Consider the following 57,179-nt stretch of genomic DNA (forward strand, 5'->3'; position numbering starts at 1 on the left):
TTTTGCAATGAGTATTTTTAATCCTCTTTAACTCAAAGAAAAATTTCACATATCCTCCCTTAAGTATGTTTTTATGAGCTTGTATCAAAGCTTCTCCTAGCTTATAACTTAAATGCTCTTAAGCGCTTTATCAAAGGTAGTAAAGATAAATTAAAACTTAAAGTAGAAGAAGACAAAAACGACAAAGCTGAAAATGATGAAGAAGGATATATTACAGGTTTTAATGAGATGTAAAATGCTATTCATTTCAATTGGTGTGCTATATAGCATTATACTTTTATTCCTTAATACCGAGTTAAGTGTGTTGAAACAATGAACTTAAAAATAAGTTAAAATAAATTGAAAAACAAATATTTTAAGTTAAAGTTCATCTTAGGCAAAGCCATGTTTTGTAAGAAATTTGTGTTATAATGCTTGAAACTTCGCAAAAAGGACAAGCTATGCAAGCAAAAGATTTACTTTTAGAGCTTTTGAAATTTAAATCAATTACTCCAAATGATGATGGAGCTTTAAATTATATAGCCTTAGAGCTTGATGAATTTGAGGCTTTTTTTATAGAAAAAGAGGGTGTGAGAAATCTTTTGCTGACTAAAAAATTTAAAGATGAGGGCGAGCATTTAGCTTTTGGCGGACATATTGATGTGGTGCCTGCAGGGCAGGGTTGGAGTAGTGATCCTTTTGAGCCAATTGAAAAAGATGGTTTTATCATCGCCAGAGGCGCGCAAGATATGAAAAGTGGGCTTGCAGCTTTTATTTATGCGGCTAAACATGCGGATTTTAAAGGTTCAAGACTAAGTCTTATTATCACAAGTGATGAGGAGGGCGAGGCAAAATATGGCACTAAAGAAGTGCTTAAATTTATGCAAGAAAAGCAAATTTTGCCTGATTTTGCGGTGGTTGCTGAGCCAAGTTGTGAGCTTAAATTTGGTGATAGTCTTAAGATAGGCAGGCGAGGCTCAGTAAATGGCACGCTTCTCATCAAAGGTAAGCAAGGACATGCTGCTTATCCTGAAAAATGCATTAATCCCATACATGAGTTTGCCGGAGTGCTCAAATCCCTAGCCGGCTTTGATCTTGATCCAGGCGATGAAGTTTTTGCTCCTTCAAAGATAGTGATAACAGACATTAGAGGCGGCATCGAGGTGAGTAATGTAACTCCAAGCGAGCTTAAGATCATGTTTAATGTTAGAAATTCAAATCAAAGCAAGTTAGAAGATATACAAACTTATATAGAGGAACTTTGCAAAGGTTTAAATTATGAGCTTAGCTTAAAACAAAGCTCAAAGCCTTTTTTAACTGATAAAGATAGCAAAATCGTGCAAAAACTTAATCACAGCATACAAAAAATCACCGCAGTTGTCCCAAGCTTAAATACTAAAGGTGGGACAAGTGATGCGAGGTTTTTTGCTGAATTTGGAGTAAAAGTCGTCGAGTTTGGTGTAAGAAATGATAGTATTCATGCTATTGATGAAAAAGTAAGTTTAGAGGATTTTGATAAACTTTGTTTGGTGTTTAAGGACTTGATAGAAAATTTTTAGAATTTAAATAAGCTGATAAATTAAGGATTAAAAATGATGATAAATGGAGAAAAGCTTGATTTAAACGAGCTTAAATTTATGGATTTTTTAAAAGAAAAAGGCTTAAAGCTTGAGTTTATCGCCCTTGAGCTTAATGGTAAGATTGTTCCAAAAAGTGAGTTTGAAAGCTTGATTTTAAGGGCAGATGATAAGGCTGAAATCGTAAGCTTTGTAGGAGGTGGTTGATGAGGATTAAATTTAATGGCGAGTTTGTGGATACGCCCTTTAAGACAAGTGAGGAATTTTTTAAAAGCGTGAGTAAAAGTGCTGATGAAGTGTGGATTATCAATGGTTTTGCAACTAAAGAAAACTTGAATTTAAAAGAAGCAGATGAGCTTTTTTGCATAGCAAAAGGCGTTATGCCTCCAAAAGAAGCACTTGAAGCGATGATGAGTGCAAGACATACCCCAAAAGTGCATAATGAGCTTAAAAAAGCCTGCGTAGCAGTGTGTGGGCTTGGTGGGTTAGGCTCGCATATTGCTATAATGCTGGCACGAAGTGGGATTGGCAAGCTTAAGCTTATAGATTTTGACATTATAGAACCAAGCAATCTTAACCGCCAAGCTTATGCTATCAAGGATTTAGGCAGGTTTAAAACTGAGGCTTTAAAAGAGCAAATCGCTCAAATCAATCCTTTCATAGAAATAGAAATTTTTACAATTAAAATCGATGAAAACAATATAAAAGAGCTTTTTTCAAATTGTGATATAGTCTGTGAAGCCTTTGATAGTGCTACAGCTAAAGCCATGTTAGCGCAAAATTTTCATAAATTCTACCCAAATACAACACTTATTTGTGCTTCAGGACTGGCTGGCTTTGGAAACTCAAACAGCATTCAAACAAGAAAAATTGCTCAAAATTTTTATATGTGCGGAGACTTAGTAAGTGGGGCAAAGCCCGGAAATGGACTTATGGCACCACGCGTAAATATCTGTGCGGCTCATCAGGCAAATTTAGTGCTTGAATTGCTTGTGCAAAATGAAAACACAAACTAAGATATAATACTTCATTAAAAGCAAATTTCACACAAAATAAGACTTTGTTTTTGCAATTTTAAAGAAAAATTTATATTTTTTAGTTATAATCAAGTTTATTTAAAAATATCAACGCAGGAGGAAAATATGAAAACATATCATACGCAAAAACAAGTTCAATTCACTCTCGCCCTGCCTGCTCTGCTGCAACTTTCTCTGTAATCTTTCATTTTTTTATTTTTTAAGTTTATGTTTTAAGTCTTTTTTTTAAGGCTTTTTAAATTTTTATAAGTTTTTGGAGTTTTTTATGAGTTTTAAACACTATCAAAGAAATTATTTTATGCCCCCAAGCCCAAGTTATGAGTGGTGTAAGAAAGAATTTATCACCAAAGCACCTATTTGGTGTAGTGTGGATCTAAGAGATGGCAATCAAGCCTTGATTACGCCTATGAGTATAGAAGAAAAGCTTGAGTTTTTTAAGCTTTTAGTTGAGATCGGTTTTAAACAGATCGAAGTTGGCTTTCCAGCTGCAAGCTCGCTTGAGTTTGACTTTGTCCGCACTCTTATAGAGCAAGATTTTATCCCAGATGATGTAAGCATTCAAATTCTTACTCAGGCAAGAGAACATATCATCAAAAAAAGTTTTGAAGCCTTAAAAGGCTGTAAAAATGCCATAGTTCATTTTTATAATTCAACCTCTTATGCTCAAAGACAACAAGTCTTTAAAAAAAGCAAAGATGAGATCAAAAAAATCGCCCTTGAAGGCGCAAAGCTTATCAAAGAACTTGCTAGGGATACTAAGGGCAATTTTTGTTTTGAGTATTCACCAGAAAGCTTTACAGGAACTGAGATTGATTATGCCCTTGAGGTGTGTGATGCTATTATAGATGAGTTTAAGCCAAGCAAGGAAAAAAAGCTCATCATCAACCTTCCAGCAACGGTTGAACTTTCTTTACCTCATGTGTATGCCTCACAGATTGAATATCTTTCAAAACGTTTTAAACAAAGAGAGGAAGTTATCATCTCTTTACACCCACACAATGATAGAGGTTGTGCTACAGCTGCAGCTGAACTTGGGCTTTTAGCAGGAGCAGATAGGGTTGAGGGCACGCTTTTTGGTAATGGAGAACGCACCGGAAATGTCGATATTATCACGCTTGCGATGAATTTATACACGCATGGGGTTGATCCTGGGCTTGATTTTAGTGATTTACCGCGTATTTGTGAGCTTTATGAAAGAGTGAGTAAAATGCGTGTGTATGAAAGACAACCTTATTCTGGAAAGCTTGTTTTTGCAGCCTTTTCAGGCTCTCATCAAGATGCCATTGCTAAAGGTATGGCTTATCATGAGGAACAAAGGCTTGAAACTTGGAGCGTGCCGTATCTTCCTCTAAACCCAAAGCATGTTGGTAGAGTATATGAAAGTGATGTGATACGCATAAATTCTCAAAGTGGAAAAGGTGGCATTGCTTATATCTTAAATTCGCGTTTTGGGGCAAATTTGCCAAGTCATTTAAGAGAGGAATTTTCATACTATATCAAAGAAAAATCCGTGCAAATGCAAAAAGAGCTTAGTGCTGATGAGATAGTGGCTATCTTTGAAAGCGATTTTGTCAATGTAAAAGTGCCTTTAGAGCTTTTAAGTTTTTCTTTTGAAAAAACTGAAAATTTAAAAGTCAATTTAAAAGTAAAATTTCAAGGCAAAACACACGAGCTTAAGGGCTTAGGAAATGGCAGACTTGATGCAGTAGCAAAGGCTTTAAAAAGCATTTTAGACTTTGATTTTGATGTGCTTGATTATAGCGAGCATGCTCTTTCTCAAGGCTCAGGCTCAAAGGCTATTGCTTATGTTTTAATACAAAGTGAGCAAAAAAACTTCTTTGGAGCTGGCATTGATACAGACATCATCACCGCTTCAATACTAGCTTTAATCACAGCGATAAATAGAACAATCACAAAGGATAAAAAATGAAAAATATGACTATGACTCAAAAAATTTTAGCCAATGGAGCAGGTAAGGACTTTGTAAGTGCTGGAGAGCTTATCATGGCAAAGCTTGATATGGTTTTGGGCAATGATATTACCACTCCAGTAGCGATTAATGCCTTTAATAAGGCTAAATTCAGCAAGGTTTTTGATAAAAGTAAAATTTCTTTAGTAATGGATCATTTTGCACCAAACAAAGATATAAAAGCTGCTACTCAAAGCCAGCAATGTCGCTTTTTTGCTAATGACTTTGATATAGAGCATTATTATGATGTTGGAAATATGGGCGTTGAGCATGCACTTTTACCTGAACAGGGCATTGTAACTATAGGCGATCTTATCATAGGGGCTGATTCACATACTTGTACTTATGGAGCTTTAGGAGCTTTTAGCACAGGGGTTGGCTCAACTGATATGGGTGTGGCTATGGCAACAGGTAAGGCTTGGTTTAAAGTGCCTCAAGCTATGAAATTTAATATCAAAGGCAAGCTTCGCCCACATATCAGTGGTAAGGATGTGATCTTGCATATCATCGGTAAGATAGGTGTTGATGGGGCTTTGTATAAGAGTATGGAATTTATGGGCGAGGGGCTTAAAAACTTAAGCATAGATGATAGACTTTGTATAGCCAATATGGCTATAGAAGCAGGAGCAAAAAATGGCATTTTTGCCGTTGATGATATCACGCTTGAGTATGCTAAGGGAAGAAGTGAAAAAGAACCAAGAATCTTTGTAGCTGATGAAGATGCGTATTATGAGCAAGTTTTTGACATTAATTTAGATGAGATCGATCATACTGTGGCTTTTCCGCATTTACCAGAAAATGCACGCACTAAAGATGAATGGGGCGAGATTAAGATAGATCAAGTTGTGATTGGTTCTTGCACGAATGGAAGATTAAGCGATATGGCTGTAGCAGCTGAAATTTTAAGAGGTAAAAAAATCGCTAAAAACACTCGCTGTATAGTTATCCCTGCAACTCAAAATATTTATTTAGAATGCATTACAAAGGGCTATTTAAAAACCTTTATCGAGGCAGGTTGCGTGGTATCAACTCCAACTTGTGGTCCTTGTCTTGGCGGACATATGGGAATTTTAGCTGCAAATGAAAAATGCGTTTCAACCACAAACCGCAATTTTGTTGGCAGAATGGGGCATGAAACTTCACAAGTTTTTTTAGCCTCACCTGAAGTTGCAGCAGCAAGTGCTATTAGTGGAATTTTAAGCGCACCAGAGCAAGTTTTATAAGGAGAAAAGATGAAAGCACACGGAAAAGTTCACAGGTATGGCGATAATGTCGATACAGATGTCATTATCCCAGCTCGCTATCTTAATACAACGGACAATAAAGAGCTAGCAAGTCATTGCATGGAAGATATAGATAAGGAATTTGTCAAAAAAGTAAAGCAAGGCGATATTATGGTGGGAGGCTTTAATTTTGGCTGCGGCTCAAGTAGAGAGCATGCACCTATAGCCATAAAAGCAAGTGGGATTAGTTGCATTATAGCAAAGTCTTTTGCACGCATTTTTTATAGAAATGCCATTAATATAGGGCTTGCCATCATAGAAAGTGAAGAAATTGCTTCAAATATCAATGCAAATGATGAAGTTGAAATAGACTTTGAAAAAGGCGAGATTAAAAATTTAAGCACAAATAAAAGCTTTAAAACCCAGCCTTTTCCACCCTTTATACAAGAGATCATCAATGCAAATGGCTATGTCAATTTTGTAGCTCATAAAAAGGAAAATTGATGAAAATAGCAGTGATAAAAGGCGATGGCATAGGTGTTGAAATCATTAATGAAGCCTTAAAAGTGCTTCAAAAAATCGCTGAAATTTACAAACATAGTTTTGAATTTGAAGAAGTATTAATGGGTGGGGCTGCTATTGATGCTTGTGGTAAGGCTTTGCCTGAAGAAACTTTAAGGGTGTGTAAAGAAAGCAAAGCCGTGCTTTTTGGCGCTATAGGCGGAGCAAAATGGGACAACGAGCCAGCTCATAATCGCCCAGAAGCTGGACTTTTAGCCTTAAGAAAGGGCTTAAACTTATACGCAAATTTACGCCCAGCAAGCGTGATGAAAGAATTAAGCAGTTCAAGTCCTTTAAAGACTGAGATTTTAGACAAGGGCATTGATTTTATCATTGTTAGAGAGCTTATAGGCGGGATTTATTTTGGTAAGCATGAACGCTTCTTTAAAGAAGGACAACTTTGGGCAAAAGATGAGCTTGAATACTCACAAAGCCAGATTAAACAAATCGCAAAAATCGGCTTTGAATTAGCCTTAAAACGCAAAAAAAAGCTTACTTGCGTGGATAAAGCAAATGTGCTTGAAAGCTCTCGTTTATGGAGAGAAGTGGTGCAAGATATGGCTAGTTCATATCCTGAAGTAAATTTAAACTTTATGTATGTAGATAATGCAGCCATGCAACTTTGCAAAAATCCAAGTGAATTTGATGTGATTTTAACTGAAAATATGTTTGGGGATATTTTAAGTGATGAGGCTAGTGTTTTAAGCGGAACTTTGGGTGTTTTACCTTCAGCGTCTTTAAGTGATAAAAATTTTGGACTTTATGAGCCAATACATGGCTCAGCTCCTGATATAGCAGGGCTTAATCTAGCCAATCCCATAGGCACCATTTTAAGTGCAGCCTTAATGCTTGAGTTGAGTTTAAATTTACAAAACGAAGCTAAAGCCATACGAAAAGCTGTACAAACAACCTTAGAACAAGGCTATAGAACAGCTGATATTTATGCAAATGAAGGCATTAAAATCACTTGCTCTGAGATGGGCGAGAGAATTTGTGAGAATTTAGTTTAGATTTACTTACTTTGTAAAAAGTCATATTTGTAACATTTTCTTGAAAAAAAGTTGTTTTTAAACTTTTGTTAGTGTTTTTTAAGTTTTAAAGCTTTAAAATGAAAATAAAAACTTAACAAAGATTAAACAAATGAGAAAATTAAAAGTCGCAAGCATACAAATGAAAAGCAAGCCTTATGAAGTTGAAAAAAATGTCAAGCTTGCTTTAAAACTTGCTCAAAAAGGCGTTGATAAGGGTGCAAAACTCATTGTTTTTCCAGAACTTTTTGATAGCGGATATTGCGTTAATGATAAGGACTTTGAGCTTGCTCTTGATTTTTCAAATCCACACTCACATTTTGCTTTTAAAGCCTTAAGTAACTTTGCAAAAAATACCAAAACCTTTCTTATAGCCTGCACGCTTGAAAAAGAAAATCATCAAATTTTTGATACAGCTTTTGTGCTTTCAGCTGAGGGTAAGCTCTTGGGAAAATACCGCAAAATTTATCTTTGGGGCGAAGAAAAAGAACGTTTTGAACAGGGTAAAAAATATGAAGTATTTGAGCTGGATTTTAAAAAATTCAAAGTAAAAATTGGCTTGCAAATTTGTTATGAGCTTGGTTTTAGTGAGGGTGCGAGGATTTTGGCTTTAAGTGGGGCTGAAATTTTAGCTTATCCAAGTGCTTTTGGTAAGGCAAGAACTTATGCTTGGGAGCTTGCTTTAAGAGCAAGAGCCTTAGAAAATGCTTGCTATGTTATCGCTTCAAATCATAGCTCTTTTGAGTTACATTATTCAAGCAAAGAAAAGCTTGAATTTGCTGGTAAATCACGCATTATTAATCCTCAGGCTAAGGTTTTAAAACAGGCTAAGAATAAAAATGAATGCATAGTGCAGGAGCTAAATTTAGATCTTATCAGAGCTCAAAGAGAAAATATCCCGTATTTAAAAGATATTAACTTAGAGCTTACAAGCAGTTATTTAGCAAAACTCAAATCATTTTAAAGGAGAAAAAATGGCAAAAGAAATTTTAGTGGCTTATGGCGTGGATATTGATGCGGTTGCAGGTTGGCTTGGAAGTTATGGGGGTGAGGATAGCCCAGATGATATTTCAAGAGGACTTTTTGCAGGAGAAGTTGGCATACCAAGACTTTTAAAACTTTTTAAAAGACATAATATCCCAGCTACTTGGTTTGCACCAGGACATTCTATAGAAACCTTTCCAGAGCAAATGAAAATGATCGTTGATGCAGGACATGAAATAGGCGCGCATGGGTATTCACATGAAAATCCAATAGCTATGAGTGCTAAACAAGAAGAAGATGTTTTGCTTAAGAGTATAGAACTCATCAAAGGTTTAACCGGCAAAAAGCCAACTGGCTATGTTGCGCCGTGGTGGGAGTTTTCAAATATCACCAATGAACTTTTGCTTAAACATGGCATAAAATACGATCATTCTTTAATGCATAATGATTTTAGTCCTTATTATGTAAGAGTTGGCGATAGTTGGACGAAGATTGATTATTCAGCTGAGGCAAAAGACTGGATGAAGCCTTTGGTAAGAGGAAAAGAAACTGATTTGGTAGAAATTCCAGCTAATTGGTATTTAGATGATTTACCGCCGATGATGTTTATTAAAAAATCCCCAAATAGCTTTGGTTTTGTCTCTCCAAGAGATATAGGACAAATGTGGATTGATCAGTTTGACTGGGTATATAGAGAAATGGATTATGCAGTGTTTGCTATGACTATACACCCTGATGTAAGTGGGCGTCCTCAGGTTTTAATGATGCATGAAAAAATCATCTCTCATATCAACAGCCACGAAGGCGTAAGATGGGTAAATTTTAATGAAATTGCTGATGATTTCTTAAAAAGAAGTCCGCGTAAAAAATAAGGCAAGCTAATAATGTGCATTTTATGCGGCGAGCTCATAAGCTCTTTTCACTGGAGTGATGTTAGCTTTAAAGAAGAAAAAGCAAGCATAAGTGCTGGTGAAAATCAAAAAGAAAGGCAAAGATCAAGACTTGAAAGAGCTAAGCTTTTAGGGCTTGTCCTTGCCTTTTATGGTTTAAGTATCAAAGAGTGGCAAAACTCTAAATTTATACTCAGTGATAAGAAGGGTAAAAGCCTTATCGTAAATGATCTTGGGGATTTATGGCTTAAGGCTGAAGAGCTTAGTTCAAAACCCATTGACATTTTGGACTTAAATTTTATCAATTTTTTAAAAGAACATCATGGCTAAAATCCCCATCATCTTAATCACAGGCTTTTTAGGAAGTGGCAAGACAAGCTTTTTAAATGAGTTTTTAAGGCATTATGATGATGAGGGTTTGGCTGTCATTGTTAATGAACTTGGACAAATCGCCCTTGATGGACGCATCTTAAAGCCAAGCATAGCCTATAAAGATGAGCAAATGCTGGTGCTAAACTCAGGTTGTGTGTGCTGTAATAAAAGGCTTGATCTTATCAAAGGCTTAAAAGAACTCCTTGATAGCTATGATTTAAAGCAAAAGCATTTAAAAAAAGTCATTATAGAAACTACGGGACTGGCTAATGTTGCTCCCATAGCTTTTACCTTGCTTAGCGATGCTTTTTTAAGCAATCATTTCATCTTGCAAAATACTCTTGTGTGCGTTGATACGCTTAATGCTCATTTACACTTGCAAAATCAAGAAGCCAAAGATCAAATCATTTTAGCCGATAGCATAATGCTTACAAAAACTGATCTTAAAAAAGCAGATAAAAGCTTAATACAAGAGCTTCAAAGCTTAAATCCAAGCGCAAGTATTGTTGATAAACAAGATTTTAGTCATGAAGAGCTATTTTCTTTGGATAAAAAGGCTAAATTTCAAGACTTTAGCCTTATAAAAACGCATGAAGAAGATTTTGAAAGTTTGGCTTTAGAATTTGATTATAGTGTAAATTGGAGTGCTTTTGGCATATGGCTAAGTATGCTTTTGCACCGATACGGAACGCAGGTGTTAAGAGTAAAAGGCATTATTGATACAGGAGAGGATTTTTTAGTGAATATCAACGCTGTTTTGCATATCATGCACACACCAAGCCATATTAAAAAAGATGAACAAAATGGCTCAAAGCTCGTTTTTATCACAAGAAAACTTGAAAGTCAAAAGATCAAACAATCCTTACAAAGTTTTGAAACCATTTTGAAAAATAAAGATAAAATTTAAGTTTTTTTCTTCATTTAAACCCTTTCTCACATTTTTTTAAGCTTGAATGCTATAAAATTGACAAAAAATAAGGACTATACTTTGCATACATTAAAACTTGGAAAATTTGAGTTTAATTCTCGCTTTATACTTGGTTCTGGTAAATTTAGCCTTGAGCTTATTGAAGCGGCGATTAAAGAGGCAAATGTTGAGATTATCACCCTTGCTTTAAGACGCGCTCATACAGGTAAGCTTGAAAATATACTTGATTATATCCCTAAAAATATCACTATCTTGCCAAATACAAGCGGAGCAAGGACGGCTGAGGAAGCCTTAAAAATAGCTCAGCTAGCAAGAGAGCTGTGTGGGGCTGAAATGATTAAAATAGAAGTGATACGAGATAGTAAGTATCTTTTACCAGATAATTATGAAAGCATAAAGGCTGTTGAACTGCTTGCAAAAGAAGGTTTTACGCCTTTACCTTATATGTATCCAGACCTTTATGCAGCAAGGGCTATGCGTGATGCTGGAGCGGCTGCTATCATGCCACTTGGAGCACCCATAGGCACAAATAAGGGCTTAAGAACTAAGGATTTTATTCAAATTTTACTTGATGAGCTTGATTTACCTATCATCGTTGATGCAGGACTTGGCAGTCCAGCACAAGCGTGCGAGGCTATGCAAATGGGTGTAAGTGCGGTGATGATTAACACCGCTATAGCCTTGTCTTCAAATATCCCTCAAATGGCAAGAGCTTTTAAACTCGCTATAGAAGCTGGCAGGGAAGGCTTTTTAGCTGGCATAGCAGGGCAAAGTAAGCTTGCTAGGGCTTCATCTCCACTTACTGGCTTTTTAAGGGATTAAAAAATGAGTAAAAAAAGTGTGTTTGAATATGAAAGCAATATGCAAGAAATTCATTCTAAGGTGCTTCAAAATGTTTTAGCCCAAGTGAGTTCTTATCACAAAGAAAATTATACTCAAGCTGAGGTTTTAAAAGCCTTGCAAAGTGAAAGCTTAAGTATAGAAGGCTTAAAAGCCTTGCTTAGTCCAGCAGCAAGTGCTTTTTTAGAAGAGCTTGCTTTTAAGGCAAGAATGCTTACAAAAAGGCATTTTGGAAATTCTATCGCTCTTTTTACTCCGCTTTATTTGAGTAATTATTGTGAAAGTAAATGCGTATATTGTGGCTTTCAAAAGGGCAATGCCATAGCTAGAGCAAAACTCAGTGAGGCTGAAATAAGAGCTGAGATGCAAGCCATAGCTGATACAGGCTTGCAAGAAGTGCTTTTACTTACTGGAGAGGGAAGAGAGCATGCAAGTGTGGAGTATATCGCACAAGCTTGTAAGATTGCTAAGGAGTATTTTAAAGTCGTTGGGGTAGAAGTTTATGTGATGAATGTTGATGAATACGAGCTTTTACATAAAAATGGCTGTGAATTTGTGACTATTTATCAAGAAACTTATAATGCCCAAAAGTATGAAAAAATTCATATCTTTGGGGAAAAACGCGTCTTTCCTTACCGCTTTAATGGACAAGAAAGGGCTTTAAAAGCTGGTATGAGAGGGGTTGGCTTTGGGGCTTTGCTTGGTATAGATGAGTTTGAAAAAGACGCCCTTGCTACAGCCTTGCATGCTTATTTTTTGCAAAAAGCTTATCCTCATGCTGAACTTTCACTTTCTGCACCAAGACTTCGTCCCATTTTAGGTAACCGCAAAATCAGCCCAAAAGATGTAACTGAAGCAAGACTTTTACAGGTTTTATGTGCGTATAGGATTTTTTTACCCTTTGCAAATATAGTGGTTTCAACGCGAGAAAGGGCTGGCTTTAGAGATAAGATCATTGACATAGTAGCGACTAAAATTTCAGCTGGGGTTTCAGTAGGTATAGGCGAGCATTCAGGCGAGAAAAAAGGCGATGATCAGTTTCAAATCAGCGATGAGCGAAGCGTGGCTGAGGTTTTTTCTATGCTTAAAAAAGCAAAATTACAAGCTGTGATGAGTGATAGTATTTATGTGGGCTAAAAAAATCATTGCTATTACTGAGAGCAAGCTTTGTGAAGAGGACTTTTTAAAACGTGTTGAAAGGCTTGCAAAAGCAAAAATCGATGCTTTGATCTTAAGGGAAAAAGAACTTAGCGAAGCAAAGTATTATGATCTAGCTAAAGAGGTATTAAAAATTTGCGCAAAGCACAAAACAACTTGCATTTTGCATTATTTTGATAAGGTCGCCTTAAAGCTAAATCACAGGTATTTTCACTGCCCTTTAGATATCTTAAAGGCTGAACCTAGACTTGTGAAATACTTTCATCTTATTGGCACTTCAGTGCATAGTGAAGAAGAGCTTTTTTTGGCTGAGTATTTTAAGTGCAATTATGCTATAGCTGGGCATATTTTTGAAAGCTCTTGCAAAGAAGATTTAGCACCAAAAGGACTAAATTTTTTAAATGAGTTATGTAAAAATGCTAAAATTCCTATTTATGCTGTAGGAGGTATAAATTTAAAGACTCTAACCCAGCTCAAAGAAAGCTCAATCTCAGGTGTTTGCTTGCGATCAAGTTTAATGCAAGAAAAAAATGTAAAAGAATACATTGCGAATTTAAGAGCGATTTTAGCTTGAAATAAAGCTTTTTAAACTCAAGGTTTGTGCTTAATTTGCCAAAAAATGAGTAAAAACGAACGCGAAAATTACAAAGAATGTGAATTTCTGTAAAAAAGTATCATTTTAAACATTTTATTAATAATTTTTTATATAATTGCAGATGAAAATTACAACAAAGGATTAACAATGGTTGTTAGGGTAGAAAATCCAAATGATAGAACTGCTTATCTTGAGTTAAGTCGAGATGATATAGAGCTTTTGCTTGAAGAATTTGTGCTTCATTATGAGGATTTAGACCAATTTATCGCTGCTTTTGATTTGCTTGAAGTGACTTCGAAAATGAATGATGATCTCAGTGAGTAAAATAAAAATGCTATGAAGCCCCATAAAACCTTGATCTTTCAAGGTTTTTTTAAAAAATCTATCAACAAGCTCTAATTTTGATAACTTTTATCTAAAATTAAGCTAATAAGTATTACACTTTTATCAAATATACAAATAACTACAATAGTATTAAAAGCATTATTGGGATATTTTTAAGGAAAGCTAATGCTAAAGATAAGATTATTTTTTGCCTTTTTGTTTTTGAGTGTGAGTTTTAGTTTTGCTCGCGTTGATGATTATATAGCTGAAGCTGAGCTTATTAAGGGGCTTTTAAATGAGAGCTTAACACTCTATAAAGATGGCAAGGCAAATGAAGCAAAGAAAAAGGTTGAGGACGCTTATTTTCAGCATTTTGAGAATATGGAAGGCACTATAGGACGCAACATAGGACGTAAGGCTATTACTATGGAGCGTAAATTTTCTAATTTGCGTCGTATGTATAAAGATGAAGCCAATCTAGCTCATATCACTGCTCTTATAGAAGGGCTTGTTTTTGATCTTGACGAGGTTGCACCTATCATTCAAACAGGCTTTAGGCTTAAGGCAGAAAAAACCCAAGATGGCTTAAGCGATGAAGAAGCTGCGAAGTCTTCACTTGAAGAAAATGCCAAAAGACAGGCTGAAGCTGATGCTTTATTTGCTTCTATGTTTGGGGCATCAAGTGATGAAAGCTCAAATACTTCAAATACAAACAACATAGATAATGAAAACAATTCAAATAATTTAAATTCTCAAAATGACGCCGATGTCATAGCCCAGCTTCAAAATGCCTCAGCTCTTGAGCCTAAGTTGCAATTCTTGCTTGATACCATCTCGGGTAAATTTAACCAAGCTGCAAGCAGTTTTAAAAATGAAAAATTCCAAGAGGCTAAGGATTATCTTAATAGTGCTTTATTTGATGAGTATAGAAACTCAAAAGTAGAAATTGCTATAAGCAATCACACTACAGCTGGACTTGATAGAAAAATTCAAGCCGCCATTCGCTCACTCATTACTAAGATCAATGAACAAAACATCGATGAAAAAACCCTAAGAAATGAGCTTGAGGATATAGAAGACTTGCTTTTTAATGCTTTTTTACAAATTCCAAAGGAGCAGTTTGCAAAGATACAGGTGCAAGGCTTTAATGAAGATGAAATAAATACTAGGGATTATTCAAAGGTTGCTGATGATATACGCATAGCCTTAGATAATATACTTGATGATTATCAAGGTTTTTCAAACTCAAGTATAGATGCCTTGCAAAATACCTATTTAGACATCTTTGAAGCAAGTGGCATGGAAAGTAAAGTTGGTGCTGTTGATAGCAGCTTAAAGCTCAAGATAGAAAGCCTTTTTTCTCAAGGTGTAGCTTTGATCAAATCAAGTGCTGATAAATCAGCCTTAAAAGCTAATTTTGACGCCTTAAATGCCGAGCTTAGCAAGGCTGTTGATCTAGTGCAAACAAGCACGCCGTATTCGCTTTTCATCTGGGCTTTTGGTATCATTATAAGAGAGGGCTTAGAAGCCTTAATCATCGTGGTGGCTATAGTTTCATATCTTATTCAAAGTGGCAATAAAAACCGCTTAAATATAGCCTATTCAGCCCTTTTAACAGGGATAGTTTTAAGTTTTATCACTGCCTTTTTTGTTTCTTGGATTTTCAAAGAAAACTCAGGGCAAAGCAGAGAGCTTATAGAAGGCATTACCATGCTTATAGCTGTAGCCTTGCTCTTTTATGTGGGCTTTTGGCTGCTTTCAAACGCACACAATCAAAAATGGGCAAGCTATATCAAAGGACAAGCCTTAGAAGCCATCTCAAATAATTCAGCTAAAACGCTTTGGCTTACAGTCTTTTTAGCTGTATATAGAGAAGGGGCTGAAACTGTGCTTTTTTATCAAGCCTTATTCTTTGATGCAAAGACAAGCACTGATTATTCAGCTATTTTTATAGGGCTTGGCGTGGGCTTAGCCTTGTTAGTTGTGCTTTATTTCTTGCTTAAGGCTGGAGCGATTAAAATTCCAGTGAAGCAGTTTTTTTATATAGTCTCTTATATCATTTTTTATATGATCTTTGTCTTTACAGGCAAGGGCATAGGCGAGCTTATCGAGGGCAAACTTATCACGCCTTCACTCTTGCCTTTTCATTTTGAGCCTATTTTGTGGCTTGGGGTTTATCCATACTATGAAACGCTCATTCCTCAGTTTATAGTTTTAATCTTGCTCATTTTGGGCATTGTTATAACACAAAAATTCACTAAAAAAGGAGTTAGATAATGTTAAAAAAAGCATTATTAAGCATCGCAGCAGCAGCTGTGTTTACAAGCAACGCATTCAGCGCAGAGGTGCCAATTGGCGATCCACATGAGATTAATGGCATGGAAATAGCTGCTGTGTATCTTCAGCCTATAGAAATGGAGCCACGTGGTATTGATTTAGCAGCTTCTTTAGCTGATATTCACCTTGAAGCTGATATTCACGCTATTAAGGGCAATAAAAACGGCTTTCCAGAAGGCTTTTGGATACCATATCTTAGCATAGCTTATGAGCTTAAAAACCTTGATACAAATGGAGTAAAAAGAGGAACTTTTATGCCTATGGTGGCTGATGATGGTCCTCACTATGGTGCAAATATCGCTATGGAAAAAGACAAAAGTGGTAAATTTGGTCCAGGAAATTATGAACTAACTTATGTGATTACTAATCCAGAAAAACAAGGTTTTGGTCGTCATACAGACGCTGAAACAGGCGTTGGCAAGTGGTTTGAACCATTTAAGGTAAGCTATAAATTCAAATACACAGGCGCTCCTAAATGAGTGTAAAGCCTCTATAATAGAGGCTTTTATATTTAAATTTAAAACTCTTTTTAACTAAGTTAGGCTAGAATTTGGCTTGAAAATGCCTAGTTCTGCTTTAAGCAATGGTTTAAATTTAAGTATAAAAAGGCTTTCATTTGAGTATATATTTTTTTCACGCTTTTAGCGTGCTTTTGCCATTATTTTGTATAGCAAGCCTTGCAAGCGTGCGTATTAAAAGATTTGGCTTTGTTTTTTTGTGGATTTTTCTTGCTTTTGTCTTTGCGTATTTTGCCTTTTATATTGCAAGTGCTTATGCTAGAACTCAAGGCTTAGCTTTTTTTGCTTATATTTTACTTTTTAGTAGCTTTGTACTTTTTATTTTAAGCTTTTTTAAAAAAGAGCTTTTGTTTTTAAGGCTTGTTTTTATCTTTATCACTGCTTTTGCTTTTGGTGTAAGATATTATGTTTTAAGTCAGGATTTTCCTATATTTACAAGCTCTTTACTTGATAGTGAGGCTATAAAATCCTTAGCCTTTATCATTTTAGCTTTAATCTTAGCTTTAATTTTTTTCTTTTTTTTAAGGTGGCAGTACAAGTTTAATCAAAGCCTAAGCTTTATCTTTTTTGCTTTTATGCTGCTTTGCGAGCTTAATAGTGCTCTTGCAAATATACTTCATACAGCCATGAGACAAGACTTGATCTATACTTATTCGCTCTTGCTTTCTTATGTGGCAAAAAGTGTGTATTATGCACAATTTTTTGTGTATGCGTATTTGATTTTTTTGCTTGTTTTGGCATTTTTGCTTTTAAGATTTAAGGTGTTTGAACTTAAAAAAGAGCATTTATTTGATATGCGTTATAGACAAATCAAGGCTTTAAATGCAAAGTTAAATGCTTATTTTGCCGTAAATTTTGCAAGTTTTGTCCTTGCTTTTGGCGTGATTTTGTATTTTCATGTTATCTCTTTACGCCCTATAAGCATAGATACGCCAACCGAGCTTCTACCAAATGAAAATGCCGAGTTTGTCTTTGATATGGCTTTATTAAGGGACAATAAACTCCACCGCTTTGCATATATTAGCAGTGAGGGCAAGCTTATACGCTTTTTTTTGATTAACAAAAGAGAAGATAAAGATGCGCCGGTAGCTGTTTTTGATGCTTGTGCGATTTGTGGGGATATGGGCTATGTGCAAAGGGGCAGTGAGCTTATTTGTATTAGTTGTAATGTGCGGATTTTTCTACCTAGTGTAGGCAAGGAAGGTGGGTGCAATCCTATCCCACTAGCCTATGAATTTGATGGAGAAAAGATACGCATAAAACTTGAAGATGTGATTAAGGGTTCAAATTTCTTTACTGAGGTAAAAGAACTTGAGGTGCAAGATCCAGTTTCTAAAACTAAGCTGATCAACCTTAAAGCAAGGTATTCTTATATCTATGCTGGGCTGACTTATTATTTTGATAATGAAGAAAATTATGAGGCGTTTAAAAAAGAGCCTGAACAATATCTCGATCACAATCTTAGTGCCGTGTTTAAAACTCAAGGATAAAGCATGCTTTTAAAAATGATAAAAAATTCTATCTTTAGAAATAAAACCCAAAAAGTTCTTGTCTTTCTAAGCTGCTTTTTAGCAAGCTTGCTGCTTGCAACTATGCTTAATATCACGCTTGGCATAGGCAATGAGTTAAGCAAAGAACTAAGAAGTTATGGTGCAAATATCATCGTTTTACCAAAGGGCGCAAGTTTGAGCGTAGAACTTGGCGATAAGGTGCTTGAGCCTTTAAAAGATAAAAGCTATCTTGAAGAATCAAAGCTTCACACCATAAAAGAAATTTTTTGGCGAAACAATATCACAGCTTTTGCACCTTTTTTAGAAGGCAAGGTGATGATGAATGATAAGCAAGTAAGCATACTAGGCACTTATTTTGATAAAAAGCTTGATATAGCTGATGAAGATGATTTTCACACCGGTATAAAAGAACTTTATCCTGTGCTTAAGATTAATGGGCGATATGCAAATGATGATAGTTTAGATGAAGTGATGTTGGGCGATGAGTTTGCAAGTAAAAATGCTTTGAGCTTAAATGATGAATTTGTGCTTAACGATCAAAAAGTCAAGGTTGTAGGCATAGTACATAATTTTGATAAAAACGCAAATAAAATCATCACTTCTTTAGCCCTAGCTCAAAAACTTTTGCACAAGGAAGGCTTGTTTTTTAAAGCTGAGGTTTCAGCCTTAACCATACCTGAAAATGACTTGGCTCAAAAAGCAAGGCGTTTGGGAGCTAGCTCGCTTGATAGTGTTGAGTTTGATATGTGGTTTTGCACGGCTTATGTTGGCTCCATAGCCTATCAGATCGAAGAAGATTTTCAAGGAGCGAGTGCAAAGGCTCAAACTGCTATTTCAGATGCTGAAAATTTAATCGTTACAAAAATTCAAACCCTCATGATCGCCACAGCCTTAATCTCTCTTATCATCTCTTCCATAGCCATTGCTTCTTTGATGAGTTCTGAGCTTCACGCAAGAAAGAAAGAAATAGGACTTTTAAGGGTTTTAGGAGCAAGTGTAGGACAAATTTATCTTATTTTTGCTGGTGAAAACTTATGCGTTGCACTCATCGCAGCTTTTTTTGGCTTTGTTTTTGGAGTAGCTTTAAGTGAGCTTATTGCTTTAAATATCTTTGCTTATTTTATCCCTATTTCTTTTATCATTTTACCGCTTTGTATGGTTTTTGCTGGCTTAGCTGTGCTTTTAGCCTGCTTGTTTGCATTAAGGAGCATAAGCGAACAAAGCGAAGTGCAGGTGCTTTATGGTAAATGACTTTGTCTTAAAACAGCTTTTTAAAAGCCTTATTTTTTCATATCAACGCGTTTTTATTATGGTTTTGGCTATCTTTCTTGCTGTTTGTGTAAGTGTGGCTTTTTTAAATATTTATTTTGACATTGATACTAGGCTTTCTAAAGAATTAAAAGCTTATGGGGCAAATCTTACTATCTCAGCCACCAAAGAAGATGAGCTTATCAGCAATGAAAACTATAAAAAGCTTGCAAAAGAGCTTAAAATCACGCCTTATCTTTATACTTTTTTAAATGCATGGGGGCAAGATACTCTTGTTTTAGGCACTGATTTTAAGGCTTTAAAGCTAAGCAAGCCTTTTATTGAAGCAAGATTTGGAAATTTTTCTTTAAGCAGCTTTGATCAAAACTCAGCTTTTTTAGGCATAGACTTAGCCGCAAGGCTCATTAGTGGCAACAAGCAAGCAAAGCTTGAGGACTTAATAGGCTCAGAACTTGAGCTTTTTAATCCCTTAAATTCAAAAAGCATAAAGCTTAAAATCAAAGGCATTATTCACAGCTCTGATGAACTTGATAGCCTCCTTATCGCTGATTTGGCTGTGGTGCAAAACTTAAGTGGATATTTTGGCATACACTATGCTCAGGCTTTGGTTGATGGAGATTTTAAGCAAGTGAGTGAAAAAGCTTTGCAGCTTAGTAATGATGAATTGTTTGCTAAGCCTATTTCATCTGTATCCTTAAGTGAAGGTTTGGTGCTTGATAAGCTTAAAGCCTTAATGTTTTTAATCGTGCTTGTGGTTTTAATCATCGCTTCAACAAGCGTAAATACCACGCTTAGCTCTATCATCTTTTCAAGAAAAAAAGAAATAGCCTTGCATTTAGCCTTAGGTGGCTCAAAAAAAGATATTATCAAGCTTTTTGCTTTAGAATGCCTTGTTTTAACCCTTATTGCTTGTATTTTTGGAGTGATTTTTGGCTATATTTTGGCAAATATTTTTGGCTATTTGATCTTTAATGCTGGCATTGATTTTCGCTTTAAAGCTGCTTTTTTTGCTCTGTGTATAGCCTTTGTTTTTGTCTTTTTTGCGGCGTATTTTCCTATTAAAAAGGCATTAAAGATTAATATTTGTGAGAATTTGAAAGGTGAGTAAATGAAAGAAATTATCAAAGTAGAACATTTATCTAAGAATTTTGGCGAGTTAAAAGCCTTACAAGATATAAATTTTAGCCTAAAAACAGGGCAGTGGCTCAGTATCATGGGACCTTCAGGAAGTGGCAAATCAACACTTTTAAACATACTTTCTTTGCTTGATATTCCAAGTTTTGGGCATTATTTTTTAGATGGTATAAACACAGATGAGCTTGATGAAGAAGCAAAGATAAAAATTCGCCGTGAAAAAATAGGGTTGATTTTCCAGCAATTTCATCTTATCCCTTATCTTAATGCTCTTGAAAATGTCATGCTTGCACAATACTATCACTCAAGTATAGAACAAAGCGATGCTAAGGCTGTGCTTGAAAAAGTGGGTTTAGCACACCGCCTTAGTCATTTACCAAGCCAGCTTAGCGGAGGCGAACAGCAAAGACTTTGCATAGCAAGGGCTTTGATTAATAACCCAGAGCTTTTGCTTGCCGATGAACCAACTGGAAATTTAGATGAGGCAAACGAGCAAATCGTGCTTGAGCTTTTGCAAAAACTTAAAAAAGAAGGCAAAAGTATAGTGCTCATCACGCACAATGAAGCCTTAGCAAAACAAGCTGATGAGATGATTATCCTTTCGCATGGAGTGATGCAATGAGAGCTTTTCAATGTATCTTTAGCCTTATTTTAAGCCTTGTATTTTTAGCGTGCGAGGGCGAAAAAAGAGCCGAGCTAGGCAAGGAAGCGCCGTCTATTTTGGCTAAAAATTTACAAGGCGAGCCAGTAAAATTAAGCGATTTTAATCAAAGACTTAAAATCATAGTTTTTTTTGAAAATGGTTGTGCAGCCTGCATTAAAGAACTTCCTTTACTTGATGAGTTTGTTAAAAACAATCAAGATAAAATCACAGCCCTAGCCATCAACTCAGTCGATGAAAAAGAAGTCATTGCCTCAATCAAAAAAGAGTTTAAACTCGAGCATATAGTGCTTTTAAAAGATGATTTAGACATTTCTTGGCAAAGATATGCTGTTTTTGCTTTGCCAACAACTTTTATCATCAAAGATGGCATAGTGCAAGAAAAAATCATAGGAGATAAGCCATGGCAAAGCTTGCAAGAAAAGCTTTTATCCTTGCTTTAGCCCTATTTTTTAGTGCTTGCTTTGAAAATAATTTTAAAGCCTTAAATTCAAACAAAATATATGAGTTTAGTTTTGATGGTTTTGAAAAAAAACTTGATTTTAAGCAAGAAAAGCCCTTTGCTTTGGTATTTTTTACAAAAGATTGTGGGGTATGTAAAGAACAAATTGCGATTTTAAAAGAGCTAAGAAAGCTTCATGAATTTGATTTTTTAACTATCTTAGGTGATGCTAAAGATGAAAAAGACGCTTTAGCATGGGCAGATGAAAAAGAGCTTGATTTTACACTTTTTTATGAAAGAAAGGCGAGTGAGTTTTTTTCTAAGGCTGTAGGCGGGATATATGGCGTGCCTGTAATCGTGCTGTATGATAAAGAAGGCTTTAAAACAAAAGAATTCATAGGCTTAACTCCTCAAAACCTGCTTGCTAAAGAGCTTATCAAGCTTTTATAAAAGCATTTTAAGCAAAATGTGTTAGAATTTAGCAAAAAAGGTATAAAAATGATAAAAACCCTTGCCGAGTGGAGCAAACAAGAGCTTTTAATGCTGGCTTTACCTCATGAAAAAACTGATTGGAAGCCTTATTTAGATGAGATTTTACAAGGCTATAAAGACTTTATAAAGGCTGTAAGTGCGTATCAAAAAGTCTTACTCATTGCTCCAAATGAGGCTGATTTTAAGCCTTTTAAAGACTTTCAAAATGTTGAGTTTTTTCAGTGTGATACGAATGATACTTGGATAAGAGATTATGGTGCTATTGATATTTGTGAGAATGAAAGGCTGATGAGTTTAGATTTTAGCTTTAATGCTTGGGGCAATAAATTTCAAAGCCAGCTTGATAATGAAGTTAATTCTAAGCTTTTTAAACAGCATTTTAAAAGCAAGCTAAGAACAATTGATCTTATTTTAGAGGGTGGAAGCATTGATTTTAACGGGCAGGGTGTTATGCTTACAACCAAAACTTGCCTTTTAAATGAAAATAGAAATTCTCATCTTAATCAAAGCGAACTTGAAGCAAAGCTCAAACAAATTTTTAATCTCAAAACAATCATCTGGCTAGAAAATGGCTTTATAAAAGGCGATGATACAGACTCACATATTGATACCTTAGCGCGTTTTATCGATGAAGAAACTATAGCTCATTGTATTTGTGAAGATGAAGAAGATGAGCATTTTTTGCCTCTTTTAAAGATGAAAGAAGAGCTTCAAAAAACGGGTTTTAAGCTTGTTGAACTGCCTTTACCAAAGCCTTTGTATTATGAAGGAAGAAGGCTTGGAGCAAGTTATGCAAATTTTGTTTTTATCAATGAGGCATTGATACTGCCAAGCTATGCTGATGAAAAGGACGAGCTTATCAAAGAAAGACTTCAAAAGGCTTTACCTCAAAGAAAGATTATCAGCGTTGATGCAAGGGTATTTCTAAGACAAAATGGCTCACTTCATTGTGCTTGTCAAAACCGCTTTTTAGGGCAAAGATAAGCGAAAACAAAGCAAATTTGATATAATATTTTTGAGTTTATAAAGAGGATAAAAGATGAAAATAGCACTCATTCAGCACAAATTTCAAGGCAGTAAAGAAGCTATGCTTAAACATAGCATAAAGGCTATCAAAGAAGCAGTAGAGCAAGGAGCAGAGCTTGTTTGCTTAAGTGAGCTTCATCAAAGCGAGTATTTTTGTCAAAGTGAGGATGTGAGTAAATTTGACTTGGCTGAAGAGTATGAAAAAGACTTGGCATTTTGGAGCAAGCTTGCGCGTGAAAATGAAGTGGTGTTGCTAACTTCTTTATTTGAAAAGAGAAGTGCTGGACTATATCATAACACGGCTGTGGTGTTTGAAAAAGATGGCAGCGTGGCTGGTAAATACCGCAAAATGCATATACCTGATGATCCGCAATTTTATGAGAAATTTTATTTCACGCCTGGTGATCTTGGCTTTGAGCCTATAAATACTAGCGTGGGTAGGCTTGGGGTGTTGATCTGCTGGGATCAGTGGTTTCCTGAGGCTGCGCGGATTATGGCTTTAAAAGGGGCTGATTTGCTTATCTATCCTACCGCTATAGGTTCTTTTGATGAGGATAGCGAGCAAGAAAGAAAAAAACAGCTTGAGGCGTGGCTTGGGGTGCAAAGAGGACATGCGATCGCTAATGGCTTGCCTGTGGTGGCGGTTAATCGCGTTGGCTTTGAAAAAGATCAAAGCAATAAAGCAAATGGCATAAGGTTTTGGGGAAATTCTTTTGTCTATGGTCCGCAAGGTGAGGAGCTTTTTAGGGCTGATGATAAAGAGCTTTGTAAGGTTTTAGAGCTTGATTTTAAACAAAGTGAAAATGTTCGCAGGTGGTGGCCCTTTTTGCGTGATAGACGTATAGAGTTTTTTGGGGATTTGCAAAAACGTTTTATAGATTAGTTTAAGTAAAAATGTGGCATACTAAAACCTTTTAAGGAGGATAAAATGATAAATGTTGCATTTTGGTGCATCGTGCTTGTGTTTTTGTTTATCGTATTTTTGCTTGTTAATCGCTATGAAAGAAAGATCAAGCTTTTTAAAAGCCACATTCAGGCGATGAAGGCTGATATTGAGGAGCTTAAACAAATTGTTGAAAAAAATCGCTTGCTGATTGAAAAAAATAGAAGCAATATCGAAACGATTTCTAAGAAACAAGAGGACTAAAAAGTCCAAGAAATCCACGAAAAAAGCACATTGCCGTTGTTTTTAACGCTCGGCACATAAGCAAATTGAACGGCGAGTTTTTTATAGCTTAAACTTGCACTTGGCAAGGGTAAGGGTATTGGTATATACCAATACTCCTTTCTTTGAGTAAGTCCGACAATATAACCAAGTGAGAATTTCACCGCATCATCATTAAGATGATAGTGTTTGATATAGCCAAACATTGTTTGAATATGATAGTTTGAGTCATTAAAAACAATGCCAAAAAGTCCATAATTTATCTTTTCTTCGCTAATCCACTGGGCAAAACCCAGTCCCAAAGGCTTTTCGTTGTATCTGCTGAGGTGCTCATCATCATAAAACCAGCGATTATGCCAAGTGTTAATAGGGATAATCAAAGCAGGCTTTCCTTCATCTTTGGCTTTGATAAATTCTTTTTTGAGCGTCGTTAAAAAGTCTTCGTCAGCAAAAATAGAGGATAAAAGCAGCACAAAAAGAAAAATTTTTCTCACTATTTATGCCTTAGAAATTTCTTTGAATAAAAATAAGAGCTTAAAAGAAAAATCACGCCTACACTAAAAAATAGCAATATTTTAAATACACCAGTGCTTGAGCTTATGTCGATAAAAAAGAGTTTTATTATGCTTATGGCAAATAATAATAAAGCATAAATTCGCAAAACAGGATTTCTAAAGGCTAGAAAGAGCAAGATCACACCCACAAATACAAAAGCAAAGCTGTAGGTATAATTTTCAAAAGTGCTTATACTTTTGTCAAAAAATGCCTTAGCAAGACAAAGACTTCCAAAGCCTAGATTTTCATTAAAATACCAAAAGCCAAAGCGGATCAAAGCAATGAGACTTAAAAGAGTAAAAACAAAAACCAAAACATCAAAGATTAAACTTATTTTTTGTGTGATTTTATGAAATTCAAGGAGCTTGTTTTTAAGCTTGAAAAAGTAAAAGCTTGGTAAAACAAAACTCAAGATAATCATCATTAAAAGTTCAAAAGCTTGAGGATAGTCTTCTTTGTAAAAATGCGTATAAAGTCTTGAAAATAGGGCATTATCAAAGATCAACACTATGCTTAGATCATACACTGCTTTTGCTCCAAAACACACAAAAATATTGTAAAACAAAGTATTTTTATTATAAGCATGGAGGAATATTAGGCTTAAAAACATAAACGCAGTAAAGCTCAAGCAGTATTTTGCATACTCAAAAGAACTAAAAGAAGCTAAAATCAAAGCCTGTATAAATAAAATGCTAAAAAACAAACAAGAACTTGCTAGCAAAATAAAGTTTATTTTATTTAATTTTTGTGCTTTGTATAAAAACCCTAAACTCACACCAGTGCTAAGAACAAAGCATAAACAAAGCAGTATATCAACGCTTTTTGAAAGTATAAAAAGAGCCAAAATAAGCTCATAAAGGGCGTTAAAATAAGGAAAAACACAAAGCATGGCAAGAACTAAAATACTTGCGATACTTAAATGAGCTTGTAAATTTGAGTTTTTAAGAGCCAAAAGTTCAAATTTTGTCTCACAATACAACAAACTAGCAAACAACGCCCACTCAAAAGCAAGCACATAAGCAAGATATGAAGGATCAAGCAACTCGTAAGCGAGGTGAAAGAAGGCGATGAAAAAGAGCCAAATGCTACCCTGAAAGCTTAAATTTTCTTTGAATTTAAGGCTAAAAAAGCCTGTCAAAAGACTTAAAACAAGTGCGAGCAAAGGCAGGATAAAAAATGCCTCGACTTCACTTTTAAGCACGAAAGAACAGAGATAAAATACACTCACAATGCCTATAACAAGGCGTATAAAAAAGGCTTGTTTAAAGCAAAGCGCGCAAGCTAGAACGCCAAATAAAACAAAAAAGCATATAAAAGGCACAAGAATACTTTTATCTTGTAGATAAAGGCTTATTATGGTGCTTAAAAATACCAAAAGCGAAAAACATAATGGTAAAAAATTATATAAGGTATTTTTAAGATAAGTATAAGCAAAACAAAATACAACTAAAAGCCCAAATATAGTCCATTCTATAAGGCTCATTTGCACTAAAGCAAAAAAGCTAAAAAAGCAAATAAAACTCAAACAAAGGCTGAAGATAAAAAGGAGCATTTTTGCGCGGTATAAAAGTATGCTAAAGCAAGCTATGCAAAGCATAAATAGTAAAACAAAGGCATTTAAAAAGCCCTCATATTCGCTTAGTTTAAAAAAGATAAAATGCAAAATATAAAATACACACAAAAGCAAGGCGATGAAATTAACATATATAAAATTTTTTTTGTGACTTAAAAAGGCTTGCAAGATATAAAAAACAAACAAATATCCAAATAAAAATGCCCCATTATATGTTCCATCACTAAGCAAAACAGGTGTCGCAAAAGCTCCAATTAAGCCAAAATATGCACACAAAACACCAAATTTTAAAGCACCAAAAAGTAAGATTATACTCAGCACACAAAGCAGGACAAAGCAGAGTTTAAATCCAATAAAATCATATAATTTAAATGCTGCATAAACGCTTAAAAACTCAATTACAAACCCAGCCGAAATAAGAATTTGTGAGTTTAAGCTAAGGTTAGTTTGAACGATCTTTATCTTTGGTATTTTAAGCTTTTTAAAGTGCAAGATAAGCCCAAAAACAACGCACAATAACCCAAAAAAAGTTGCTAAAATGAGCCTTGTTAATGGAGTGATGAGGGAATTTTCTATGGAGTATTTGATTAAAAATAAGCCAGCAAGCACTAAAAACAAGCCAGCAACTATGATTAAAAATTTTTGCGTAAAGAAATTTTCAAATTTGAAATTAAATACCGCAAATGAGGATTTTGGGATATCAAAGGAGTTTGTTTTTATACTTTGAAGCTGAGTGCTTTTTTTATCAAGGTTGAAATGAGGATTTTTTGCGCTTTTTAAGGCAAGGTTTTGTTCTGTTTGAATAGAGGGTTTTTCATCATTTTGTGTGTGTAAAGTGTGTATTTTCTTTTCTAGGAGTTGCAGTTTTTCGCTTAGGTTTGTAAATTTGAGTTTAAAAAGAAAGAGTTCATTTTCAAGTTTTTTGATTTTTATGATATTAAAAAAGCTTAGTATAACACCAAAAACAAGTATTATAGCAAGCAAACAAGCAAGTTCAAACATAAAAAAATCCTAGCGCAAGATATCAAAATTTGCAGGAATTTTTACTTTAAATATTTCTTCATTGATAAGCGTATCTCTTTTTTGATTAGAAAGCTCAATAAGGACTTTATTATCAAGATCATCTTTATAGCTAATACTTGAAATTTCATCATTTTTAAGTTTTATAGTGTAAGTGATTTGCTCGTATTTTGCGATATAGGTTTGCCCATCTTGTCTTTTAGCACTCTTAAAAATCTCGCTTAGATTTGGCACCTTATCAAGCGTGCTTATGATCGCTTGTTCTAAGTCCGGTTCTAAGATGACAAGTTCTTGATTATTGATAAAAATTTGCTTATTGTTTGGCTCTTTATAATCCCAAAAAGCCTTTGTTTGAGTGATGATAAAGCTTCCTTTATAATCAATCTTTGAATGCGCATTTTCAACACTTTGCACAAAGTCGCTTGAAAAATTTTTATAATTTATATCAAAAGCTTGTGCATTAAAGATAATGACAAATAAAAATAAGATATTTTTAAACATGACAAAAAATTTTCCTTATCTTTACATAAAAATATCATTATAACAAAAGAGCTTAAACAAATATAATATATGCTATAAAATAATTTTTATGTGTAGAAAAGTTATAAAATATATCAAAAATAAATGAAAAACGCTATTATTTTTTTATAAATATTTAATTTTTTGGAATAATTATTGCTTATATAGTGTGAAATAAGACTTTTATTAAAAGGAGTAAGCATGGTTAAATATTTAATCAATAGTGCTATGGTTGTCAGTGTTTTAAGTTGCAGCATTGCTAATGCTAGTGATAATGCATTAATAGATAATAAAGAAAAAATTACTCGCAATGGTGTTAGTATTTATTTAGAGCCAAATTCCCCAAATAAGCAAGATTACCTTAATGGGAAATTTGATAAATCTTTAGAGTTAATGAAAAAAGCTTATAAGGCTAATAAAAACAATAAAACAATGAGAGCTTCCGCTCCTCCTGTAACAGAGGTTCAAATATTAGAAGTTGAATCTACTCAAGGTGGCTATGAATATGTGCTTGGCAAGTCAATCACCGATCAAGATCATGGTGGTAGTTATTTTGTTGTTTCAACAGGTGTAACAGGTTATGGTGGTGGCAGTTATGATAGGGCTAAATTTGCAGGAAATGATGCAGTACAGTTAAGTTCAGACGGTATAGATTTAACAGGTGATAATATTATTGATGGTTGGTTAGATATTTGGGATATTTCCAAACCTGCTAATATAAGTGGTCCTTTTGAATTTACTTCTCGCTCTATTAATGCTCCTGGCAATTCAATGAGTACACGTATTCAAATTAGGTAAATTATATGAAAATTACAAATAACATTTACTCTTATCCACAAAAAAATGATTTTTCTGATAAGAAAAATATAAGTGATTATGAGGATTTTAGAAACAAAATGAGTGCAGATATGGAAGCTAAGAATTACACTAAAGAGCAAAAATTAGCAGTTCATAGTTTTTTCACAGCCTCTATGGTAGTGGCTAATGCTAGGGAAAATTATGGACAAAATGTGAGTTATTGGGATACAAGAAAAAGACAAGAATCTTTTGAAAATGCCCCAAAATCTTTAAAGATACAAATGCTAGAAGAGCAAATTTCTATAATTAAAGAGCCTTATGCTATCCAAAAGGGATACTATATGGGACAAACTGAAAATGAAGGGCGTCTCCAAGATAGAAAAAAGCAAGCGATTGATTATTTAAGTGGATTATTGCAAGATATAAAAGCTTGATTAACTTGTGTGTGGAGAGTTTTTTCTCCACTTTGTAAGTATGCTTTTAAATATTTTTTTATCCTTTTTGTCTTGTCATTAGCATTATGGGCAATTGCTTTTTTTTCTTTCTCATAAATAGCATTGATCGCTTTTATACTCTACCAGCCAACTCTTTAACAATCATCTTTTTTTGGTTTGCAATGATTGTATAGCAGTTAAAGCTATCCCCATAATATGTGTCAAAAAGCCTGTATTTTTCCACAAAGTTTTGAAGTAAAAGAGCAGTTTTTTGACTACCTACTCTTATAGCTTAAGTTTTAAATCCTCTATATAAGGACAACAAAGCTGAGTATAAATCATACTTTCATAACCCTGCCTTAAAATCAGCTCAAAGTCTTCTTTACTTGGACTTTTAAGTGTGGTAGGATAAAGTCCTACTTTTTGGCAAGATTCTTTATCTAAAAAATGCCTTTCATAAGTGCTTACAAGGCTTTGATCGGCTTTGAGTTTTTGCACTACCTCGCTAAAAGGTCTGCCTATTTTAAGATGAAAGCCATTTTGGTGATTTTTGCAAAATTCTCTAAAGGCACGTAGTCTAATGATAGCGATTTGATCGCTTGTTATATCAGCTATGCGTGAAAGATCAAGCTTGCTTTTATCTTTAAATTTTATGCTTGCTCCAGCATTGCTTACTATGATAAAATTAACTTCTTGGCTTAAAGTGCCATTGTTTTCTATCTGATAAATAGGCTCAAGCCCTAGATTATCATACACTCCACCATCCCAAAGGTATAAAAGCTTGCTTTTTGGTTCTATACTTTGTCCTTTTTCATCACACCAAGAAAATTTACTTGTATCAAGTTCAAAGGTGCCGATTAAAAAAGGAAAAGCAGCAGAAGCAGCCACAGCATCAGCTAAGGCAAAGTCAAAGTCTTTGACAAAGCCAAAGGCATAATCGCCTATCTCATCTTGTGAAAAGATAAATCTTTTACCTGTTTGATAGCTAGTGCATTGTATGCTTAGTTTTGGAGTTTTAGCTAAGTCTTTAAAATTTGTTTTTATACCCCAATACTCTTTTAAAGCTGAAGCTATGGTATTTGCTTTTTTATTAAGCCCCAAACTCAGTAAGGTTTTAAAAATAGCTTTATTTTCTAAATTTACACTTAGAATTTGTTCTTTTATGTTTGGTAAAACCTCATTTATATACTGCTTTGAGCTTGGAAAGGCATTGTTATTTTTTGCATACAATAAGCCCACAAACATAGAAGCTCCAGATACGCTTGAAATATGCGTAACTTTTTCTAAAAGCTCGTGCTTAGCTAAAAACTCAAACACGCCAAGATGAAAGATCAAAGCCCTTATGCCTCCGCCTGAAAGGGCTAAACCTAGTTTTAAGTCCTTTGTTAACAATTTTGCTCCTTTTTAATAAATATTTTCAAAAAAGATTATACTTTAAAAATTTGAATTTCTTTCTTTTTTATAGCAAATTTTAATTAAATAAAGACTATAATTAAACTTTGCATTTAAAATTTAAGGACGCATTATGCTTAAAATCATCAAATCACTCTTTGGTACAAAAAATGATAGAGAAGTGAAAAAATATTTTAAAAGAGTTCATGAAATCAACGCTTTAGAGCCAAAGTATCAAGCTTTAAGTGATGAAGAGCTTAAAAATGAATTTAATGAACTAAGAAAAAAAGTGCAAGAAAATCACACTTCCTTAGAAAAAATACTGAGTGAAGTTTTTGCTATAGTGCGTGAGGTGGGAAAAAGAACCTTGAATATGCGGCATTTTGATGTCCAGCTCATCGGTGGTATGGTGCTTCATGAAGGTAAGATAGCTGAAATGAAAACAGGGGAGGGAAAAACCCTAGTTGCAACCTTGCCTGTAGTGCTTAATGCTATGAGTGGTAAAGGCGTGCATATAGTTACGGTAAATGATTATCTAGCTAAAAGAGACGCTGAGCAAATGAGCGCGATTTATAATTTCTTAGGCTTTTCAGTAGGCGTGGTGCTTTCAAGCTCAAATAGCGATGAAGATCATAAAAAAGCCTATGAATGCGATATAACTTATGGCACAAATAACGAATTTGGCTTTGATTATCTGCGTGATAATATGAAATTTGCAAGCAATGAAAAGGTGCAAAGGGAGCATAATTTTGTCATCGTTGATGAAGTGGATAGCATATTAATCGATGAAGCAAGAACGCCTTTAATCATCTCAGGTCCAACAAACCGCACTCTTGATGGCTATATCAAAGCCAATGAAGTGGCTAAAAAAATGCAAAAAGGCGAGCCTTTAGAAGCAAGCGCTTTAGCAAAGGGCGAAAAACAAAATGGTGATTTTGTAGTTGATGAAAAAAACCGCTCTATACTCATTACAGAGGCTGGAATTTCAAAGGCTGAGGAGCTTTTTGGGGTAGAAAATTTATACAGCCTTGATAATGCCATCTTAGCTCATCAGCTTGATCAAGCCTTAAAAGCTCACAATCTTTTTGAAAAAGATGTGCATTATGTCGTGCGTAATAAAGAAGTTATTATCGTTGATGAATTTACAGGGCGTTTAAGTGAGGGCAGGAGGTTTAGCGATGGGCTTCATCAGGCTTTAGAGGCTAAAGAAGGGGTAAAAATTCAAGAAGAAAGTCAAACTTTAGCTGATATTACCTTTCAAAATTATTTTAGAATGTATAAAAAATTAGCCGGCATGACAGGCACAGCTCAAACTGAAGCCACTGAATTTAGCCAAATTTATAGCCTTGATGTGATTTCTATCCCTACAAATATCCCTATTAAGCGTCAGGATAAGCACGATCTTATCTATAAAAGTCAAAATGAAAAATTTAAGGCTGTTATTGAGGAGATTAAAAAGGCAAATGCTAAGGGACAACCTGTTTTAGTTGGAACTGCAAGCATAGAAAGAAGCGAGGTTTTCCATGAAATGCTCAAAAAAGAAAAAATCCCTCATCATGTCTTAAATGCTAAAAACCACGAGCAAGAAGCCCTAATCATAGCCGATGCTGGTAAAAAATCAGCCGTAACTATAGCTACAAATATGGCAGGGCGAGGCGTGGATATAAAGATAGATGATGAGGTGCGTGCTTTAGGTGGGCTTTATATCATAGGCACAGAAAGACATGAAAGCAGGAGAATTGACAATCAACTAAGAGGACGCGCTGGCAGACAAGGCGATCCGGGTATGAGCCGCTTTTATCTAAGCTTAGAGGATAATTTGCTTCGCATTTTTGGAGGCGATAGAATTAAGGGCATAATGGAAAGGCTTGGGATAAAAGAGGACGAAAGCATAGAAAGTGGCATAGTTACAAGGGCGGTTGAAAATGCTCAAAAAAAGGTTGAAAGCTTGCATTTTGAAAGCAGAAAACACCTTTTAGAATACGATGATGTAGCCAACGAGCAAAGAAAAAATATCTACCGCTATAGAAATGAGCTTTTAGATGAAAATTATGATTTAAGCATAAAAATCGATCAAAATATAAGTGAATTAAGTCAGCATCTTTTGAGCGATTTTTTCTTAAGCGAACAAAATGATAATGATCTTTTAAATTTAAAACAAAGACTTTTATTTGAATGCAATGTCGAGCTTAATGAAGCTGAGTTAAAAGGACTTGATGAGGGTGGTATCAATGAAAAGCTTTATGAAATACTCAAAAAGCATTATGAGCAAAAAATGAGCTTTTTAAATGAAGCTGATAAAAAGCGAGTAGAGCGAATTTTATACCTTCAAGTGCTTGACAATGCTTGGCGTGAGCATTTGTATCAAATGGATATACTTAAAACCGGTATAGGACTAAGAGGATATAATCAAAAAGATCCGCTTGTAGAATATAAAAAAGAAAGCTATAATCTTTTCTTAGAGCTTGTTGAACGTATCAAACTTGATAGCACAAAGGCTTTATTTAATGTCGTTTTTAGTGCTTCTGAAAGCTTAGAGCAAAAGGCTCAAGAAGAAAATGAAAAGCTTTTGCAAAGCTCAGTTGAAATAGGAGCAAATGAAGATAGTTTGGGTGAAGCTGAGTTTAAAAAAGTGCCACGCAATAGCCCTTGTCCTTGTGGAAGTGGTAAAAAATACAAAGAATGCCATGGCAAAAGTGGTCCTAAAAAAGGGGTTTTGGCTTGAAAAAAAACACAAAAAGCATACCAAAATACCTACTTTTAAAATACCTACGTTTTGATAAGGATCAGCCCTTTATCATGCTGTGTATGCTTTTAGCCTTTTTAGGTGTATGTGTGGGAATTTGCGTTTTGCTTGTGGCTATGGCTATTATGAATGGCTTTGATAAAGACTTTAAAGAACGTTTTTTTGTGATGAATTATCCACTGACTATATTACCTCGCTTTTATACTCAGGTTGATGATACCTTAATCCTTAAACTTCAAAATGAATTTGAAGAGCTTAGTTTTAGTCCTTATCTAAGCACGCAAGTTATCGCAAGGGGCGATAATCGCTTTGAAGGCGGTATTATCTTTGGTGTTAATTCTCAAGATGAAAAAAAGATCAACAAGGTTGTGGCTGAGGCTTTAAAAGATGAGGAGTTAAAAGGCTTTGATCTACTTGCTGGTTCGGCTTTAATCGATGAATTTCGCCTTAAAAGAAATGATAAACTTCCTCTCATCTTTTCAAATCTCAATCCAAGCGGTTTAGCCCTAATCCCCCAAACCAAACGTTTTGATGTTAAATATAGCTTTAGTTCTGGACTTTTGCTTTATGATAAAGCCTATATGTTTGCAGATATTGAGGCTGTGCGTAAGCTTTTAAATGTGCCTAGCGGGGTGTATGAGGGCGTGCATGTGTATTCAAATGACGCCTTTAGGGACTTAGAGCGTTTAAAAGCCTTTTTAGGAGATGAATTTGCAGTCTTTGGCTGGTGGGAACAAAATGCGAATTTATTTTCTGCTTTGGAGCTTGAAAAAAGGGCTTTATTTATAGTTTTAATGCTGATTATCCTTGTTGCAAGCTTAAATATCATCTCATCTTTGCTTATGATAGTGATGAACCGCCGCAGTGAAATCGCTCTTTTACTCGCACTTGGCACAAGCAAACAAGAGATCAAAAAAGCCTTTTTTGCACTTGGCTCTTTAATAGGCGGTGGGGGTATTTGTGCTGGAGTAGTGCTTGCTTTTATAGCCATGTGGGTGCTTGGAAATTTTGATATTATCTCTTTGCCAGCTGATGTGTATGGTTCAAGTAAATTGCCACTTGATTTAAGTATGTTTGATTTTATTCTTACGCTTATAGGAGCTGGTTTAATCGTGGCTTTAAGCTCGTATTATCCAGCCAAAAAAGCCACTGAAGTTGATGTGCTTGATACCTTAAGAAATGAGTAAATTTGCTTTTTTTGCTTTTTAGATAAGAATTTGATGATTTTAAAAAAGCATTTACCTTGCTTTAAAGCAATGAACTCATATCCAATCGCCCACTAGAGTTTTTTGATCGCACATATTTAAATGTAAAATCTAATAAATTTGTGTTAATTTGATATTTTTTTATTATTTTGATAAAAAAATATTGACTTTTCCTTCTTACAATGATAAAATATTATTACCTATAAAATTATTTTTTAACAAGGAGTTAAAATGCAAAAATACCCTAAGGCACTTGGTGCTTACAGCGTTTATAGAAAGGCTAATGGCTTTTTATTTGTTTCAGGACAGCTTCCTCTTGATCCACAAACTAATGAATTTATTCAAGGCGGGATTAAAGAACAAACTAAGCAGGCTTTAGAAAATATCAAAGCTATACTCGAAGAAAATGATATGGATTTTTCTTGCGTTTTAAAAAGCACGGTATTTTTAGCTGATATCAATGACTTTATACAGATGAATGAAGTGTATGCAAGTTATTTTGATGCTCCTTATCCGGCTCGTTCAGCTTTTGCGGTAAAAGACTTGCCAAAAGGCTCGCGTATAGAAATAGAAGTTATCGCTTTTAAAGGATAATATATGTTAGGTTTAGTTTTTTCTTTGTTTGCGATTTTTTTGCTCGTTTTTATGCTTTATAAAAAAGTCAATGCCCATATGGCTTTACTTTTAGCGGGTTTATTTTTACTAAGCATAGCTGGTTTTTTTAGCTTCTTTGGAGTTGAGGGTTTTCATACTATAGTTTCAAAAGGCTCTTTAAATCTTGGCTTTTTTGATATTTTTCAAGTTGTCAATCAAAAAATGTCAAGCACCTTAGCTGGACTTGGCTTAACCTTAATGTGTATTGCTGGTTTTTCAGCATATATGGATCATGTAGGGGCAAGCTACGCTCTTTTTAAAGTGTTTGAAAAGCCCTTAAAATCGCTTAAATCTCCATTGCTTTTGCTTATTGTGGCGTATTTTATCGTTCAATTTTTAGTGCTTTTTATCCCATCTCATGCTGGACTTGCACTTTTGCTTATGGTTACTATGTATCCTATTTTGGTGCGTTCGGGTGTTTCAAAGCTTTCTGCTTTAAGCGTGATTGCAATATGTCAATATATCGATCATGGTCCAGGTTCTGGCAATGTGATCATGGCTTCTGATGTAGCTAAGATCGATCCGGCTGTGTATTTTGTAAATTATCAATTGCCTACAACTATTCCTATCATCATCGCTGTGGGCGTAGCGATATATTTTTGTTCAAAATATTTTGATAAAAAAGAAAATTTTATCTTTGATTCAGCACAAATCGAAGCTGAACTTGCCGCAAATGCTGGCAAAGAAGAGGAGCTTAAAAAACCACCAAAAATTTATGCGCTTCTTCCTATCATACCGCTTGTTTTAATACTTGGTTTTAGCAGCGTGCTTGATAGCATTATCGTTTTGATGGGCTTTAGCACCGCTGAAGAAGTAAAAGCTGCAGCAAATTCAGCCATAAAGATGAATGTACCTGTAGCGATGATGATCTCAACTTTTATCGCGATAGTTTTTGAGATGATTCGTTATAAAAGCGTGGTTGAGACTTTAAATTCGATTATGATCTTTTTTAAGGGTATGGGACATTTATTTGTCATCACCGTTTCACTCATCGTTTGCGGACAAGTTTTTGCAAGCGGGCTTTTATCAGTTGGCTTTGTTGATACCTTGCTTCATTATGCTGAAGCGGCCGGCTTTGGGGTGCTTGCGATTATTATCGCTGTTTCGATCTTGCTTGCTGTATGTGCGTTTTTAATGGGTTCTGGAAACGCAGCATTTTTTAGCTTTGCTCCACTTATCCCAAATATAGCAGCTAAATTTGGTGTTGAAACGATTTCTATGATCGCACCTATTCAGATCATGACAGGTTTTGGACGTTGCGTAAGTCCTATAGCACCAGCTATTTTAGCGATTTCAGCAATGGCAAAGGTAAATCCTTTGCAAGTGGTGAAAAGAACAGCTATACCAATGCTTGTTGCAGCTATTGTCAATATCATTTGCACTTATATCTATCTTTAAAAGGAGAAAAAATGAAAAACAAAACTAAACTTATCCATTGTGGCAGAGGCGATCAAAGCCTTGAGGTTCGTGCGGTAAATCCAAGCGTGATGAGGGCATCAACCATACTCTTTAAAGATCATGCTTCTTGGCAAAAGTATAGAGAGCTTCGAAAAACTGAGCGTGTGTTAAGTTATGGTGCAAGAGGCACGGCTACAAATTTTGAACTTGAAAAGCTTATTTGCGAGCTTGAGGGTGGTTATAGAGCCCAGCTTTTTCCAACCGGGCTTGCAGCTTTGGCTATGGTGCTTTTAAATTATGCGAGCAAAGATGCTCATTTTCTTATTAGCGATGCGATTTATGGACCTGTTCGCACGATTTGTGAGTTATTTTTAGAAAAAATGGGGGTAGAAATTGACTTTTTAAAAGCTGATGCTAGCGATGTTGAAGAAAAGATCAAGAAAAATACTAAGCTTATTTTATGCGAGAGTCCAGGTTCTATACTTTATGAGATCATCGATCTGCCAAAGCTTTGCAAAATCGCTCACGCTCATAATATCCCAGTTGCAATTGACAATACTTACTCAAGTGGGTATTTGCTCAATCCTCTTGAGCTTGGTGTTGATATCTCAGTCATCGCTGCGACAAAATACTTAAGCGGACATTCAGATCTTACTATGGGTATAGTTGTAATCAATGAAAAAGAATGGAAAAATTTTGATAAACTTCCAGAAGCACTAGGCTATACTACAAGTCCAGATGATGTGTATCTTGTGCTTCGTGGTATGAGAACGCTTGATATCCGTTTAAAAGCTCATGAAAAAAGCGCTGATGCAGTTGTGGAATTTTTGCAAAGCAGAAAAGAGATCAAAACGATTTTCTATCCAAAGCTTCAAACACACCCAAATCATGATATTTTTATCCGCGATCACAAAGGTGCAAATGGTATGATTACTATAGAATTTAGCGAGGGTATCAGCAAAGATGAGGCGATTAAATTTGTGGATAATTTGGAATTTTTTAGCATAGGTGCTAGCTGGGGTGGATATGAGAGCTTGGCTACGGTTACAACCCCACCACGAACAGCGACTGATTGGAGTAAAAGAGGTCCTTTTGTGCGTTTTCATATAGGACTTGAAGATGTTGATGAGCTTATCGCTGATTTAAAACAAGCTTTGGATAAAATTCAAAAATAAAAAGGATAGATAATGAAAACAAGTGTATTTGATATGAGTTTGCTTCAAGATTCTTGGAGCACTGAAGCGATGCGTAGTGTTTTTTGCGAGGAAAATAGAATTCAAAAATGGCTTGATGTGGAAGCTGCTTTAGCCAAAGCTCAAGCTAAGCTTAAGATTATCCCTCAAAAAGCTGCTGATGAGATTGCTAAAAAGGCTCATTATAAATTTATGGATATGGATTTTATCGTGGCTGAGTTCAAAAAAACAAAACATCCTTTAGTGCCGACTATAAGAGGTTTGGAAAAGGCTTGCGAGCATGGTTTTGGCGAGTTTGTGCATTTTGGCGTAACAACGCAAGATATTATCGATACAGGCTTTGTCTTGCAGTTTAAAGAAGCATTAAATTTAATCAAAAAGGATTTAAAAGATATTGCCACAGCTTTACTAAAGCTTACTAAAACGCATAAAAATACAGCTATGATGGGAAGAACGCTTTCTTTGCAAGCTTTGCCGATTACTTTTGGGCATAAAAGTGCGATTTGGCTGAGTGAATTAAGTCGTCATTATGATCGAATTTTAGAGCTTGAAAAAAGGCTATATGTAGGCTTAATCGTAGGAGCTGTAGGCACAAAAGCAAGTTTAAGCGATCAATGCAATGAGGTAGAAAAACTTACCCTTGAAAGCTTGAACTTAAGTATGCCAGATATTTCTTGGCAGCCAGCAAGAGATAGGTTTATCGAGCTTGGCTATGTTTTAGGCAATATTAACGCCACATTTAACAAAATCGCTCATCAAATTTTACTTCTTGCACACAATGAGATCGATGAGCTAGCTGAGCCTTTTGGAAAAGGGCAGGTAGGAAGCTCGACTATGCCACATAAAAGAAATCCAGCAGTAAGTGAAAACGCAGTAACCGTAAGCAATGCTTTAAAAGCTAATCTAGCCATTTTAAGCGATATAGAAAGGCATGAGCATGAAAGAGATGGGCAGGTTTGGAAAATGGAATGGAAGCTTTTACCAGAAATTTTTCTTATGCTTTCTGTGGTTTTGGCAAATATGAAATTTGTTTTAAGTGATTTAGAGCTTAAAAAAGACAAAATGCTTGAAAACTTAAATACCTTAAAAGGTTTTGTGCTTGCAGAACGCGTTATGTTTGCACTAAGCGATCATTATGGCAAGCAACATGCCCATGAGATCGTGTATGAAAATGCTATGCGTGGCATTGAGGCAAAGAAAAGCTTTAAAGAAGTCTTACTTCTTGATAAAAGAGTGAGTAAGGTGCTTAATGAAAAACAAATCGATGAACTTATGGACGCGACAACTTATGTGGGCTATGCACCAAAACTTGTCGATGAGTTTTTAACTAAGGCTAAAAATTATGCTATTTTTAAGGCAAAATGATGTTTTATAGCGAAATTTTAGCTGATTTTGTGGTTAATCTTGATCTTAAAACCATTCCAGATGAGGTAAAACAAAGGGCAAAAGAGCTTATACTAGATACCTTAGGCACAGCCTTAGCAGCAAGTAATGAAGAATGCGTTTTAAATGCTCTAAAAGCGTTTAAAGCTATGCCAAGCTCAGATGAACAGGCTCAAATTTGGGGAAAAGATGAAAATCTAAGCGTGATTTATGCAGCGATGAATAACGCTATTGCTGCTCACGCTCTTGACTTTGATGATACGCACACTGAAGCTATCTTACACGCAAGTGCGATTTTGGCTCCTTTGTGCTTAAGTTATGGTTTTAGCGTGTGTAAAAGTGGCGAAAGGGTGCTTAAAGCCTTTATTGCAGGCTGGGAAGTCGCTGCTCGCATAGGTATAGCAAGCAAAGGCACTTTTCATAAAAGAGGTTTTCACACAACAGCAATTTGTGGGGTGTTTGGTGCAGCTGTTGCTAGTGGGGTTTTACTCGAGCTTAACAAAACGCAAATGATTAATGCTTTAGGCTTTGCTGGTTCTTTTGCAAGTGGTGTAAATGAGTTTTTATCAAATGGCTCAAATTCAAAGGTTTTACACATAGCCAATGCTCTTAAAAATGGTATTTTTATCGCTCATTTTGCAAAGGCAAATTTAAATGCACCTTTGAGTATTTTTGAGGGTAGGGACAATGTATTTCGTGCTTTTGGTATAGAAGAAGAGTGCGATAAAAACGAGCTTGATAAGGGTTTAAATGAAATTTGGCAAATTTTACAAGTAAGCATAAAGCCCTATCCGAGCTGTCATTTTGCGCATGGTTTTATTGATTGTGCTTTAGCCTTGCGTGAAGATGGGCTTAAAAATGAAGACATACAAAGCATTGAATGTTTTGTTGATGAGGTGCCAATCTCTTTTATTTGCGATCCAATCTCTGCAAAATACGAGCCAAAAACAGCGTATGAGGCTAAATTTTCTATGCCTTTTTTAATGGCTCTTGCTTTTGAGGACGGCTTTTTAAATTTAAGCTCTTACCAAAATCTTAAGCGAAAAAATGTACTTGAGTTTGCAAAGAAAATCACCTATAAAAAACACAAGTCAAGTGGTTTTCCAAAGTATTTTCCCGGACATTTGAAAGCGTATTTGAAAAATGGCAAAATTATCACAAAAGATATTTTCATCAACAAAGGCAATTTTGATAATCCTCTTAGCCTTGATGAGCTTGAATTTAAGTTTTTAAATAATGCCAAGCAAGCAATTGATGAAAAAAGAGCAAGGGCGCTTATCTTAAAAATCACCTCGCTAGAAACTCAAAAGGAGTTTCAAATTTAAATTTTTTGTCAGCTTTTGTGTTTTGGGCTGACAAAAATGTCTAAAACACGCATAAAAAAGCTATAATTAAATATCAAAGTTTTAAAGGTAGAGCATGAATGATGATCAAAAAGAGCTTTTCATCAAACTTACACATTTTTTAGGGCAAGTTTTGGGTAAAAATTATGAAGTCGTTTTTCATATCATATCCAAAGAAGGCTCTTGTATCGCAGCTATTGCAAACAACCATATCAGCGGACGCAGCCAAAACTCACCGCTAACCGATCTTGCAAGTAAGCTTGTGCAAGAAAAGGCGTATTTAAAGCAAGATTTTTTGTGTGATTATAAAGCTTCTACAAAATACAACACGCTTTTAAGGGGTTCTACTTTTTTTATCAAACAAAAGGATAAGCTTGTAGGAATTTTGTGTATAAACCACGACACAACAGAGCTTAGAGCCGCAGTACATAAAATCATAGAGCTTGAAAATCTAAAAGGTTTTGATGACTTTTTGCCCTTGTGTGAAAAGCAAGATCAACACGATGCTTTGGCAAGTAGTGAAAGTTTAAGTGAGAGTATAGAAGATATTTTAGCTCAAAATATAGATTTAAAACTCTTAAATTCAGGCTTTGCGCTCACAAGCACGCAAAAAAATGAAATCATTTGCAAGCTTTACAAAAAAGGCATTTTTAATATCAAAGGAGCCATAAGTATAGTTGCCAAGCTTTTAAAAATTTCTGAACCTAGCGTGTATAGGTATTTAAATAAGCTTAAAAAGCTTTGAGTAAGATAAAAGCAAGACTTTCAAGCTTAAATTTGGGCTTGAAAGTCTTTGAAAAGCTAAAAAACTAGCAAGAATAGCAGGTTTTAAACTCATATGCTGTTGGGCGAGCTTCCACAGGCCACACTTGGGTTTGAAATTTAAGGTGCTGATAATCATCGATAAAAGTATCACTCATCACAGGCTTTAAGTAAGCATTGTGACGGATTAGAGCTTCTAGGCTTCCTCTTAGGGTATGTGGGAGCTGTTCTATACCTTTTTCTCTAATCTCATCAAGAGTCAGTTCAAAAAGATTTTCATCCATAGGTCCAACTGGAATAGTTTTGTTTTTAATGCCATCAAGTCCAGCCATAAGCAAGCTGACAAAGGCTAAATACGGACAAGAGGTGCTATCTGGAAAACGCATTTCAATGCGCGCTGAGTTTTTGCCTACGCCGTAAGGCACACGACAACTTGCCGAGCGGTTTTGGCAAGAATAAGTTAAAATCGAAGGTGCTTCAAAGCCAGGAATTAAGCGTTTATATGAGTTTGAACTTGGATTTGTAAAAGCTGCTACGCTTCTTGCGTGAGCTAAAACTCCACCTATATAATGAATTGCTGTTTGACTAAGCCCACCATAGCCTGCCTTATCATAAAACAAATTTACTCCATTTTTCCAAAGGCTCATATGCACATGCATACCATTTCCATTGTCTCCATAAAGTGGTTTTGGCATAAAAGTTGCAGTTTTGCCGTTAAGATGAGCAACCATTCTTACGACATATTTATAAATTTGCACATTATCAGCAGCTTCAACAAGGGTGCCAAAATTTATACCTATTTCACCTTGTCCTTGAGCAACCTCGTGGTGATGAACAAAGGTTGTAAGTCCTACTTTTTCAAGAGTTTGCACCATCTCAGCTCTAAGATCAACCATGCTATCAATTGGCTGAACCGGAAAATAGCCTCCCTTAGTGCGTGGGCGATGTCCTGTGTTGTAGCCATCTACATAGTCTTTATCATCATTCCATTCGCCTTCTTCGGTGTCTATCTCATACTTTGCACAATGGATATTATCTACTATCTTTACGCTATCAAAGACAAAAAATTCATTTTCTGGTCCAAAATACGCTGTATCAGCAACGCCGCTTTCCTCAAGATATGCCATAGCTTTTTTAGCTATACTTCTTGGGCATTTTTCATACATTTGTCCCTTATAAATATCATATACATCACAAAATACAATGATAGTAATATCAGCTGTAAAAGGGTCTAAAAAAGCACTTTGTGCGTCTGGTTTTAAAATCATATCTGATTTTTCAATGGGTTGCCAACCTTCTATAGAGCTACCATCAAAAGGAATTCCTTCTTCAAAATGATCTTTTTTAATCGCATGGATATTGTAAGTGATATGGTGCCAAGTGCCTATCATATCAGTGAATCTAAAATCCACAAAGGCAACTTCATTTTTTTTGCAAAAATCAAAAAAATCGTCGACACTTTTTACAAATTTTCCCATTTTTTCTCCTTCAAAATTTAAATTAAAGAAATTGTATCATAAAATTATTTAATTAAGCTTAAATTAATAAAAAAAATATATTCAAAATAATAAATAATTATTTTATCGCTATAAAAACCAAAAAAAACAAAGATAATTGCTTTATAAATTAAATAATAAAAAGCTTTTTGTGAAGTTTTGCATATTTTTATTTGATATTTTAAAAATTTTGAATATAATTACATTGCTAAAAAATATAAAAAATTGCATTTAATGCAGTTTTTAAGGAAAAGAAATGACTCAAGAAGAACTTGATGTTTTGATGGGCAACGAGGAAAAGGTAAATATTGATGAACTCAACTCCCAAAAGGAACAAGCCCAAGACGATTCAGATCATAAAACAGCGTATGGTGATATAGTAGATGGCATAAAATCGCAAGATTACAAATCCTCATCAAGCATCGCTTGGCCCCCTCCACCGCCAAATCAAGAACATAAGGTTGTTCATCAGCTTGATGATGTAACTAGAGATAGTGAAGAAAAGGCTATTGAGCAGCTTGATAGGCTTGAAATCATGAGTAATCATTTCTCAAATTCAGAAAAATCACTCAAACAACTTGACGCAATCTTTAAGAAAAATATAGAAATTTTTTCCATTCTAAGTGAAAAATTTCCAAATGTTCAAACCTTTCAGCAAGCTTTACAAAGCAATCAAAGCAGTCAAAGTATCAGTTCTCAAATCACCGAATGGCTTGAGGCTGGACAAGATGAAGCGATGATGGCGATGGACGCGATGCAGTATCAAGACATACACCGACAAAAAATCGAAAGAGTGATTAATGTTATGCGTGCCTTAAATCGCTATATGAGCTCTTTATTTGAAGGTAAGATTGATGATAGTAAGCGCGTAGGCTCAGCAGTGCATATTAATGGTGACTCGACTGAAAATGTGGTAAGCAATGATGATATAGAAGCCTTAATCACAAGCCTAGGGCAAAAAAGTGATCAAGCCTGAGATCGTTGCTCCAGCAGGAAATTTTTCTAAGCTTAAAATAGCCTTAGCTTATGGAGCTGACGCTGTTTATGCTGGGGTAAATCATTTTTCTTTACGCTCTCGTGCGGCAAAGGAATTTGACTATGAAAGCTTTGAAGAGGCGATACGTTACACCCATGATTTAGGTAAAAAAATTTTTGTTACTATAAATGGTTTTCATTTAAGTGCTCAAATAGAAGGCTTAAAAAGGCATATACTTAGGCTTAAAGAAATGAAGCCAGATGCTTTTATCGTCGCTTCTATTGGGGCTATGCGTTTGGTTAAAGAGCTTGCTCCTGAGATTAATTTACATGTTTCAACTCAAGCTAATATCTTAAACTATCTTGATGCTAAGGCTTATGAGGATTTGGGCGCAAAAAGGATAGTCATCGCAAGAGAACTTGGGCTTAAAGATGCAAAGATCATTAAAGAGCATTGTCCTAAACTTGAGCTTGAAGCCTTTGTGCATGGTTCTATGTGTTTTGCGTATTCTGGACGCTGTTTGATTAGCTCAGTGCAAAGTGGGCGTATGAGCAATCGTGGCTCTTGTGCTAATGATTGCCGTTTTTCGTATGAGCTTTATGCTAAAAATCCAGAAAATGGGGTTTTGTTTCGCCTTGAAGAAGATGAAAATGGCACGCATATTTTTAATTCAAAGGATTTAAATTTAAGCTCGCACATAGAAAAGATTATGAAAGAAGAATGCGTAAATGCTTTTAAGATAGAGGGTAGAACAAAAAGTGAGTATTATGTGGCTTTAACGACAAGGACTTATAAAATGGCGATTGAAGATGTGCTAAAAGGTGAGTTTCAAGCCCAAAAATATGAAACTGAAATTCACACCTTAAAAAATAGAGGATTTACAGACGGCTACTTAATCTCAAGAGCCTATGAAAAAGCTGATACGCAAAATCATCATTCAAGTTTAGAGCTTGGTTCTCATCAAGTAGAAGCCTTTAGTGAAGATGGGGAGTTTTTTAAGTGCAAGGGTAAGATCAAGCCTTGTCAAAGCTATGAAATTTTAGCCCCACTTGAAAGCAAGATAGAGCCTGTAGATAATGAATTTGGTGTGATTTTTAAGGAAAATGATCGATATTTTGTTGAGTTTAAAAAACTTATAGCAAAAAACAATAAAGAATTTAAAGAAATCCACAGCGGTAATGAAAATGAGATTAAAATGCCAAGCAAGCTGCCTGAATTTAGCTTTTTAAGAAAGGAAATAATATGAACTTTGTAAGCATAGTTATGGGAAGTAAGAGTGATTATGAGGTGATGAAAGAAGCTGCAAATACACTTGAAAAATTTGGCATAAAATACGAACTTATCATCACCTCAGCACATAGAAGCCCAAAAAGAACAAGTGAGTATATCAAGGAAGCTGAACAAAAAGGTGCAAAGGTTTTTATCGCTGCAGCTGGCATGGCGGCTCATTTAGCCGGAGCGCTTGCAGCACATACAACTAAACCTGTTTTAGGTGTGCCAATGCCTGGCTCAAATTTAGCCTCTATGGATAGTGTGTTTTCTACTTTGCAAATGCCAAGTGGTATACCTGTAGCAACCCTAGCTGTTGGAAAAGCTGGTGCTATTAATGCTGCGATTTTAGCAGCTCAAATTTTAGCCTTAAATGATGAAAGGCTTGCAAAAGCTTTGCTTGAAGATAGAAAAGCCCAAGAAGAAAAGCTCATTAGCGATAGCCTTAGTGTTGAAGTAAGAATTTAAAAAAAAGGAAAAATGATGCAAGCATATCTAGAACTTGATGAGTTTTGCAAACTCGTGCATTTAAATGAAGATGTGGTAAAATCCATGATGGCAAATAATACTTTGAATTTCAAAGAAGAAGATGGCAAAATTTATATAGAAGCCCATCAAGGCACTTTTTCTGTTGTTCCAAGCTCTAAGGACAAAACAAGCGTGGTAAGTTCTATGAGCTTAGCTGGAGAAAGCTTTGTTGAAAAGACTATAGGCACGATTTTAAATTTGCATGAAAAGGTTTTAGACGCTAAAGATGAGACTTTAGATGCATTAAAAGGGGAAAATAAATTCTTAAAAGACGCGCTTTATTCTATGCAAGAGTTGTATGATGAAGACAGAAAGGTTATAGATAGCTTAAACTCGCAACTTAAGCACACTATGGAAGAACTTGAGTTTATGAAAAGAAAATATAAGCTGATGTGGAATAAGGCTGTTGATAATTTCACTGGCACAGCGGCTTTAAAAGCTGTTGAAAATGCAACTTTAAATGCAGGTGCTTCAAATCCTACAAATTCTAATCAAAGCACTGCTTCTGAAAACAAAACAAATATTCAACCTGAACCAAAGGGCGAAGTATGACTTTTTCTCAAATCATTTTAACTCTGCAAGATTTTTGGCAAAAACAAGGCTGTGTTATCGTTCAGCCTTATGATTTTCCAGCTGGAGCAGGCACTTTTCATCCAGCTACTTTTTTAAGAAGTTTAAGTTCTAAGCCTTGGGCGGCTGCTTATGTCGCTCCTTCAAGAAGGCCTGCAGATGGGCGTTATGGGGATAATCCAAATCGCTTGGGGGCGTATTATCAATTTCAAGTCTTAATCAAACCAAGCCCTGATAATATCCAAGAACTTTATCTTAAAAGCCTTGAAAGCTTAGGTTTTGATCTAAAAAATCATGATATTCGTTTTGTTGAGGACAATTGGGAAAGTCCAAGTCTTGGGGCTTGGGGCTTGGGTTGGGAAGTATGGCTTGATGGTATGGAAGTTACGCAATTTACTTATTTTCAGCAAGTTGGAGGCTTTGCAGTAAAGCAAGTTAGTGCTGAGATCACTTATGGGCTTGAGCGTTTGGCTATGTATTTGCAAGATAAAAACAATGTGTTTGATATAGTATGGAATGAATTTGATGATAAAATCATTACTTATGGCGATGTGCATAAACAAAATGAATTTGAGTTTAGCAAATACAGCTTTGAATTAAGCTCGGTTGAAAGGCTAAATATCCAGTTTCAAAACGCTTATGAGGAGTGTAAAAGTGTGCTTGAGGCAGGTTTTGCTCTACCAGCATATGATTATTGTTTGCTTGCAGCTCATACTTTTAACTTGCTTGATGCAAGAGGGGCTATTTCTGTGGCTCAAAGGCAAGATTATATGCTTAAAATTAGAGAACTTTCAAAGCAATGTGCTTTGGTATATCAAGAAAGCTTAAATGAAGCTGAGTGAAATTTATGCTTTTTTAGATAAGCTTAGTCCCTTTGATACCCAAGAAGCTTGGGACAATAGCGGACTTTTGCTTGGCAACGCTGATGATGAGATCAATACGGTTTATCTTAGCCTTGATATAGATGAAAATTTACTTGAAAAAGCCCAGCCAAACTCGCTTTTTATCACCCATCATCCTTTGATCTTTAAGGGCTTAAAAGAACTTGGCTCAAACGCCTATCCAAGAGCTTTTATAAAAGAAATGATACGCAAAAATATAGCCTTGATTTCTATGCATACAAACTATGATAAAAGCCATTTAAATGCGTATTTTGTAGAAGAAATTCTAGGCTTTAAGCTTAGTTTTAAAGAAGACTTTTTGGCTTATGTAGATTGTGAGCTAAGCTTTGATGAGCTTATTGCTCATCTTAAGCTAAGGCTTGATTTAAAGCAAATTCACACTAGCTTTGCGGGCAAAAAAGAGCTTAAAAGACTTGCAATTTGCACGGGTAGTGGAGGGGATTTAATCCCTTTTGTGAAAGCAGATTGTTTTTTAAGTGGAGATTTTAAGTATCATCAAGCTTGTCAAGCTCTGGCAAATAAGCTTTCTTTGATAGATATCAAACATTATGAAAGCGAAATTTGTTTTGCAAATTCTTTGGCAAAACACTTGCAAAGTTTGCCTATAAACGCTATAATATCAGTTTGCAAAAATCCATTTCAATATTTTTAAGGAAAATTCGATGAATAAATACCTAGAGCAACTTGTAGCCTTATCGCAAGTGGATAAAGAACTTGACGAGTTTGAACCTAAGATCACGCAAGCAAATAAAATCTTAAAAGACACTCATCTTAAAATAGCCAAATTTGATGAAGATTGCCTAAAGCTTGATGAAGAGATTAAAACTATAAAACTTGAACAAAATCAAAACAATCTCCATATAACAGAGTTTTCAGAACGTCTTAAAGATATCAGCAAAAAATCAGCCAGTATTAAAACTGAAAAAGAACTCAACGCTTTAAAAATCGAAGAAGACATAGTCAAAGAGCAACTTGATGCTGCAAATGATGATATAATCAAACTTGATAAAATTTTAGAGTCTAAAGAAAGCCTTAAACAAGAGCTTCAAGAACAAATTAAAAAAGAACAAGCCTTACTTGTGGATATTAATGCTGAAGTAGCAAGCAAAATGAAAGAGCTTGAAAAAGAACGAAACCTCATTTATGAAAAGAAAAGCAAGCTCACAAGCACAATGAATCAAAAAATTCTCAGCTTTTATGAAAAAATTCGCAAATGGGCAAAAAACTCAGCCGTTGTGCCGGTAAAAAAGCAAGCTTGTTATGGTTGCTTTATGAAAATTTATGATAAGACTTACTTAGCCGTGCAAAAAGGCGAAGAAATCGTTACCTGCCCGCATTGTGGTCGTATTTTATACAAGGATGAAAGCCCAGAAAAAAGCGAAAAAAATCAAAAAGAAGTAGCTGAAAGCTTGAGTTGATCTTATTTTATTATGCTTTACTTTGCTTGATTTATGCCTTTTGTGCCTTACCTTTGCTGGTATTGAGTTTTTGTAAAGAAAAATACAAGCAAAGCTTTAAGGCGCGATTTTTTTTATACAAAAATCTTCATCAAGATGAAGCTAGCGTGCATTTTCATGCTTGTTCTTTTGGAGAAGTTAAAAGCATTAAAGAACTTGCCATAAATTTTGATTCTCGTATCACAACCATCACTCAAACAGGTTTTGAAGAAGCACAAAGCTTTTGCAAAAAGCTTAATTATCTTGCCTTTGAAATTTTTATCCCTTTTTGGCTTAAGCCTTGTAAGGTTTTAGTGATTTTTGAGGCTGAACTTTGGCTTATGCTTGTGTGTATTGCAAAATTAAAAGGAGCAAAAATCATACTTATAAACGCAAGAATTTCAGAGCCTTCTTTTGCAAAATACCAAAAATTTACCTTTTTTTATAAAAAAATCTTTTCATACATCGATGAGGTTTTTGCTCAAAGTAAGGCTGATAAAGTAAGACTTGAAAGCTTGGGCGCAAAAAATGTACATGAGTTTTTCAATATCAAAGCCGCTTTAAAGCCACAGCTTAGCAAAAACTATGAAAAGCAAGATAATAAAAAGCTTATTTTATTTGCTAGCACGCACGAAGGCGAAGAAGAACTTTTGCTTCAAAATCTTAAGCTAGAAGAAGATGAGATACTTTGCCTAGCCCCGCGTCATCCAGAACGTTTTGATAAGGTTAAAGAGCTTTTAAAGGAGTATGCTTTAAGGCATAATTTAAGTTTTGCTTGTTTAAGCGAGCTTAAAAACTCATACATTCAAAGTGATGTTTTGCTTATTGATACCTTAGGCGAGCTTGTTAATTTTTATGCAATCTGTGATATAAGCGTGCTTTGTGGTTCCTTTCTCAAAGGTATAGGCGGACACAATCCTATAGAAATCGCTCATTTTCAAAAAATTCTCATCTCAGGCACGCATATACACAATCAAATTCCCCTTTATAAGCATATTGAAAATGTGTATTTTTGTGAAGATCCTAAGGACTTAAATACGCTCATTCATTCAAAATTAAACCCAAGCAAGATCAAAGATGAACTTAGCCTTGAACCCATCATCTCAAGCATACAAGCCAATATAAAAGAAGGTATTCATGCAAGAAAAAGCCTATAAACTCCTTGCCCTGCAAGAAAAAATTTCAAACAATCACGCCAAAGAACTCATAGACAGCGGACTTGTTTTTGTGGGTAATAAAAAACTTAGCATTGCAAGAGAACTTTTGCCCTTAAAAAGTAAATTTAAAATCATACAAGCTACAAAAGCAAAACTTATCTTTGAAGATGATAAAATCATCGCCTTAAATAAGCCCTTTGCCTTAGTGAGTGAGAGTTTAGAAAAAGAATATAAGGCTAAGCTTTTAAACCGCCTTGATAAAGAAACAAGTGGAGTGATTTTGTTGTGCAAAGATGAGGATTTTCGTCAAAAAGCTATACAAGAATACAAAAAACAAAGGGTAAAAAAAGAGTATATTGCTATACTTGAGGGCATTTTAGCTCAAGAATTAGAAGTTAATGAGCCTATTTTAACCCTTAAAAATAAGCAAGGTGCTTTAAGCAAGATTAGCAAAGATGGGCTTAGTGCTACTAGTATTTTTACGCCTTTAATGCTAAGTGCTAAAAAAACCCTTACTAGAGTGCAAATTCTTACAGGCAGAACGCACCAGATAAGACTTCATGCTGCTTTTATCAAACACGGCGTTGTGGGTGATGAAAAATACGCGCATTCAAAAGCAGCTCGTATGTATTTGCATAGCTATAAAATAGCTATTTTTGACTATGAGTTTAAGGCTGATTTAGACAAGAGCTTTGGGGCTTTTGATTTTGATTTAAAAAATTTTGCTTTTTAAAGGCATTTAAAGCATTTTTTTTATACAATAAGCATTTTAAATTAAACTGAGGTAGAATTTTGTTTGAGATAATTAGTGATTCTTTTAAAACTGCTGTGAGTAAATTGCGTTTTGTTGATGATGAAAAAGCCTTAAAAAACGCTCTTGAAAGCCTTAAAAAGAGCCTTTTAAAAGCTGATGTGCATCATAAAGTCGTCAAAGAACTTTTGCTTTTAATCGAAAATGACTTAAAAACACATGGCATAGGACAAAATCAATTTTTAAAAGCCATTAAAAGCAATCTTGAAAAAATTCTTAGCCTCACTGGTAAAAAACAAGGCTTTGTTTTTGCTCCAAATCCCCCAACCATAGTCTTAATGACAGGCTTACAAGGTGGTGGTAAAACTACAAGCACAGCAAAACTTGCCCATTATCTTAAACTTCGCCATAAAAAAGTCCTAATCGCAGCTTGTGATTTACAACGTTTGGCTGCTGTTGAGCAGCTCAAACAGCTTTGTGAGGCAAATGATTTTGATCTATTTTATATAGAAGATGAAAGCAATGCCTTAAAAGTAGCCCAACAAGCCTTAAAAAAGGCGCAAAGTGCAAATTATGATGTCTTGCTTGTGGATACGGCAGGACGTTTAGCCATAGATGAAGCCTTGATGAAAGAGCTAAAAGATATTAAAGCAGCTTTAAATCCTGATGAGATTTTTTATGTGGCTGATGCTATGAGTGGGCAAGATGGGGTTAAAACGGCGATGAGCTTTAATGAAGCTTTAAGCTTAAGCGGTGTGATCTTATCTAAATTTGATGCAGATACTAAGGGTGGGGTTGCTTTGGGTATTGCACATCAAAGCGGAGTGCCTTTAAGATTTGTTGGTGTTGGCGAAAAAGTAGCTGATTTAGAGCTTTTTATCCCTGATCGTATAGTTGGACGTATCATGGGAGAGGGCGATTTAGCAAGCTTGGCTGAAAAAACAGCGGCTGTGATCGATGAAAAAGAAGCAAAAAAGCTCAATCAAAAGATCAAAAAAGGCGAGTTTAATTTTAATGATTTCTTAGAACAGCTTCAAAGTATCAATAAACTCGGCAGTATGAAGTCTTTACTTGGCATGATACCGGGTATGAGTTCTATGGCAAATGCTGTAAAAGACCTTGATCTTGAAAACTCAAGCCAAATGCTTCATATGAAGGCTATGATTAGCTCAATGACTCCAAAAGAAAGGCAAAATCCTAGCTTGCTTAATAATGCTAGAAAACGTAGGATAGCTGCTGGAGCAGGGCTTTCTCAAATGGAAGTAAATCGCTATATCAAGCAGTTTGAAAATGCTGCAAAAATGGCAAAAAAATTCTCAGGCAAAGGCGGTATGCAAAATTTAATGCAGATGATGAATCAAAGCAGAGCTAAATTTTAAGCTTTATTTATAGGCACCTTGGTGCTTATGAGTAAATTTTAAATTTTTTAAGGAGAACAAACAATGACAGTGATTAGACTTACAAGAATGGGACGTAAAAAAAGACCATTTTATCGTATAGTAGTAACTGACAGCCGCAAACGTCGTGATGGTAGCTGGATAGAAAGTATAGGGTATTATAATCCTATGGTAGAACCAGAAGTGATTAAATTTGATGCTGAACGTTTAGCGTATTGGAAAAGCGTTGGTGCAAAGCTTAGCGATAAAGTGGCTTCTATTACAAGCAAATAATCATGGTTGAAGATTTTTTAAGAGAATACGCAAAGCTCATCGCTGATTATCCAGAAAAGATCAGCACCCAGCGTTTAAATTTAGATGAAAACTTTGCTGAGATCATTATCTATGCGGATAAAGTTGATACAGGCAAACTGATCGGCAAAAATGGTAAGATGATTAATGCGATTAAAACCGTGATTTCAGCGTGCAAAAGCAAGGATTTGACAAGCTATAAAGTCAGCGTAAAAAGCCTTGATGAATGATTTATGGATAATAAAGTTCTTGTAGCAAAACTCGGTAGAAGCGTTGGGCTTAAGGGCTTTGTAAAGCTTCATAATCTCAGCGATTTTATACAGCAGTTTAAAAAAGGGGCAAGCTTTTTGGATAGAAAAAACAAAAAGCTCGTCATTAAAGAATTTGATCAGCAAAACCAGCTTGTCCTCTTTGAAGGCTTTGAAAGTCTTGAGCTTGCTAAATCCCTCACAAACGAGCTTTTATATCAAAGCCTTACACATACCCGTCAAACTTGCAAGCTTGAGAAAGATGAGTATTTTTATTTTGACATTATTGCTTGTATGGTATTTGAAGAGGAGTTAAAACTCGGTGAAGTTGTAGATATACTTGAAACTTCAGCTTCATATCTTTTTTTAATTAAAACTGATGAAGAGCTTGTCAAGCAAGGCTTTGCAAAAGAATTTTATGTGCCTTATGCAGATAAATATATCCAAAAAGTTGAGCTTGAAAATAAGATGATCTTTACTCACAACGCTTTTGAGTTATTAAAAAGCTTATGAAATTTAGTTTTATCACCCTTTTTCCAGAGCTTATACAGCCTTACTTTAAGGACTCTATACTTGCAAGAGCCGAGCAAAAGGAGCTTTTGGAGTTTGAGTTTTATAATCCAAGGGATTTTAGCACCGATAAGCATAAAAAGGTAGATGGTTATAAAATCGGCGGAGGAGCAGGGCTTTTGCTTCAAACCCAGCCCTTGTTTGACTGCCTTTATAGTATGCAAGAAAAGGACTTTAATACGCATTTTATATTTTTAAATCCTTGCGGAAAAGTTTTTAAGCAAAAAGACGCTAGACGTTTGGCTCATAAAAAACATATTTGTTTTGTGTGTGGGCGTTATGAGGGCATTGATGAAAGAGTAAGTGAAGAATTTGCAAATGAAATTTTTAGTATAGGTGATTTTGTGCTTACGGGTGGAGAGCTTGGTGCTTTAGTGCTTTGTGATGCCATAAGTCGCAATATAAAAGGTGTGCTTGGCAATAGCTTAAGCCTTGATGAAGAAAGCTTTGAAAATGATTTACTTGAAGCCCCTTCTTTTAGCAAGCCTTTCATTTTTGAAAAAAATAATAAAAAATTTCTCACTCCTTCAGCCTTTTTAAAGGGAAATCACGCTAAAATTGCAAGCTTAAAAGAAAAACTAGCGTTGTGTAAAACAAGCTTTTTCAATCCAAGCTTATACCAAAAACGCAAGATTAAGGACAAATGATGAAAAATAAATACATACAGCAGTTTGAAGATGCTCAAATCAAAGAAAAAAAAGTCCCAGACTTCCGTGCAGGCGATACGCTCAAGCTTGCTATTCGCATCAAAGAAGGCGATAAGTCAAGAATTCAAAACTTTGAAGGACTTTGCATAGCTCGTAGGGGCAATGGCACAGGTGAAACCTTTATCGTTCGTAAAATGGGTGCAAATAATATAGGCGTTGAAAGAATTTTTCCTATTTATAGTGAAAGCTTAGAGAGCATAAGCGTGCTTAGAAGAGGACGCGTTCGCCGTGCAAGACTTTTCTATCTTAGAGATAGACGCGGTAAAGCTGCTCGTATCAAAGAGCTTAAAAAATAATTTTTTAAAGGCTTACTCACAGCAAAAAGCTTCCTTGCTGTGAGTTTAAATTTCTTCTTTTTTCTTACTTGATTTTATCACTTGCTTTGCTTTAAAAAATAAGAAGTTTATTGTTTTAAAACTAATCTTGCTATATCATTATAAGTTGCAAAAATCATCACACTTAAAAGTAAGGCTAAGCCACCATAACTAAGATACTCAAAGGCTTTAGTTGGAACCTTTCTTCTAAAAATAAGCTCGTATATATTAAATACTATATGTCCGCCATCAAGCATAGGTATAGGCAAGAGATTAAGTATGCCAAGATTAATGGAGATAAGAGCTGTGATGAGAAAAAGGCTTACAAGGCTGTGTTGTGAGGCTTTGGAAGTAAAATCAACCATAGTAATCACCCCACCTAAATTCTTAGCATCAAGTTCGCCAACGATAAGCTTAACTAATCCTTTAATGATAAGCATGCTAGCTTCTACACTTTCTTCGTATGCGTATAAAAAGGCATTAAAGCCTGTATAGTAAAAAGTTTTACTCTCATTGCTCGGTGCTATACCAATGAGTGGCTTTTGCACAATCTGCAAAAACTCATTATAGCCTTCTGCAACTTCAGGCATAAGTGAGATATTAAGTCTTTCATTAGCTCTTTGCACAAGTAAATTTAAGCGTTCATTTTTAATCTCTTTTCTAAGCTCATCAAAGCTAAAAACTTCTTTATTATTGACGCTTATTATGGTATCTCCTACCATCAAGCCAGCTTTTTGTGCGGCTGAGTTTTGAGCTATAAAACCTATAGTTGGAGCAAGTTTGCTTACCCCTAAATGTGCGATGGCAAGATAAAGCAAAAAGGCTAGGATAAGATTAAAAAATGGACCAGCAAAGAGTATATAAATTTTTTGTAAGGGTTTTAAGACGCTGTAGCTGTCCTTTTCAAACACTTCTTTACCAGGCTTTAAATCATCTTGTCCCTTAAGCTTGACATAGCCACCAAGAGGTAAGGCGCTTAAGCGATATGCTGTGCCTTTAAATTCTTTTTCAAGCAGGGCTTTGCCAAAACCTATGCTAAAGACTTCAACCTTGACTTTTAAGGATTTTGCAGCTAAAAAATGCCCCAATTCATGAAAAAAGATTAAAAAAGAAATCACAAGCAAGGTTACAAAAAAGCTTGCAGAGTAAAAATACACCCCAAGTATGATAATGGCAAGTAAAAACAATAAAGATTTCATTTATCTGCCCTTTGCTTGTGCTTAAGATAAACAAGGATATATTCTAAGCCAGAGTATAAAGTCAAGATCAAAGCAAGATAAAGCAAAGCTTCGCCAAAAATCCATTCCATCATCAAAAAAATCACCGCTATCATTTGAAAAGCAGTTTTAAGTTTGCCAGCAAATGAAGCGCTAATGTCTATATTTTCAGCCTGCATAACCACGCGAAAACCAGTGATGAAAAACTCACGCACTAAGATAAGATACACCACCCAAGCATTAGCTCTATCAAGAAGCAAAAGCCCTAAAAAAGCAGCAAGCAAAAGCATTTTATCAGCTAAAGGATCAAGTATGGCTCCTAGTTTTGTCTTTTGTCCCCACGCCCTTGCAATATATCCATCAAAAAAGTCAGTAAGAGCAGCTACGCCAAAAATCAATGTTGCAAAATAATTTATCCAGCTTGAATGTAAGCTTTGAAATTTAAAAGTAAGCACAAAAAAAAGTAAAGGTGCAAGTAATATACGAAATAAAGCAAGTATATTTGGCAAATTCATCAACAAAACCTTAAATTTTTAGCCCAATCATAACGAAAAAAACTCAATTAGGAGTTAATAAAAGCCTATATTTATTGTCTATAAGAATAAATTTGTGCTAAAATTTTGTCCGCTTATATGGATTTTTAAAGCAAATGAAAAGGAATATATAGTGCAATTTAACACAGAAAATGTTAAATATTTCCCAACTTTTGAGATGGAGTTTAATCAAATATAAATTTATTCTTTCTTAAAAAATCTTTTCAAGATTGATTTTATAGACCTTTCTTAAATACAAAGCCTGTTTTTTCAAAAGCCATTTTTTCTTCATAAAAGTTATGTGCTTCTTTTCTAAAAAAACTTGAGCTTAGCTCTAGTTCTTTATAGCCTTGAGCCTTTGCCCAGCTTTCAAGCTCTTTAAGGCATCTTGCTCCAACGCCCTTGCCCCTTAAGCGCTCATCAACCACAAAATCGCAAATATAAAGACAAGATTCATGATAAAGCACATTAAAAGGCATAACCCCACAAAGTGCGATAAATTCATCTTTTTCATCTTTAAATGCAAAAAGTTTATAATGCTGGGTTTTAAAAGCAAGTGCAGCTTTATCTAAAAATTCAGCTAAAGTAAGGCTTGGGCGAAGTTGTTTTATCAGCTTAAAGGCTTTTTCTAAGTCATTTTTTTCTTTAAGTTCTTGCATTGTATTTTTCCTTAAATTTAAACAAAAATTTCAGGCTTAAGTCTCATCATCAAGCAAAACGCAGCCAAGCAAGCTTGCTCTCTGATGAAATTTCTATTACCTTTAAAATCAAGCATTTCTTGCAAAAAAGTGCCATCTTTATACATCGCCCCTATAAACACCCTACCACTTTTGCAAGTTGGTTCATCAGCCTCGCCAGCCACCCCGCTGATAGCTAAAGCAAAATCGCACCCACTTGTTTTAAAAGTGCCTTTAAGCATAAAATATACACAACGTTCGCTATACTCGCCCCCATCTTCAAGCACACTTTGGCTAATGCCAAGCCATTCGTGTTTTAAGCGGTTTGAATAGGTGATTAAAGAGCCTTCAAAAAGGGCAGAAACGCCATCAATTTTTGCTAAATTTGCTGCACAAAGTCCAGCTGTGCAAGATTCTGCGAAAGAAATTTTAAGATTTTTTTCTTTGAGCGTTTGCGCGATGTATTCAAGGGGATTGTTGCCAAACATCATTTTTGCACCAAAAAGGTTTTTGCATGCTATAAAAAAGCTTTCAAGTTTGGCGTGTTCTATATTGCTTGCTTTGATGAGTATGAGATTTTCTAAAATGCTTGTAGTTTGTATGCTTGTGTCATAGGATTTTGTTAAGGTTTCAAGCAAGAGCCTTGCACTTTCTTCGTCTATATCTTTAAGCATAAAAAAGTCAAATTCATCTTCAAGCTCGTGAAGTATGGCAGGAAGTTTTTGCTGTAGTTCTGTTTTAATGCAATTGACTTTTGATCTTTCAAAAGTGCTGATAAAGCTATGTTGATCAAAGGTTAAAGTTTTTGAAGGCACTAAAATATCATCTTTTAAAACAAGCAAATCTTCATTTAAAGTGGCTAAAATCTTTGCGAGGATAACATAATTTGTTTGATTTGAAAAGATAGTGATATAGTTAAATTCTTTGATCCAGTTCTCAAGCAAAAAAGGCAAATCTTTACTTGCTTTGGTAAGAATTTTAAGCTCATTGAGCTCTTTGAATTTTTTTTCATATTCTTCACAAATATAAGCGATAAAATTTTTATGCAAGTGTAAATCTTCACCTATAATTAAAAGCAAATGTCTCATTTTTTTCCTTATTTTTTTGAAATTATAGCTAATTTAAAGTCAAATTTAAAGCATTTT

General features: G+C 35.1%; 60 protein-coding genes. 51 read left to right on the plus strand and 9 right to left on the minus strand.

Features of this window, described 5'->3' with window-relative positions; translation table 11 throughout:
- Window positions 1–440: 440 nt before the first annotated feature.
- The 26 genes from dapE to DMB95_RS04930 all read left to right on the plus strand — a co-directional run bounded on the left by dapE (window position 441) and on the right by DMB95_RS04930 (window position 24,002).
- Window positions 441–1,538 (plus strand): succinyl-diaminopimelate desuccinylase, encoded by a 1,098-nt coding sequence (gene dapE / locus DMB95_RS04810; protein ID WP_142931146.1) that lies wholly within the window; start codon window positions 441–443, stop codon window positions 1,536–1,538.
- Window positions 1,539–1,571: 33 nt separating this feature from the next.
- The gene (gene thiS, locus DMB95_RS04815) at window positions 1,572–1,763 is read left to right on the plus strand and encodes a sulfur carrier protein ThiS (protein WP_142931147.1); all 192 of its coding nucleotides are present in this window, start codon (window positions 1,572–1,574) and stop codon (window positions 1,761–1,763) included.
- Complete coding sequence (thiF, locus tag DMB95_RS04820; protein WP_185906681.1) at window positions 1,763–2,572, plus strand: thiamine biosynthesis protein ThiF; 810 nt, start codon at window positions 1,763–1,765, stop codon at window positions 2,570–2,572. The genes thiS and thiF overlap by 1 nt, the downstream gene beginning before the upstream one ends.
- Window positions 2,573–2,858: 286 nt before the next feature.
- Complete coding sequence (locus DMB95_RS04825) at window positions 2,859–4,523, plus strand: 2-isopropylmalate synthase (protein WP_142931149.1); 1,665 nt, start codon at window positions 2,859–2,861, stop codon at window positions 4,521–4,523.
- The gene (leuC, locus tag DMB95_RS04830) at window positions 4,520–5,785 is read left to right on the plus strand and encodes a 3-isopropylmalate dehydratase large subunit (protein WP_221886037.1); all 1,266 of its coding nucleotides are present in this window, start codon (window positions 4,520–4,522) and stop codon (window positions 5,783–5,785) included. The genes DMB95_RS04825 and leuC overlap by 4 nt, the downstream gene beginning before the upstream one ends.
- A 9-nt stretch (window positions 5,786–5,794) precedes the next feature.
- Entirely contained in the window at window positions 5,795–6,289 is a 495-nt protein-coding gene (gene leuD / locus DMB95_RS04835; protein WP_034904199.1) for a 3-isopropylmalate dehydratase small subunit, read from the plus strand.
- Entirely contained in the window at window positions 6,289–7,356 is a 1,068-nt protein-coding gene (gene leuB, locus DMB95_RS04840; RefSeq protein WP_142931150.1) for a 3-isopropylmalate dehydrogenase, read from the plus strand. The genes leuD and leuB overlap by 1 nt, the downstream gene beginning before the upstream one ends.
- 130 nt (window positions 7,357–7,486) lie before the next feature.
- The gene (locus DMB95_RS04845) at window positions 7,487–8,338 is read left to right on the plus strand and encodes a carbon-nitrogen hydrolase family protein (RefSeq protein ID WP_142931151.1); all 852 of its coding nucleotides are present in this window, start codon (window positions 7,487–7,489) and stop codon (window positions 8,336–8,338) included.
- A gap of 10 nt (window positions 8,339–8,348) precedes the next feature.
- Window positions 8,349–9,230 (plus strand): polysaccharide deacetylase family protein, encoded by an 882-nt coding sequence (locus DMB95_RS04850; protein ID WP_142931152.1) that lies wholly within the window; start codon window positions 8,349–8,351, stop codon window positions 9,228–9,230.
- A 12-nt stretch (window positions 9,231–9,242) separates the two neighbouring features.
- Window positions 9,243–9,578, plus strand: coding sequence for a hypothetical protein (locus DMB95_RS04855; RefSeq protein ID WP_137633107.1), 336 nt, complete (start codon window positions 9,243–9,245; stop codon window positions 9,576–9,578).
- Window positions 9,571–10,527: a CobW family GTP-binding protein gene (locus tag DMB95_RS04860; RefSeq protein WP_142931153.1), complete on the plus strand. Its 957-nt coding sequence runs from the start codon at window positions 9,571–9,573 to the stop codon at window positions 10,525–10,527. The genes DMB95_RS04855 and DMB95_RS04860 overlap by 8 nt, the downstream gene beginning before the upstream one ends.
- Window positions 10,528–10,608: 81 nt before the next feature.
- Window positions 10,609–11,370, plus strand: a complete 762-nt coding sequence (locus DMB95_RS04865; RefSeq protein WP_142931154.1) for a thiazole synthase — start codon at window positions 10,609–10,611, stop codon at window positions 11,368–11,370.
- Between the two features lie 3 nt (window positions 11,371–11,373).
- The gene (gene thiH, locus DMB95_RS04870) at window positions 11,374–12,525 is read left to right on the plus strand and encodes a 2-iminoacetate synthase ThiH (protein WP_238386955.1); all 1,152 of its coding nucleotides are present in this window, start codon (window positions 11,374–11,376) and stop codon (window positions 12,523–12,525) included.
- The gene (locus DMB95_RS04875) at window positions 12,515–13,120 is read left to right on the plus strand and encodes a thiamine phosphate synthase (RefSeq protein WP_142931248.1); all 606 of its coding nucleotides are present in this window, start codon (window positions 12,515–12,517) and stop codon (window positions 13,118–13,120) included. The genes thiH and DMB95_RS04875 overlap by 11 nt, the downstream gene beginning before the upstream one ends.
- A gap of 168 nt (window positions 13,121–13,288) precedes the next feature.
- Window positions 13,289–13,465: a hypothetical protein gene (locus DMB95_RS09555; RefSeq protein ID WP_156104100.1), complete on the plus strand. Its 177-nt coding sequence runs from the start codon at window positions 13,289–13,291 to the stop codon at window positions 13,463–13,465.
- A 186-nt stretch (window positions 13,466–13,651) separates the two neighbouring features.
- Window positions 13,652–15,742, plus strand: a complete 2,091-nt coding sequence (locus DMB95_RS04880; RefSeq protein WP_142931155.1) for an FTR1 family iron permease — start codon at window positions 13,652–13,654, stop codon at window positions 15,740–15,742.
- On the plus strand, window positions 15,742–16,281 hold the full coding sequence (locus DMB95_RS04885) for an iron transporter (RefSeq protein ID WP_142931156.1): 540 nt from the start codon (window positions 15,742–15,744) through the stop codon (window positions 16,279–16,281). The genes DMB95_RS04880 and DMB95_RS04885 overlap by 1 nt, the downstream gene beginning before the upstream one ends.
- A 137-nt stretch (window positions 16,282–16,418) precedes the next feature.
- Window positions 16,419–17,810, plus strand: a complete 1,392-nt coding sequence (locus tag DMB95_RS04890; protein WP_142931157.1) for a Fe-S-containing protein — start codon at window positions 16,419–16,421, stop codon at window positions 17,808–17,810.
- A gap of 3 nt (window positions 17,811–17,813) precedes the next feature.
- Window positions 17,814–19,082 carry an ABC transporter permease gene (locus tag DMB95_RS04895; RefSeq protein WP_137633113.1) on the plus strand — a complete coding sequence of 423 codons (1,269 nt, stop codon included), beginning with the start codon at window positions 17,814–17,816 and terminating at the stop codon, window positions 19,080–19,082.
- Window positions 19,072–20,208 carry an ABC transporter permease gene (locus DMB95_RS04900; RefSeq protein WP_142931158.1) on the plus strand — a complete coding sequence of 379 codons (1,137 nt, stop codon included), beginning with the start codon at window positions 19,072–19,074 and terminating at the stop codon, window positions 20,206–20,208. Before DMB95_RS04895 ends, DMB95_RS04900 begins: the two co-directional genes overlap by 11 nt.
- Entirely contained in the window at window positions 20,209–20,856 is a 648-nt protein-coding gene (locus DMB95_RS04905; protein ID WP_142931159.1) for an ABC transporter ATP-binding protein, read from the plus strand. It begins immediately after the preceding gene.
- Window positions 20,853–21,338 (plus strand): TlpA family protein disulfide reductase, encoded by a 486-nt coding sequence (locus DMB95_RS04910; RefSeq protein ID WP_142931160.1) that lies wholly within the window; start codon window positions 20,853–20,855, stop codon window positions 21,336–21,338. The genes DMB95_RS04905 and DMB95_RS04910 overlap by 4 nt, the downstream gene beginning before the upstream one ends.
- A complete protein-coding gene (locus tag DMB95_RS04915; protein WP_142931161.1) occupies window positions 21,299–21,787 on the plus strand; it encodes a TlpA family protein disulfide reductase in 489 nt (162 codons plus the stop codon). The genes DMB95_RS04910 and DMB95_RS04915 overlap by 40 nt, the downstream gene beginning before the upstream one ends.
- A gap of 48 nt (window positions 21,788–21,835) precedes the next feature.
- The gene (locus DMB95_RS04920) at window positions 21,836–22,813 is read left to right on the plus strand and encodes an agmatine deiminase family protein (RefSeq protein ID WP_142931162.1); all 978 of its coding nucleotides are present in this window, start codon (window positions 21,836–21,838) and stop codon (window positions 22,811–22,813) included.
- Between the two features lie 55 nt (window positions 22,814–22,868).
- Window positions 22,869–23,738: a carbon-nitrogen hydrolase gene (locus DMB95_RS04925; RefSeq protein WP_142931163.1), complete on the plus strand. Its 870-nt coding sequence runs from the start codon at window positions 22,869–22,871 to the stop codon at window positions 23,736–23,738.
- Between the two features lie 45 nt (window positions 23,739–23,783).
- On the plus strand, window positions 23,784–24,002 hold the full coding sequence (locus DMB95_RS04930; protein WP_137633120.1) for a hypothetical protein: 219 nt from the start codon (window positions 23,784–23,786) through the stop codon (window positions 24,000–24,002).
- Here DMB95_RS04930 and DMB95_RS04935 read toward each other — a convergent pair.
- Genes DMB95_RS04935 through lolA form a run of 3 tightly spaced genes read right to left on the minus strand, consistent with a single transcriptional unit; the run spans window position 23,999 to window position 27,669 of the window.
- On the minus strand, window positions 23,999–24,514 hold the full coding sequence (locus DMB95_RS04935) for a phospholipid:lipid A palmitoyltransferase (protein WP_185906682.1): 516 nt from the start codon (window positions 24,512–24,514) through the stop codon (window positions 23,999–24,001). The two genes, DMB95_RS04930 and DMB95_RS04935, sit on opposite strands and share 4 nt — an antisense overlap.
- Window positions 24,514–27,150 carry a DUF2339 domain-containing protein gene (locus DMB95_RS04940; RefSeq protein WP_142931165.1) on the minus strand — a complete coding sequence of 879 codons (2,637 nt, stop codon included), beginning with the start codon at window positions 27,148–27,150 and terminating at the stop codon, window positions 24,514–24,516. Before DMB95_RS04940 ends, DMB95_RS04935 begins: the two co-directional genes overlap by 1 nt.
- A gap of 9 nt (window positions 27,151–27,159) precedes the next feature.
- Entirely contained in the window at window positions 27,160–27,669 is a 510-nt protein-coding gene (gene lolA, locus DMB95_RS04945) for a LolA-like outer membrane lipoprotein chaperone (protein ID WP_142931166.1), read from the minus strand.
- Window positions 27,670–27,888: 219 nt separating this feature from the next.
- Here lolA and DMB95_RS04950 point away from each other — a divergent pair, with 219 nt between their 5' ends.
- Window positions 27,889–28,485: a DUF4879 domain-containing protein gene (locus DMB95_RS04950; protein WP_185906683.1), complete on the plus strand. Its 597-nt coding sequence runs from the start codon at window positions 27,889–27,891 to the stop codon at window positions 28,483–28,485.
- A gap of 5 nt (window positions 28,486–28,490) precedes the next feature.
- Complete coding sequence (locus DMB95_RS04955) at window positions 28,491–28,919, plus strand: hypothetical protein (protein ID WP_142931167.1); 429 nt, start codon at window positions 28,491–28,493, stop codon at window positions 28,917–28,919.
- 285 nt (window positions 28,920–29,204) lie between these two features.
- On the opposite strand, the gene DMB95_RS04960 is transcribed toward DMB95_RS04955, so the two are convergent.
- The gene (locus tag DMB95_RS04960) at window positions 29,205–30,311 is read right to left on the minus strand and encodes a patatin-like phospholipase family protein (RefSeq protein WP_142931168.1); all 1,107 of its coding nucleotides are present in this window, start codon (window positions 30,309–30,311) and stop codon (window positions 29,205–29,207) included.
- Window positions 30,312–30,444: 133 nt separating this feature from the next.
- On the opposite strand from DMB95_RS04960, the gene secA reads away from it, so the two are divergent.
- The 8 genes from secA (at window position 30,445) to DMB95_RS05000 (ending at window position 40,978) form a co-directional block, all read left to right on the plus strand.
- Window positions 30,445–33,036 carry a preprotein translocase subunit SecA gene (gene secA / locus DMB95_RS04965; protein WP_442861447.1) on the plus strand — a complete coding sequence of 864 codons (2,592 nt, stop codon included), beginning with the start codon at window positions 30,445–30,447 and terminating at the stop codon, window positions 33,034–33,036.
- 74 nt (window positions 33,037–33,110) lie between these two features.
- Window positions 33,111–34,244: an ABC transporter permease gene (locus DMB95_RS04970; RefSeq protein ID WP_260604828.1), complete on the plus strand. Its 1,134-nt coding sequence runs from the start codon at window positions 33,111–33,113 to the stop codon at window positions 34,242–34,244.
- Window positions 34,245–34,493: 249 nt separating this feature from the next.
- Window positions 34,494–34,856 (plus strand): Rid family detoxifying hydrolase, encoded by a 363-nt coding sequence (locus tag DMB95_RS04975; protein ID WP_142931170.1) that lies wholly within the window; start codon window positions 34,494–34,496, stop codon window positions 34,854–34,856.
- A gap of 3 nt (window positions 34,857–34,859) precedes the next feature.
- Window positions 34,860–36,314 (plus strand): C4-dicarboxylate transporter DcuC, encoded by a 1,455-nt coding sequence (gene dcuC / locus DMB95_RS04980; RefSeq protein ID WP_142931171.1) that lies wholly within the window; start codon window positions 34,860–34,862, stop codon window positions 36,312–36,314.
- An 11-nt stretch (window positions 36,315–36,325) separates the two neighbouring features.
- Window positions 36,326–37,489 (plus strand): cystathionine beta-lyase, encoded by a 1,164-nt coding sequence (gene metC, locus DMB95_RS04985; protein ID WP_142931172.1) that lies wholly within the window; start codon window positions 36,326–36,328, stop codon window positions 37,487–37,489.
- Between the two features lie 9 nt (window positions 37,490–37,498).
- Entirely contained in the window at window positions 37,499–38,872 is a 1,374-nt protein-coding gene (gene purB, locus DMB95_RS04990; protein ID WP_142931173.1) for an adenylosuccinate lyase, read from the plus strand.
- A complete protein-coding gene (locus tag DMB95_RS04995) occupies window positions 38,872–40,215 on the plus strand; it encodes an MmgE/PrpD family protein (protein WP_142931174.1) in 1,344 nt (447 codons plus the stop codon). The genes purB and DMB95_RS04995 overlap by 1 nt, the downstream gene beginning before the upstream one ends.
- Before the next feature lie 94 nt (window positions 40,216–40,309).
- Window positions 40,310–40,978, plus strand: a complete 669-nt coding sequence (locus tag DMB95_RS05000; protein WP_142931175.1) for a helix-turn-helix transcriptional regulator — start codon at window positions 40,310–40,312, stop codon at window positions 40,976–40,978.
- Window positions 40,979–41,042: 64 nt separating this feature from the next.
- Here the strand turns inward: DMB95_RS05000 and glnA are convergent, their stop codons facing one another.
- Window positions 41,043–42,473 (minus strand): type I glutamate--ammonia ligase, encoded by a 1,431-nt coding sequence (gene glnA / locus DMB95_RS05005; protein ID WP_142931176.1) that lies wholly within the window; start codon window positions 42,471–42,473, stop codon window positions 41,043–41,045.
- Between the two features lie 274 nt (window positions 42,474–42,747).
- On the opposite strand from glnA, the gene DMB95_RS05010 reads away from it, so the two are divergent.
- The 15 genes from DMB95_RS05010 (at window position 42,748) to rplS (ending at window position 53,589) form a co-directional block, all read left to right on the plus strand.
- A complete protein-coding gene (locus DMB95_RS05010; RefSeq protein ID WP_142931177.1) occupies window positions 42,748–43,467 on the plus strand; it encodes a chemotaxis protein in 720 nt (239 codons plus the stop codon).
- Window positions 43,454–44,713, plus strand: coding sequence for a peptidase U32 family protein (locus DMB95_RS05015; RefSeq protein WP_137633135.1), 1,260 nt, complete (start codon window positions 43,454–43,456; stop codon window positions 44,711–44,713). The genes DMB95_RS05010 and DMB95_RS05015 overlap by 14 nt, the downstream gene beginning before the upstream one ends.
- Window positions 44,710–45,204, plus strand: a complete 495-nt coding sequence (gene purE, locus DMB95_RS05020) for a 5-(carboxyamino)imidazole ribonucleotide mutase (RefSeq protein WP_137633136.1) — start codon at window positions 44,710–44,712, stop codon at window positions 45,202–45,204. The genes DMB95_RS05015 and purE overlap by 4 nt, the downstream gene beginning before the upstream one ends.
- Window positions 45,205–45,219: 15 nt before the next feature.
- Window positions 45,220–45,816, plus strand: a complete 597-nt coding sequence (locus DMB95_RS05025; RefSeq protein WP_142931178.1) for a DUF3972 domain-containing protein — start codon at window positions 45,220–45,222, stop codon at window positions 45,814–45,816.
- Window positions 45,813–46,676 carry a glycine--tRNA ligase subunit alpha gene (gene glyQ / locus DMB95_RS05030; protein ID WP_142931179.1) on the plus strand — a complete coding sequence of 288 codons (864 nt, stop codon included), beginning with the start codon at window positions 45,813–45,815 and terminating at the stop codon, window positions 46,674–46,676. The genes DMB95_RS05025 and glyQ overlap by 4 nt, the downstream gene beginning before the upstream one ends.
- On the plus strand, window positions 46,663–47,388 hold the full coding sequence (locus DMB95_RS05035) for a Nif3-like dinuclear metal center hexameric protein (RefSeq protein WP_142931180.1): 726 nt from the start codon (window positions 46,663–46,665) through the stop codon (window positions 47,386–47,388). The genes glyQ and DMB95_RS05035 overlap by 14 nt, the downstream gene beginning before the upstream one ends.
- A gap of 10 nt (window positions 47,389–47,398) precedes the next feature.
- A complete protein-coding gene (locus DMB95_RS05040) occupies window positions 47,399–48,154 on the plus strand; it encodes a zinc ribbon domain-containing protein (protein ID WP_137633140.1) in 756 nt (251 codons plus the stop codon).
- Window positions 48,151–49,329 (plus strand): lipid IV(A) 3-deoxy-D-manno-octulosonic acid transferase, encoded by a 1,179-nt coding sequence (gene waaA, locus DMB95_RS05045; RefSeq protein ID WP_142931181.1) that lies wholly within the window; start codon window positions 48,151–48,153, stop codon window positions 49,327–49,329. The genes DMB95_RS05040 and waaA overlap by 4 nt, the downstream gene beginning before the upstream one ends.
- Entirely contained in the window at window positions 49,310–50,062 is a 753-nt protein-coding gene (locus tag DMB95_RS05050; RefSeq protein ID WP_142931182.1) for a pseudouridine synthase family protein, read from the plus strand. Before waaA ends, DMB95_RS05050 begins: the two co-directional genes overlap by 20 nt.
- A gap of 59 nt (window positions 50,063–50,121) precedes the next feature.
- The gene (ffh, locus tag DMB95_RS05055) at window positions 50,122–51,459 is read left to right on the plus strand and encodes a signal recognition particle protein (RefSeq protein ID WP_142931183.1); all 1,338 of its coding nucleotides are present in this window, start codon (window positions 50,122–50,124) and stop codon (window positions 51,457–51,459) included.
- Between the two features lie 63 nt (window positions 51,460–51,522).
- Entirely contained in the window at window positions 51,523–51,750 is a 228-nt protein-coding gene (gene rpsP, locus DMB95_RS05060; RefSeq protein ID WP_137633144.1) for a 30S ribosomal protein S16, read from the plus strand.
- A gap of 2 nt (window positions 51,751–51,752) precedes the next feature.
- Window positions 51,753–51,998 carry a KH domain-containing protein gene (locus DMB95_RS05065; protein WP_034902881.1) on the plus strand — a complete coding sequence of 82 codons (246 nt, stop codon included), beginning with the start codon at window positions 51,753–51,755 and terminating at the stop codon, window positions 51,996–51,998.
- A gap of 3 nt (window positions 51,999–52,001) precedes the next feature.
- Window positions 52,002–52,529: a ribosome maturation factor RimM gene (gene rimM / locus DMB95_RS05070; RefSeq protein ID WP_142931184.1), complete on the plus strand. Its 528-nt coding sequence runs from the start codon at window positions 52,002–52,004 to the stop codon at window positions 52,527–52,529.
- Entirely contained in the window at window positions 52,526–53,233 is a 708-nt protein-coding gene (trmD, locus tag DMB95_RS05075; RefSeq protein ID WP_142931185.1) for a tRNA (guanosine(37)-N1)-methyltransferase TrmD, read from the plus strand. The genes rimM and trmD overlap by 4 nt, the downstream gene beginning before the upstream one ends.
- Window positions 53,233–53,589: a 50S ribosomal protein L19 gene (gene rplS / locus DMB95_RS05080; protein WP_137633148.1), complete on the plus strand. Its 357-nt coding sequence runs from the start codon at window positions 53,233–53,235 to the stop codon at window positions 53,587–53,589. The genes trmD and rplS overlap by 1 nt, the downstream gene beginning before the upstream one ends.
- A gap of 107 nt (window positions 53,590–53,696) precedes the next feature.
- Here rplS and rseP read toward each other — a convergent pair whose 3' ends face one another.
- The 4 genes from rseP to DMB95_RS05100 form a co-directional block, all read right to left on the minus strand.
- The gene (rseP, locus tag DMB95_RS05085) at window positions 53,697–54,806 is read right to left on the minus strand and encodes an RIP metalloprotease RseP (protein ID WP_142931186.1); all 1,110 of its coding nucleotides are present in this window, start codon (window positions 54,804–54,806) and stop codon (window positions 53,697–53,699) included.
- On the minus strand, window positions 54,803–55,339 hold the full coding sequence (gene pgsA / locus DMB95_RS05090) for a CDP-diacylglycerol--glycerol-3-phosphate 3-phosphatidyltransferase (protein ID WP_137633150.1): 537 nt from the start codon (window positions 55,337–55,339) through the stop codon (window positions 54,803–54,805). Before pgsA ends, rseP begins: the two co-directional genes overlap by 4 nt.
- A 254-nt stretch (window positions 55,340–55,593) precedes the next feature.
- The gene (locus DMB95_RS05095; RefSeq protein ID WP_142931187.1) at window positions 55,594–56,016 is read right to left on the minus strand and encodes a GNAT family N-acetyltransferase; all 423 of its coding nucleotides are present in this window, start codon (window positions 56,014–56,016) and stop codon (window positions 55,594–55,596) included.
- 17 nt (window positions 56,017–56,033) lie between these two features.
- On the minus strand, window positions 56,034–57,122 hold the full coding sequence (locus DMB95_RS05100) for a CinA family protein (protein WP_142931188.1): 1,089 nt from the start codon (window positions 57,120–57,122) through the stop codon (window positions 56,034–56,036).
- Between the last annotated feature and the right edge of the window lie 57 nt (window positions 57,123–57,179).

Source organism: Campylobacter sp. MIT 12-8780 (assembly GCF_006864535.1).
Lineage (GTDB): Bacteria > Campylobacterota > Campylobacteria > Campylobacterales > Campylobacteraceae > Campylobacter_D.

Bases quoted from the DNA above. Each gene is read 5' to 3' on its own strand.
- DMB95_RS04905 (WP_142931159.1), top strand. From the start codon at position 20,209: ATGAAAGAAATTATCAAAGTAGAACATTTATCTAAGAATTTTGGCGAG.
- DMB95_RS04855 (WP_137633107.1), top strand. From the start codon at position 9,243: ATGTGCATTTTATGCGGCGAGCTCATAAGCTCTTTTCACTGGAGTGAT.
- metC (WP_142931172.1), top strand. From the start codon at position 36,326: ATGAAAAACAAAACTAAACTTATCCATTGTGGCAGAGGCGATCAAAGC.
- DMB95_RS05095 (WP_142931187.1), bottom strand. From the start codon at position 56,016: ATGCAAGAACTTAAAGAAAAAAATGACTTAGAAAAAGCCTTTAAGCTG.
- DMB95_RS04850 (WP_142931152.1), top strand. From the start codon at position 8,349: ATGGCAAAAGAAATTTTAGTGGCTTATGGCGTGGATATTGATGCGGTT.
- DMB95_RS04920 (WP_142931162.1), top strand. From the start codon at position 21,836: ATGATAAAAACCCTTGCCGAGTGGAGCAAACAAGAGCTTTTAATGCTG.
- glnA (WP_142931176.1), bottom strand. From the start codon at position 42,473: ATGGGAAAATTTGTAAAAAGTGTCGACGATTTTTTTGATTTTTGCAAA.
- DMB95_RS05035 (WP_142931180.1), top strand. From the start codon at position 46,663: ATGAAGCTGAGTGAAATTTATGCTTTTTTAGATAAGCTTAGTCCCTTT.
- dapE (WP_142931146.1), top strand. From the start codon at position 441: ATGCAAGCAAAAGATTTACTTTTAGAGCTTTTGAAATTTAAATCAATT.
- rseP (WP_142931186.1), bottom strand. From the start codon at position 54,806: ATGAAATCTTTATTGTTTTTACTTGCCATTATCATACTTGGGGTGTAT.
- DMB95_RS04995 (WP_142931174.1), top strand. From the start codon at position 38,872: ATGTTTTATAGCGAAATTTTAGCTGATTTTGTGGTTAATCTTGATCTT.
- DMB95_RS04915 (WP_142931161.1), top strand. From the start codon at position 21,299: ATGGCAAAGCTTGCAAGAAAAGCTTTTATCCTTGCTTTAGCCCTATTT.
- glyQ (WP_142931179.1), top strand. From the start codon at position 45,813: ATGACTTTTTCTCAAATCATTTTAACTCTGCAAGATTTTTGGCAAAAA.
- DMB95_RS05065 (WP_034902881.1), top strand. From the start codon at position 51,753: ATGGTTGAAGATTTTTTAAGAGAATACGCAAAGCTCATCGCTGATTAT.
- thiF (WP_185906681.1), top strand. From the start codon at position 1,763: ATGAGGATTAAATTTAATGGCGAGTTTGTGGATACGCCCTTTAAGACA.
- DMB95_RS04910 (WP_142931160.1), top strand. From the start codon at position 20,853: ATGAGAGCTTTTCAATGTATCTTTAGCCTTATTTTAAGCCTTGTATTT.
- trmD (WP_142931185.1), top strand. From the start codon at position 52,526: ATGAAATTTAGTTTTATCACCCTTTTTCCAGAGCTTATACAGCCTTAC.
- DMB95_RS05010 (WP_142931177.1), top strand. From the start codon at position 42,748: ATGACTCAAGAAGAACTTGATGTTTTGATGGGCAACGAGGAAAAGGTA.
- DMB95_RS04940 (WP_142931165.1), bottom strand. From the start codon at position 27,150: ATGTTTGAACTTGCTTGTTTGCTTGCTATAATACTTGTTTTTGGTGTT.
- DMB95_RS04880 (WP_142931155.1), top strand. From the start codon at position 13,652: ATGCTAAAGATAAGATTATTTTTTGCCTTTTTGTTTTTGAGTGTGAGT.
- DMB95_RS04885 (WP_142931156.1), top strand. From the start codon at position 15,742: ATGTTAAAAAAAGCATTATTAAGCATCGCAGCAGCAGCTGTGTTTACA.
- lolA (WP_142931166.1), bottom strand. From the start codon at position 27,669: ATGTTTAAAAATATCTTATTTTTATTTGTCATTATCTTTAATGCACAA.
- DMB95_RS04845 (WP_142931151.1), top strand. From the start codon at position 7,487: ATGAGAAAATTAAAAGTCGCAAGCATACAAATGAAAAGCAAGCCTTAT.
- DMB95_RS04930 (WP_137633120.1), top strand. From the start codon at position 23,784: ATGATAAATGTTGCATTTTGGTGCATCGTGCTTGTGTTTTTGTTTATC.
- thiH (WP_238386955.1), top strand. From the start codon at position 11,374: ATGAGTAAAAAAAGTGTGTTTGAATATGAAAGCAATATGCAAGAAATT.
- DMB95_RS04950 (WP_185906683.1), top strand. From the start codon at position 27,889: ATGGTTAAATATTTAATCAATAGTGCTATGGTTGTCAGTGTTTTAAGT.
- thiS (WP_142931147.1), top strand. From the start codon at position 1,572: ATGATGATAAATGGAGAAAAGCTTGATTTAAACGAGCTTAAATTTATG.
- leuB (WP_142931150.1), top strand. From the start codon at position 6,289: ATGAAAATAGCAGTGATAAAAGGCGATGGCATAGGTGTTGAAATCATT.
- DMB95_RS04925 (WP_142931163.1), top strand. From the start codon at position 22,869: ATGAAAATAGCACTCATTCAGCACAAATTTCAAGGCAGTAAAGAAGCT.
- DMB95_RS04825 (WP_142931149.1), top strand. From the start codon at position 2,859: ATGAGTTTTAAACACTATCAAAGAAATTATTTTATGCCCCCAAGCCCA.
- purE (WP_137633136.1), top strand. From the start codon at position 44,710: ATGAACTTTGTAAGCATAGTTATGGGAAGTAAGAGTGATTATGAGGTG.
- leuC (WP_221886037.1), top strand. From the start codon at position 4,520: ATGAAAAATATGACTATGACTCAAAAAATTTTAGCCAATGGAGCAGGT.
- dcuC (WP_142931171.1), top strand. From the start codon at position 34,860: ATGTTAGGTTTAGTTTTTTCTTTGTTTGCGATTTTTTTGCTCGTTTTT.
- DMB95_RS04860 (WP_142931153.1), top strand. From the start codon at position 9,571: ATGGCTAAAATCCCCATCATCTTAATCACAGGCTTTTTAGGAAGTGGC.
- DMB95_RS04955 (WP_142931167.1), top strand. From the start codon at position 28,491: ATGAAAATTACAAATAACATTTACTCTTATCCACAAAAAAATGATTTT.
- DMB95_RS04900 (WP_142931158.1), top strand. From the start codon at position 19,072: ATGGTAAATGACTTTGTCTTAAAACAGCTTTTTAAAAGCCTTATTTTT.
- secA (WP_442861447.1), top strand. From the start codon at position 30,445: ATGCTTAAAATCATCAAATCACTCTTTGGTACAAAAAATGATAGAGAA.
- rplS (WP_137633148.1), top strand. From the start codon at position 53,233: ATGAAAAATAAATACATACAGCAGTTTGAAGATGCTCAAATCAAAGAA.
- DMB95_RS04895 (WP_137633113.1), top strand. From the start codon at position 17,814: ATGCTTTTAAAAATGATAAAAAATTCTATCTTTAGAAATAAAACCCAA.
- rpsP (WP_137633144.1), top strand. From the start codon at position 51,523: ATGACAGTGATTAGACTTACAAGAATGGGACGTAAAAAAAGACCATTT.
- DMB95_RS05025 (WP_142931178.1), top strand. From the start codon at position 45,220: ATGCAAGCATATCTAGAACTTGATGAGTTTTGCAAACTCGTGCATTTA.
- DMB95_RS05000 (WP_142931175.1), top strand. From the start codon at position 40,310: ATGAATGATGATCAAAAAGAGCTTTTCATCAAACTTACACATTTTTTA.
- rimM (WP_142931184.1), top strand. From the start codon at position 52,002: ATGGATAATAAAGTTCTTGTAGCAAAACTCGGTAGAAGCGTTGGGCTT.
- DMB95_RS04875 (WP_142931248.1), top strand. From the start codon at position 12,515: ATGTGGGCTAAAAAAATCATTGCTATTACTGAGAGCAAGCTTTGTGAA.
- leuD (WP_034904199.1), top strand. From the start codon at position 5,795: ATGAAAGCACACGGAAAAGTTCACAGGTATGGCGATAATGTCGATACA.
- DMB95_RS04975 (WP_142931170.1), top strand. From the start codon at position 34,494: ATGCAAAAATACCCTAAGGCACTTGGTGCTTACAGCGTTTATAGAAAG.
- DMB95_RS09555 (WP_156104100.1), top strand. From the start codon at position 13,289: ATGGTTGTTAGGGTAGAAAATCCAAATGATAGAACTGCTTATCTTGAG.
- DMB95_RS05100 (WP_142931188.1), bottom strand. From the start codon at position 57,122: ATGAGACATTTGCTTTTAATTATAGGTGAAGATTTACACTTGCATAAA.
- DMB95_RS04970 (WP_260604828.1), top strand. From the start codon at position 33,111: ATGCTGTGTATGCTTTTAGCCTTTTTAGGTGTATGTGTGGGAATTTGC.
- pgsA (WP_137633150.1), bottom strand. From the start codon at position 55,339: ATGAATTTGCCAAATATACTTGCTTTATTTCGTATATTACTTGCACCT.
- DMB95_RS05050 (WP_142931182.1), top strand. From the start codon at position 49,310: ATGCAAGAAAAAGCCTATAAACTCCTTGCCCTGCAAGAAAAAATTTCA.
- DMB95_RS05040 (WP_137633140.1), top strand. From the start codon at position 47,399: ATGAATAAATACCTAGAGCAACTTGTAGCCTTATCGCAAGTGGATAAA.